This is a genomic window from Ensifer adhaerens (assembly GCF_002007205.1).
GTDB lineage: Bacteria > Pseudomonadota > Alphaproteobacteria > Rhizobiales > Rhizobiaceae > Ensifer > Ensifer adhaerens_D.
In genome coordinates this window covers 337,393-393,031 of the sequence record NZ_LAZS01000005.1, presented here as the reverse complement: position 1 = coordinate 393,031, position 55,639 = coordinate 337,393, and the positions used below count along the sequence as shown (strand labels likewise).

At 64.0% G+C, this 55,639-nt stretch carries 58 protein-coding genes (1 of these 58 cut by a window edge); 28 read left to right on the top strand and 30 right to left on the bottom strand.

From position 1 onward, the window contains the following. The 3 genes from XB14_RS05645 to XB14_RS05635 all read left to right on the top strand — a co-directional run. Positions 1 to 781: the 3' portion of a bifunctional helix-turn-helix transcriptional regulator/GNAT family N-acetyltransferase gene (locus XB14_RS05645; RefSeq protein ID WP_077960679.1), read on the top strand. Its footprint begins 143 nt before the window's first position; 781 of the gene's 924 nt are visible here — the last part of the coding sequence; its start codon lies off the left edge, out of view; its stop codon occupies positions 779 to 781. A 221-nt stretch (positions 782 to 1,002) separates the two neighbouring features. Then, complete coding sequence (locus XB14_RS05640; protein WP_077961893.1) at positions 1,003 to 1,986, top strand: PAS domain-containing sensor histidine kinase; 984 nt, start codon at positions 1,003 to 1,005, stop codon at positions 1,984 to 1,986. A 28-nt stretch (positions 1,987 to 2,014) separates the two neighbouring features. Then, on the top strand, positions 2,015 to 2,371 hold the full coding sequence (locus XB14_RS05635) for a response regulator (protein ID WP_077960678.1): 357 nt from the start codon (positions 2,015 to 2,017) through the stop codon (positions 2,369 to 2,371). 119 nt (positions 2,372 to 2,490) lie between these two features. On the opposite strand, the gene XB14_RS05630 is transcribed toward XB14_RS05635, so the two are convergent. The 9 genes from XB14_RS05630 to XB14_RS05590 form a co-directional block, all read right to left on the bottom strand. Then, on the bottom strand, positions 2,491 to 3,423 hold the full coding sequence (locus XB14_RS05630) for a ribose-phosphate pyrophosphokinase (protein ID WP_077960677.1): 933 nt from the start codon (positions 3,421 to 3,423) through the stop codon (positions 2,491 to 2,493). Between the two features lie 112 nt (positions 3,424 to 3,535). Beyond that, a complete protein-coding gene (locus XB14_RS05625; protein ID WP_143348242.1) occupies positions 3,536 to 3,820 on the bottom strand; it encodes a hypothetical protein in 285 nt (94 codons plus the stop codon). Between the two features lie 491 nt (positions 3,821 to 4,311). After that, a complete protein-coding gene (locus XB14_RS05620; RefSeq protein ID WP_077960675.1) occupies positions 4,312 to 4,578 on the bottom strand; it encodes a hypothetical protein in 267 nt (88 codons plus the stop codon). Between the two features lie 102 nt (positions 4,579 to 4,680). Continuing rightward, entirely contained in the window at positions 4,681 to 5,127 is a 447-nt protein-coding gene (locus XB14_RS32500) for a hypothetical protein (protein WP_143348241.1), read from the bottom strand. 435 nt (positions 5,128 to 5,562) lie between these two features. Beyond that, positions 5,563 to 5,784 (bottom strand): hypothetical protein, encoded by a 222-nt coding sequence (locus XB14_RS05610; RefSeq protein WP_234803973.1) that lies wholly within the window; start codon positions 5,782 to 5,784, stop codon positions 5,563 to 5,565. Positions 5,785 to 5,849: 65 nt separating this feature from the next. After that, the gene (locus tag XB14_RS05605) at positions 5,850 to 6,032 is read right to left on the bottom strand and encodes a hypothetical protein (RefSeq protein WP_077960673.1); all 183 of its coding nucleotides are present in this window, start codon (positions 6,030 to 6,032) and stop codon (positions 5,850 to 5,852) included. A 377-nt stretch (positions 6,033 to 6,409) separates the two neighbouring features. Then, positions 6,410 to 7,105, bottom strand: a complete 696-nt coding sequence (locus XB14_RS05600) for an SOS response-associated peptidase (RefSeq protein ID WP_077960672.1) — start codon at positions 7,103 to 7,105, stop codon at positions 6,410 to 6,412. 95 nt (positions 7,106 to 7,200) lie between these two features. Beyond that, a complete protein-coding gene (locus tag XB14_RS05595) occupies positions 7,201 to 7,686 on the bottom strand; it encodes a hypothetical protein (RefSeq protein WP_077960671.1) in 486 nt (161 codons plus the stop codon). 204 nt (positions 7,687 to 7,890) lie between these two features. Then, a complete protein-coding gene (locus XB14_RS05590; protein ID WP_077960670.1) occupies positions 7,891 to 9,294 on the bottom strand; it encodes a DUF1254 domain-containing protein in 1,404 nt (467 codons plus the stop codon). Between the two features lie 292 nt (positions 9,295 to 9,586). Here XB14_RS05590 and XB14_RS05585 point away from each other — a divergent pair, with 292 nt between their 5' ends. From XB14_RS05585 to XB14_RS05540, 9 genes are all read left to right on the top strand, one after another. Continuing rightward, positions 9,587 to 10,162: a TetR/AcrR family transcriptional regulator gene (locus XB14_RS05585; protein WP_077960669.1), complete on the top strand. Its 576-nt coding sequence runs from the start codon at positions 9,587 to 9,589 to the stop codon at positions 10,160 to 10,162. After that, positions 10,159 to 11,124 (top strand): DMT family transporter, encoded by a 966-nt coding sequence (locus XB14_RS05580; RefSeq protein WP_077960668.1) that lies wholly within the window; start codon positions 10,159 to 10,161, stop codon positions 11,122 to 11,124. The genes XB14_RS05585 and XB14_RS05580 overlap by 4 nt, the downstream gene beginning before the upstream one ends. A gap of 16 nt (positions 11,125 to 11,140) precedes the next feature. Next, positions 11,141 to 12,082: a DMT family transporter gene (locus XB14_RS05575; protein ID WP_077960667.1), complete on the top strand. Its 942-nt coding sequence runs from the start codon at positions 11,141 to 11,143 to the stop codon at positions 12,080 to 12,082. A 78-nt stretch (positions 12,083 to 12,160) separates the two neighbouring features. Next, positions 12,161 to 12,892: a hypothetical protein gene (locus XB14_RS05570; protein ID WP_077960666.1), complete on the top strand. Its 732-nt coding sequence runs from the start codon at positions 12,161 to 12,163 to the stop codon at positions 12,890 to 12,892. A gap of 454 nt (positions 12,893 to 13,346) precedes the next feature. Then, positions 13,347 to 13,781, top strand: coding sequence for an Rrf2 family transcriptional regulator (locus tag XB14_RS05560; RefSeq protein ID WP_077960665.1), 435 nt, complete (start codon positions 13,347 to 13,349; stop codon positions 13,779 to 13,781). 164 nt (positions 13,782 to 13,945) lie between these two features. Further along, entirely contained in the window at positions 13,946 to 14,830 is an 885-nt protein-coding gene (locus XB14_RS05555; RefSeq protein WP_077960664.1) for an NAD(P)/FAD-dependent oxidoreductase, read from the top strand. 143 nt (positions 14,831 to 14,973) lie between these two features. After that, positions 14,974 to 15,792 carry an arginase family protein gene (locus XB14_RS05550; RefSeq protein WP_077960663.1) on the top strand — a complete coding sequence of 273 codons (819 nt, stop codon included), beginning with the start codon at positions 14,974 to 14,976 and terminating at the stop codon, positions 15,790 to 15,792. Positions 15,793 to 15,843: 51 nt separating this feature from the next. Beyond that, a complete protein-coding gene (locus XB14_RS05545) occupies positions 15,844 to 16,668 on the top strand; it encodes a DUF1194 domain-containing protein (RefSeq protein WP_234803971.1) in 825 nt (274 codons plus the stop codon). Between the two features lie 327 nt (positions 16,669 to 16,995). Beyond that, a complete protein-coding gene (locus XB14_RS05540) occupies positions 16,996 to 17,337 on the top strand; it encodes a DUF6616 family protein (RefSeq protein ID WP_077960662.1) in 342 nt (113 codons plus the stop codon). A 130-nt stretch (positions 17,338 to 17,467) separates the two neighbouring features. Here XB14_RS05540 and XB14_RS05535 read toward each other — a convergent pair whose 3' ends face one another. The 4 genes from XB14_RS05535 to XB14_RS05520 form a co-directional block, all read right to left on the bottom strand. After that, positions 17,468 to 19,720 carry an arylsulfatase gene (locus tag XB14_RS05535; RefSeq protein ID WP_210190005.1) on the bottom strand — a complete coding sequence of 751 codons (2,253 nt, stop codon included), beginning with the start codon at positions 19,718 to 19,720 and terminating at the stop codon, positions 17,468 to 17,470. Between the two features lie 224 nt (positions 19,721 to 19,944). Next, on the bottom strand, positions 19,945 to 20,742 hold the full coding sequence (locus tag XB14_RS05530; protein ID WP_077960660.1) for a hypothetical protein: 798 nt from the start codon (positions 20,740 to 20,742) through the stop codon (positions 19,945 to 19,947). A 27-nt stretch (positions 20,743 to 20,769) separates the two neighbouring features. After that, complete coding sequence (locus XB14_RS05525; RefSeq protein ID WP_077960659.1) at positions 20,770 to 22,362, bottom strand: arylsulfatase; 1,593 nt, start codon at positions 22,360 to 22,362, stop codon at positions 20,770 to 20,772. A 151-nt stretch (positions 22,363 to 22,513) separates the two neighbouring features. Further along, positions 22,514 to 24,178, bottom strand: coding sequence for an arylsulfatase (locus XB14_RS05520; RefSeq protein WP_077960658.1), 1,665 nt, complete (start codon positions 24,176 to 24,178; stop codon positions 22,514 to 22,516). Positions 24,179 to 24,488: 310 nt separating this feature from the next. Here XB14_RS05520 and XB14_RS05515 point away from each other — a divergent pair, with 310 nt between their 5' ends. Continuing rightward, on the top strand, positions 24,489 to 24,959 hold the full coding sequence (locus XB14_RS05515) for a group III truncated hemoglobin (protein WP_077960657.1): 471 nt from the start codon (positions 24,489 to 24,491) through the stop codon (positions 24,957 to 24,959). Between the two features lie 50 nt (positions 24,960 to 25,009). Here XB14_RS05515 and XB14_RS05510 read toward each other — a convergent pair whose 3' ends face one another. The 4 genes from XB14_RS05510 to gcvA form a co-directional block, all read right to left on the bottom strand. After that, positions 25,010 to 25,930 (bottom strand): DMT family transporter, encoded by a 921-nt coding sequence (locus tag XB14_RS05510; protein ID WP_077960656.1) that lies wholly within the window; start codon positions 25,928 to 25,930, stop codon positions 25,010 to 25,012. Beyond that, positions 25,927 to 26,448, bottom strand: coding sequence for a MarR family winged helix-turn-helix transcriptional regulator (locus tag XB14_RS05505; protein WP_179119534.1), 522 nt, complete (start codon positions 26,446 to 26,448; stop codon positions 25,927 to 25,929). The genes XB14_RS05510 and XB14_RS05505 overlap by 4 nt, the downstream gene beginning before the upstream one ends. A gap of 134 nt (positions 26,449 to 26,582) precedes the next feature. Then, complete coding sequence (gene recX, locus XB14_RS05500; protein ID WP_077961891.1) at positions 26,583 to 27,137, bottom strand: recombination regulator RecX; 555 nt, start codon at positions 27,135 to 27,137, stop codon at positions 26,583 to 26,585. Positions 27,138 to 27,303: 166 nt separating this feature from the next. Then, the gene (gene gcvA / locus XB14_RS05495; RefSeq protein ID WP_077960654.1) at positions 27,304 to 28,248 is read right to left on the bottom strand and encodes a transcriptional regulator GcvA; all 945 of its coding nucleotides are present in this window, start codon (positions 28,246 to 28,248) and stop codon (positions 27,304 to 27,306) included. A 149-nt stretch (positions 28,249 to 28,397) separates the two neighbouring features. Here gcvA and XB14_RS05490 point away from each other — a divergent pair, with 149 nt between their 5' ends. After that, on the top strand, positions 28,398 to 29,813 hold the full coding sequence (locus XB14_RS05490; RefSeq protein WP_077960653.1) for an MFS transporter: 1,416 nt from the start codon (positions 28,398 to 28,400) through the stop codon (positions 29,811 to 29,813). 66 nt (positions 29,814 to 29,879) lie between these two features. Here XB14_RS05490 and XB14_RS05485 read toward each other — a convergent pair whose 3' ends face one another. Both XB14_RS05485 and XB14_RS05480 read right to left on the bottom strand, forming a co-directional pair. Continuing rightward, positions 29,880 to 30,650, bottom strand: a complete 771-nt coding sequence (locus XB14_RS05485; RefSeq protein ID WP_077960652.1) for a siderophore-interacting protein — start codon at positions 30,648 to 30,650, stop codon at positions 29,880 to 29,882. Positions 30,651 to 30,920: 270 nt separating this feature from the next. After that, positions 30,921 to 32,150, bottom strand: coding sequence for a PLP-dependent aminotransferase family protein (locus XB14_RS05480; RefSeq protein ID WP_077960651.1), 1,230 nt, complete (start codon positions 32,148 to 32,150; stop codon positions 30,921 to 30,923). A gap of 543 nt (positions 32,151 to 32,693) precedes the next feature. Between XB14_RS05480 and XB14_RS05475 the strand changes: the two genes are divergently transcribed. Then, positions 32,694 to 34,328 (top strand): arylsulfatase, encoded by a 1,635-nt coding sequence (locus tag XB14_RS05475; protein WP_077960650.1) that lies wholly within the window; start codon positions 32,694 to 32,696, stop codon positions 34,326 to 34,328. 400 nt (positions 34,329 to 34,728) lie between these two features. Continuing rightward, entirely contained in the window at positions 34,729 to 35,178 is a 450-nt protein-coding gene (locus XB14_RS05470; protein WP_077960649.1) for a hypothetical protein, read from the top strand. A 112-nt stretch (positions 35,179 to 35,290) separates the two neighbouring features. Here XB14_RS05470 and XB14_RS05465 read toward each other — a convergent pair whose 3' ends face one another. Next, a complete protein-coding gene (locus XB14_RS05465; protein ID WP_077960648.1) occupies positions 35,291 to 35,953 on the bottom strand; it encodes a LysE family translocator in 663 nt (220 codons plus the stop codon). Between the two features lie 161 nt (positions 35,954 to 36,114). On the opposite strand from XB14_RS05465, the gene XB14_RS05460 reads away from it, so the two are divergent. From XB14_RS05460 to XB14_RS32495, 3 genes are all read left to right on the top strand, one after another. Beyond that, a complete protein-coding gene (locus tag XB14_RS05460; protein WP_234803970.1) occupies positions 36,115 to 36,987 on the top strand; it encodes an arginase family protein in 873 nt (290 codons plus the stop codon). Positions 36,988 to 37,178: 191 nt separating this feature from the next. Then, positions 37,179 to 37,778: a class I SAM-dependent methyltransferase gene (locus XB14_RS05455; RefSeq protein ID WP_077960647.1), complete on the top strand. Its 600-nt coding sequence runs from the start codon at positions 37,179 to 37,181 to the stop codon at positions 37,776 to 37,778. Positions 37,779 to 38,287: 509 nt separating this feature from the next. Then, positions 38,288 to 38,467: a hypothetical protein gene (locus XB14_RS32495; protein WP_143348240.1), complete on the top strand. Its 180-nt coding sequence runs from the start codon at positions 38,288 to 38,290 to the stop codon at positions 38,465 to 38,467. A 59-nt stretch (positions 38,468 to 38,526) separates the two neighbouring features. On the opposite strand, the gene XB14_RS05450 is transcribed toward XB14_RS32495, so the two are convergent. The 10 genes from XB14_RS05450 to XB14_RS05400 all read right to left on the bottom strand — a co-directional run bounded on the left by XB14_RS05450 (position 38,527) and on the right by XB14_RS05400 (position 49,358). Continuing rightward, positions 38,527 to 38,823 (bottom strand): hypothetical protein, encoded by a 297-nt coding sequence (locus XB14_RS05450; RefSeq protein ID WP_234803968.1) that lies wholly within the window; start codon positions 38,821 to 38,823, stop codon positions 38,527 to 38,529. Positions 38,824 to 38,991: 168 nt separating this feature from the next. After that, positions 38,992 to 39,699, bottom strand: a complete 708-nt coding sequence (locus XB14_RS05445; protein WP_143348239.1) for a L,D-transpeptidase — start codon at positions 39,697 to 39,699, stop codon at positions 38,992 to 38,994. Next, positions 39,696 to 40,622, bottom strand: a complete 927-nt coding sequence (locus tag XB14_RS05440) for a glycine betaine ABC transporter substrate-binding protein (protein ID WP_077960645.1) — start codon at positions 40,620 to 40,622, stop codon at positions 39,696 to 39,698. Before XB14_RS05440 ends, XB14_RS05445 begins: the two co-directional genes overlap by 4 nt. Before the next feature lie 536 nt (positions 40,623 to 41,158). Continuing rightward, complete coding sequence (locus XB14_RS05435) at positions 41,159 to 42,892, bottom strand: methyl-accepting chemotaxis protein (protein ID WP_077960644.1); 1,734 nt, start codon at positions 42,890 to 42,892, stop codon at positions 41,159 to 41,161. A gap of 404 nt (positions 42,893 to 43,296) precedes the next feature. Further along, positions 43,297 to 43,512 (bottom strand): hypothetical protein, encoded by a 216-nt coding sequence (locus XB14_RS05425; protein WP_077960642.1) that lies wholly within the window; start codon positions 43,510 to 43,512, stop codon positions 43,297 to 43,299. A 126-nt stretch (positions 43,513 to 43,638) separates the two neighbouring features. Beyond that, positions 43,639 to 44,688 (bottom strand): MBL fold metallo-hydrolase, encoded by a 1,050-nt coding sequence (locus XB14_RS05420; RefSeq protein WP_077960641.1) that lies wholly within the window; start codon positions 44,686 to 44,688, stop codon positions 43,639 to 43,641. A gap of 376 nt (positions 44,689 to 45,064) precedes the next feature. Continuing rightward, entirely contained in the window at positions 45,065 to 45,727 is a 663-nt protein-coding gene (locus XB14_RS05415) for a peroxiredoxin (RefSeq protein WP_179119533.1), read from the bottom strand. A gap of 340 nt (positions 45,728 to 46,067) precedes the next feature. Further along, a complete protein-coding gene (locus tag XB14_RS05410) occupies positions 46,068 to 47,051 on the bottom strand; it encodes a threo-3-hydroxy-L-aspartate ammonia-lyase (RefSeq protein WP_077960639.1) in 984 nt (327 codons plus the stop codon). A gap of 63 nt (positions 47,052 to 47,114) precedes the next feature. Beyond that, positions 47,115 to 47,702: a hypothetical protein gene (locus XB14_RS05405; protein WP_077960638.1), complete on the bottom strand. Its 588-nt coding sequence runs from the start codon at positions 47,700 to 47,702 to the stop codon at positions 47,115 to 47,117. Positions 47,703 to 47,822: 120 nt separating this feature from the next. Further along, positions 47,823 to 49,358 (bottom strand): PLP-dependent aminotransferase family protein, encoded by a 1,536-nt coding sequence (locus XB14_RS05400; protein WP_327325614.1) that lies wholly within the window; start codon positions 49,356 to 49,358, stop codon positions 47,823 to 47,825. Positions 49,359 to 49,433: 75 nt separating this feature from the next. Between XB14_RS05400 and XB14_RS05395 the strand changes: the two genes are divergently transcribed. From XB14_RS05395 to XB14_RS05355, 9 genes are all read left to right on the top strand, one after another. Continuing rightward, a complete protein-coding gene (locus XB14_RS05395) occupies positions 49,434 to 50,057 on the top strand; it encodes an FMN-binding negative transcriptional regulator (RefSeq protein WP_077960637.1) in 624 nt (207 codons plus the stop codon). A 138-nt stretch (positions 50,058 to 50,195) separates the two neighbouring features. Next, positions 50,196 to 50,828 (top strand): LysE family translocator, encoded by a 633-nt coding sequence (locus XB14_RS05390; RefSeq protein ID WP_077960636.1) that lies wholly within the window; start codon positions 50,196 to 50,198, stop codon positions 50,826 to 50,828. 123 nt (positions 50,829 to 50,951) lie between these two features. Beyond that, entirely contained in the window at positions 50,952 to 52,538 is a 1,587-nt protein-coding gene (locus tag XB14_RS05385; RefSeq protein ID WP_077960635.1) for an acetolactate synthase large subunit, read from the top strand. 284 nt (positions 52,539 to 52,822) lie between these two features. Next, entirely contained in the window at positions 52,823 to 53,059 is a 237-nt protein-coding gene (locus XB14_RS05380) for a helix-turn-helix domain-containing protein (RefSeq protein ID WP_077960634.1), read from the top strand. A gap of 548 nt (positions 53,060 to 53,607) precedes the next feature. Then, a complete protein-coding gene (locus XB14_RS05375) occupies positions 53,608 to 53,817 on the top strand; it encodes a cold-shock protein (protein WP_077960633.1) in 210 nt (69 codons plus the stop codon). A gap of 128 nt (positions 53,818 to 53,945) precedes the next feature. After that, the gene (locus XB14_RS05370; RefSeq protein ID WP_077960632.1) at positions 53,946 to 54,221 is read left to right on the top strand and encodes a hypothetical protein; all 276 of its coding nucleotides are present in this window, start codon (positions 53,946 to 53,948) and stop codon (positions 54,219 to 54,221) included. Between the two features lie 47 nt (positions 54,222 to 54,268). Continuing rightward, on the top strand, positions 54,269 to 54,505 hold the full coding sequence (gene rpsU, locus XB14_RS05365) for a 30S ribosomal protein S21 (protein ID WP_077960631.1): 237 nt from the start codon (positions 54,269 to 54,271) through the stop codon (positions 54,503 to 54,505). Between the two features lie 43 nt (positions 54,506 to 54,548). Continuing rightward, entirely contained in the window at positions 54,549 to 54,776 is a 228-nt protein-coding gene (locus XB14_RS05360) for a hypothetical protein (protein ID WP_077960630.1), read from the top strand. Between the two features lie 190 nt (positions 54,777 to 54,966). Then, positions 54,967 to 55,350: a hypothetical protein gene (locus XB14_RS05355; RefSeq protein ID WP_143348237.1), complete on the top strand. Its 384-nt coding sequence runs from the start codon at positions 54,967 to 54,969 to the stop codon at positions 55,348 to 55,350. The last annotated feature ends 289 nt before the right edge of the window (positions 55,351 to 55,639 follow it).

Genomic DNA, 55,639 nt, shown 5'->3' with positions numbered 1-55,639 from the left:
GCACCGGCCGGCGCTGACGGCAACCGATCTCTGCCGCGAACTCGGCCTCGACGCCGGTTACCTGAGCCGGGTCATCACCGGCTTCGAGAAGAAGGGGCTGGTCGAAAAGACCCGCTCGCCCGCCGACGGTCGGGTCGCGCAGCTCGAACTGACGAATGCCGGTCGCACGACCGTCCAGCCGCTCGAGGACGCGTCGCAAGGCGAAGTCGTCGCCATGCTCGAAAAGCTCACCGTGCCGGAACAGCGGCAACTGGTGGCCGCGATGGGCGAGATCGAGAGCCTGCTTCAGGAAGAGCGGGTGCCGGGCTTTATCCTGCGCGATCCGCAGCCGGGCGACATGGGCTGGGTCATCCACCGCCAGGGCGCGCTCTATGCGCAGGAATATGGCTGGAGCACCGAGTTCGAGGCGCTGGTCGCCGAGATCGTCGTCAAGTACATGCGCGACTACGACCCGAAATCCGACCGCTGCTGGATCGCCGAAAAGGACGGCAAGGTCGTCGGCTCGGTGTTCCTCGTCCGCCATGACGAGACGACGGCAAAACTGCGCCTGCTCTATGTCGAGCCCAGCGCCCGCGGCCTCGGCATCGGCCGTCGGCTGGTGGAGGAATGCATGCGCCACGCCCGCCTTCAGGGCTATACGCGCATGATCCTCTGGACCAATGCCGGCCTCGACGCCGCCCGTCACATCTACGAAAAGGCCGGCTTCGCGCTGATCGAGGAAGAGCAACACCACAGCTTCGGCAAGGACCTCACCGGCCAGATCTTCGCGCGGGATCTGTAACGGCGGCCGGACGCCGCAGCACCGCCCCGGGGTGCGCCGCCGAAGTAGACCGTTGGGCGCGCTCGCCATGCTCGCTTACCCCGGATCGGGCATCGCCGAACTCCAACGCTGCACCCACAGCGACGCTGCAGTCCGCCTTTCTCCCCGGGGAACAAGGTCATTCGTCCCGGCGTTTATTTGTGACACTATCGCTTGGCGGATTCAGCGCGTGGGGCATGGTGATGAATCTGGAAGACCTTTACCGCTTGCGGCGGAACGGATACATCGAGGCGCAGGGCATCGTCGATACGGTTCCCTATCCCCTGCTGTTGCTGGATCAGAACCTGCGCGTCCGGACGGCCAGCCGCGCCTTCTTTTCGACCTTCAAGGTCGAGCGCGACGAGACGATCGGCCAACACATCTACGACCTCGGCAACGGGCAATGGGACATTCCCGAACTGCGCCGCCTGCTCGAGGAAGTGATCCCGAAGAGCACGGCGGTGGTCGACTATGAGGTCGAGCACGCGTTCCCGAGCATCGGGGTGAGAACCATGCTGCTCAGCGCGCATCGGCTGTTTCACCCTGAAAACAACAGCCGATCCTTGCTTCTCTCGATCGTCGACGCCACCGACCGGCGCAGGCTGGAGGTCGAAAAGGACCTGCTTCTCGGCGAGATGCGGCACCGCATGAAGAACCTGTTCGCCCTCGTCCAGGCGCTTGCGCGCCAGACCTCGGTCGACGGACGCTCCGGCGAAGAGTACCGCGACGCATTCCTCGGCCGGTTTGGTGCGCTGGTGCGCGCCCACGACGTGGCCTACACGCAAGATCAAAAGGCTGACCTCAAGGAATTGCTCGAACAGACGCTGAAACCCTACTCGGAAGGCGCGACCATCGTGATTGAACCGAGCAAGCCGGTATCGCTGACGCCGAGCCGGGCCTTGTCGCTGAGCCTGATCCTGCACGAACTCGCGACCAATGCGGTGAAGTACGGCGCACTGTCGACCTCTACCGGAAAAATCACCATCCGGTGGACGATCGAGAGGGCAAGCAAAAAGCATCTGCGGCTGATCTGGCAGGAAAGCGGCGGCCCGCCGGTCACACCGCCGACGACGACGGGCTTCGGCACCAGGCTTATCGAATTCTCCGTAAAAGGCGAAATGGGCGGGCGCGTGGAACTGAACTACGCACCAAAGGGTTTGGCAATTGAGATCGTCACACCTTTGTGACCGGTCTCTGAAAGCCGAGACTGGTTTCATGCCCAAGACCGTGCTTCTCGTCGAGGACGAGTTCCTGATCGCCATGGACCTCGAGCTGCTGCTCCAAAGGCACGGCTGGCTTGTCTTAGGCCCCGCAGCGACCGTGAGCCAGGCCCTGCTGCTGTTGCGCAACTCCGTGCCGGCCGTGGCCATTCTGGACGTTACCCTGAAGGATGGCGCCGTGACGCCTGTGGCCGAGGCACTGCGGGACAAGAACGTGCCCTTCGTGCTTTCCAGCGCCTATGAAAAGCCGGAGCGCATAGGCGGAGAGGTTCTGGCGGGGGCGGTCAATGTCGGCAAGCCAGTGGACGCTCAAACATTGCTCGGAGCGCTGGAGCAGGCGATGCGATCGTGATGCTTCTGAAACCGCTGCCGTGACGTCCCTCCACTTGCCGCCCATCGACGCGATGCAGCCGGGGACGCGCAGACTTTCGTCGCGATCCTGTCGGCGGCAGAGCCCGCCCTCAAGCCCCCTCAGTTGAAAAGACTTGAAACGCTCTCATCTCTCGCCGTGCGGGCAAGCGCTTCGCCGAGCAATGGCGCGATGGTGATGCGCCGGATATTCGCGGCCTGCCGTTGCGCCTGTGTCTCGCAAATGGAATCGGTCACGACCAATTCCTTGAACTTGCTGGCGCCGATGCGTTCGCAGGCACCTTCGGAGAGAACCCCATGGGTGATATAGGCCGAGACCTCCCTGGCACCCGCCTTCAACAGCGCGTCCGCCGCATTGATCAGCGTCCCGCCGCTATCGACGATGTCGTCGATCAGCAGACAGCTTTTCCCGGATACATCGCCAATGACGTTCATCACTTCCGACACGCCTGGGCGGGGACGCCGCTTGTCGACGATCGCAAGATCGGTACCGATGCGCTTGGCAATGGCGCGCGCCCGCGCGACACCGCCCACATCGGGTGAAACGACCATGAGATTGCCGATGTCGTAGCGCTCCTTGATGTCGCGGGCCATCACCGGCGCCGAATAGAGATTATCGGTCGGGATATCGAAAAAACCCTGGATTTGATCCGTGTGCAGATCGAGCGTCATGACGCGATGCACACCCGCACCGGCGATCATGTTGGCGACCAGTTTGGCCGAGATCGGCGTGCGGCCGGTGGCGCGCCGGTCCTGACGGGCATAGCCGAAATAGGGAATGACGGCGGTGATCCGGCGCGCGGACGAACGGCGCAGCGTATCGGTCAGGATCAGGAGCTCCATCAGGTTGCCGTCGGCCGGCGTGCTCGTCGACTGAAGAATATAGACGTCCTCGCCGCGGACATTCTCATGAAGTTGAACGTTGATTTCCTGGTCGGCGAAGCGCTTGACCGTGCAGTCCGCCAGCGGAAGTTTCAGGTAGTCGGCAATGGCTTCGGCAAGGGCGCGGTTTGAGTTACCGGTCACCAGCTTCATCAGCGCAATCCTGTCTCAAGGAGCCTTCGGGGGCAGACGTTGTATGCGGCAGCTTTAGCGAGTTGCGCGCGCAAGCACAACCGAGCGCATCGCAGCCGGTAAACCGGCCGGATCAGCCTCGGAACAATGCGATCGAGAAGACGGCCAGCAAGCAGGCGTAGAGGAGTATCCAGTAGGGATATCCACTCACTAATTTTTCCCTGGGCGACATCTCAAACTCAGGAGAAGCCCAGTCACCTTTATACATCTTAGGCCCGAAATCGACGGTGAGGTCCCACCCATTGCCTTTGTAGAAAAGCAATGCCCTGATGAACCAATAAATTTCCCAGATCAACAACACGGCGAGGCCGGCCACGATAAGATGCGGCATACAACCCGGGCCTTCGTTTTGCAGCAAGACGCTCTCCCCTCACTCCACCGGATCGAGACGATCAGGACAGTCATTCTTCGGCGAGCCAGCCTTGCTGCCGGTCTTCCACACGGTCGTAAACTCAGGCGGAAACGGTTTCGTCAGAGCAGCGACTTCAGGCTCTCGCGATAGCACCTCATCACTGGATGATGCAGGTTCCCGGCCAATCCCGGCAGGAGTTCCGCGCGCAGCTTGCCAGAGACAGGCCGGCAATCAGAACGCAGGCGATGACGGCAATCTTTCGTAACGTTATGCTTCTCAAGCTTTGGTCCCTCGTTTCTCACCCGTTCCCATCATGGCGTTGACGCGACGGCGATCAGCCAGGCTGCAACGGCGATAAAAAGCCAGAGCCGCGCGTGCCTGTACCGTTGACGACGGGCGCCTTCCCAATCGTAAGACATGAGCTTCCTCCACTCGACCCAGGACAATGCTCGATTGTGGTCTTAAGGAAAAGACACTCCCTGATGGGCATGCCGGTGTCAATGCCTGGTCCCAAGCCCGCCGACATCAACGAACCGTCCGATCGACCAGAGATAGGCGACGATCTGCAGCCTCAGAGCGTCGCGGTTGCCGTACTTCTCTCCTATCCGGTCGAGTTTCTTCTTCGCGTGAGCCTGTTCCTCGACCTCGCCAATCACATAGCTGTCGTGGCCGACAGCGCAGATCTCGCATCCTGTTTCGATGACATCGGCGACGAAGGCCGGGATTTCGCTGGCGTGCATCTGGCGTTGCGTACCTTCAGTCATGCCTGGCCCTCCGCTGAGGCCATGACGCTGGGAGCGCGCGCCTGGGATCACCGGCGGGCAAACTCTGCCTGTCTCGGAATCCGCTGGACACGATTAATCTGGTCAATCGCCTGCGGGACCGGAGCCGTCGCCACTGCTGTGGCCCGGATCACCGCTGCCAGTGCCGGGGTCGCCGCCACCGCCGTTGCCCGGATCACCACCGCCCGTGCCGGGATCGCCGCCACCGCCGGGACCGGGATCACCACCGCCAGTCCCCGGATCGCCGCCACCGCCGTGACCGGGATCACCACCGCCAGTGCCGGGGTCGCCGCCACTGCCGGGACCGGGATCACCACCGCCCGTGCCGGGATCGCCGCCACTGCCGGGACCGGGGTCACCACCGCCCGTGCCGGGATCGCCGCCACTGCCGGGACCGGGATCACCACCGCCCGTGCCGGGATCGCCGCCACCGGTGCTGAAAGGAACACCAGGGTTGCTGTTACCGCCCGTATCCGTGCCGGTTTGCCCCGTATTGCCGTTCGACATTGTCGGGACGATTACGCTAGTCACCGCGGCCGACAACGGCTCACACTGTTCTTCTGCGGCTTCCTGCATCCTGTTTGCCACTCCACGGGGACTGCACTCACCCGGGAAAGCGGAGCGCTCGATGATCTGTCCCTGTGCCGGGACGGTTATTGATAAAAAGCCTGCCGCCACCACGGCCAGACTGGTGCTTGTCAGAAGTTCACGTATCGCGTTCATGTTGACCTCGCTAAATTAGCTTCATGCAAACCAAGCGTGAGTGACAAGATTGGTTCCGGTCGGACGCCAGGCGTGGGACCTTTACCGTCGCCTGTGGGACCAAAGTCCTAGGTCGAGCATCCTGGGTCGCTTATGAGGCCTGAAGAACGCTCGTTTTCGGACGGGTTCCTTGGGCTCATGTCGCGTGGTTTTTCAGGAGATTTCTGCGTGGCGGCCAATGGGATCTGCTTGAACGTCGAGCGGTCACGGAAACAGTCGCTCATCCGTCAGCGTGAGCAGGACGACGACCTCTGCCTGCAGGTCGGCGCAGACCTGTCTATATTCGGTAACAAGCTCGATGCGGGCCGGATATTCTTGGAGAAGTTCGTCGAGCGTTGACGCGGCGAGCGCGTAAGCCTCGAAAAGATCGAGCAGAGACGGGTCTCTGGCCTGGCGCAACTGAGGGCGATAGCGGGGTAAAGCCATCCCCAGACGGGCTCGACCCAGGTGCATTAATCTCATGGCTGCTCCCCCTCGCTTCAGGCCCAAGCCTATTTCGACGGTGCGACCGGTGTCGGAAGGACAATGGCGACGGATTGTTGAGGGGCGCTCGAGAGCGCGCTGCCCACGAAGAGATAGGCGCCGATGGCAACCATCGCCAACAGCATCACACCGATGGGAAGTCCGGTAGAGAACTTTCGCTCTGGCTGGCTGTAGCGGTCGTGTTCGTACATTCTGCATTCCTCCGGCAGGCAACGACACCAGGGCGAACCGAAGGGACGGACAGGCTGCCCCGGTGTCGCTGTCAGTCCATGGCGCGAAAGAGAGTTGGCCACAGGCTGAGATGGAATCTAGCGTCGCCAGATCTCCGAGCCACGGGCTTAGGACCTTTGCGCGGGGGGTGTAGGACTGAAGTCCCATCGCGGAACATTTTCCGGCGCTGTAGGTTTTGACCCTCCGGCCAGCGATGCAAAAAGAAAGACGGGGCCATGAAGGTGCGCGCAAAAATATCCTGGTGAAAGGGAACGAGAACGATCTGCGAACCTGCCAAGACGGAGTGGTTCCGACTTCTCCCGCCGCTTAAGATCCTCTGCGCGATGTCGTGTCGCCGTCAGTCGACCGGATCGAGAATATCCGGCGTATCGTTCTTCGGCGAGCCGACCTTGCTGCCGATCTTCCACATGGTCATCAGTTCAGGCGGAAACGGCTGCATCAGATCAGCGGCCTCGGGCTCCGGCGAAAGCCAGCGCTCGTAGTCCTCGGGGTGGAGGATGACGGGCATGCGGTCGTGGATATCGGCCATCATGGCGTTGGCGTCGGTGGTGACGATCGCAAAGGTGCGGATGTCCTCGTCGGTGTCCGGGTTGCGCCAGCTCTCCCAGATGCCGGCAAGGCAGAAGGGCTCGCCCGTCTTCATCGCGATTGCATAGGGCTGCTTGTCTTTGCCGGTGCCGTGAATGTCCTTCCATTCGAAGAAGCCGTCGATCGGCACCAGGCAGCGCCGCCGCTGGTAGGACGAGCGGAACTTGCTAGCGATCGTGTCGGAGCGCACGTTGACGAGCGGCCTGCCCGCCTTCGGGTCTTTCGTCCAGCTCGGGATCAGCCCCCAGCGCGCCGAGACGAACACCGGGCCGAAGAGATCGGGATCGCGGATCACGTCGCGGATGATGATCGGATAGATCAGCGTCGGCGCGCCGTTATAGCGCGGAAACTGGTTGGCGATCGTCTCGACGCCGCCACGCTCCGCAAAGCCGAAGGCCCGCAGCAGGCCCTCCAGATTGGTCTTCAGATAGACGCGCCCGCACATGATGCCGCTCCCCGCTGCATGCAACTCCGTGCATATACTATCCGATTTGCGGAAAAACAGACGGCAACAATCGCATGCGCTGCCGAGGGCGAGGCCTACGGCTGAGCCTCCTCGTCCTCCGGCCCCTTGGCGTAGTCGCAGATCGACGTCATGTAGAACGTCTTCCCGTCGACTTCACTCCTGATCAGCCCAAGCTCGAACTCACCGAATTTTTCGTGGTTGTAATAGACCGCTTGCCCGATGAACTCGGGCAACCGGCCGCAATCACCATTGCCCGCTCCGGTATAGACCTCAATGGTCTTTCCTTCGAACGTGCCTTTCAGAACCGCCTTGATATCGATGTCGCCGCGCGTCATGCGAAACGGCTGATCGGGCTCGTCGGGATTTGCGAATTCGACGCCATAGGTCACCGTCTTCATTCGCCCTTTCACGACGAGATCTGCCTCGGAGAATTTCTCGGCAGAGGTCTTTTCCGGCTTTCCAAGTACTCTGCCCTCACATGTGCAGGCGGACGCTTCCGGCGCCATCAGCATCAAGAAAACCGGAGCGACGATGAGACCCGCGGCACGAACTGAAATCATTGAATGCTCCCCCTGAGTGGCCCTTTGAGTCGCGAGACAGGGATATTCATGATTGCGGATCGTGGAAAAAATGTGGGCGGAAGTTGCAAGCGAAACGGCTCATGACAAACCGCGACTGGGCAGCACGGCTATGGCCAGAAAGACGATCCGGGCCGCCCCCCGCGTTGGGGTCAAAGGCGGCCAGCCCCGCCGCCCCTCGGATTGTCACGGCATCTTCTCGACATCGGGCAGTTTCCATGCCTTGTCGAAGAGCGGCTTTTCCGGCCCATAGAGCCGGAAAAGCAGCTCGAACTTGCGCGCGGGATCGACGGGCACCCAATTTGCCGCCTTGCCCTCAGGCGCCTTGGCGCCGAAATAGACGTCCACCGACCCGTCGGCATTCTTCTTCACCCCCTCGCCGATCGAGGCGACGCTGGCTTTCTCCATGTTGCGGACCAGCGCATGGGTCTCGCGGTCGTAGACGGTCACCGACCAGTATTGCTCGACAGGCGCATCCTTCGGCACGACGAGGCGATAATTGGCGCTGCCATCGAAGGCGTTGCCGTCCTTGTCCTTGTTGGCCATCAGGTAATATTGCGCCGTGCCCAGCCGCTTGATGCCGGTGAATCCGAGCGTATAGGTGACGCCTCGGGCATCGACCGGATAGAGACCCGGATCGGAATAGGCTTCCGAGGCAACCTTCACCATCTCGGCCACAGCCGCCGGGAACCAGCGAATGCCCTCGTTGATGACAGGGAAGCCGGCGTCATAGCGCGCCGAAAGCTCCGCCTTGGCTTCGGCCGCCGCCTTGTCGAGCAGCGCCTTGGTTTCGGCACTTGGCTGGTAGGGCTTGCCCTTCTCGATGCCGAGCGTCTTCAACTGGTCGATCATCACCCGATCGCGCTCGAGCCACGGCTCGGTCTGGACGACCCGGTTGAGATTGTCGAAGAAGCTGGCATCGAAGCGGATGGTGCTGTCGAACAGCACGTCATAGGCGTCGGTGAAGACCGTCGCCGGCGTATTCTCGGTCACGGGCATCGGGTAGATCTTGATCCGCTTGCCGTAGGCGACCGACTTTTCGACCTCGGCGTCGGCATGGCTCTTCAAATTCGAGCGCAGCAGCGCGAAGCCGGTAAACGTATCGGAGCGCAGCGGAATGAAGCCCTCAGGCACTTCGCCCATGTAGTCCGGCGGCAGGATCAGATACTTGCCGCCCTTGCCCTCGTCGGCGCCATGCGGGCCGGCGTCTTCGAGCGGCATCTGCCAGGCGTTGACGATGTTACCGGCGATCGATCCGCCTTCGGCCGGCGGGATCTCGATGACGATGGGCCCGTCCTTCACGTTCCAGAACGACATGAAGTAGATCGAATCCGGGTTCGGCGTCAGCGTCTGGTTCTTCCAGTTGACCGGGCGAGACCAGTAGACGACTTCGTTGACCTTGGCCTTGGTCGTCGAAAGCATCGTCTGCAGCATCAGGTCGGCATTGACCGCCGGCATGCCCCAGATGACCGCCTCCGTCGCCCGGCGCCCGATCGCGCGGTCCCGGAGGTCTGTCGGCAACGTATCCTGCGCCGGGACGTTGCTCGCGCCGGCCAGAAGCACCAGACCTGTGAGTACAAATCGCAGCATGCCGAATCTCCCTCATACGCCGCGGCCGGCGGCCTTGAAATCTCTCGATCGCCGCTGCCCTCGCACACTCCAGTGCGGGCCGCCCATGCGAAACTTTAGTGCGAATGCATGCCGAGCAGTAGACCCGTTGCATGTGACGCGCGGAAGTACGTTACCGTTACAGCCGAAAACAGCGACCACGGCGATCCGCCGGCGCGTCAGCGCGCGCTCATCCCTCCTCCAGAAAGCGACGCCTCCCTTGACATCACATCAAAATAGGTAGATCGGTCTACCTAGTAGTTTGGAGAAAGCGATGGGCGAGAAAGCACCGGCGCGCGAGCGCCTGCTGAAGGCGGCAGCCGAACTGTTCTATCGGGACGGGGTCGGCGCGACGGGCATCGATGCGATCACCGCGCATGCGGGTGTCGCCAAGATGAGCCTCTACAACAACTTCTCGTCCAAGACCGATCTGGTGAACGCCTATATCGAGGCCCGCCACCGGGAATGGCAGGAGCTTTACCGCGAGCGGCTGGCCCATGCGGCAACGCCGCGAGACCGTGTACTGGCGATCTTCGACAGCTATGTCGACCACGCCGAAATGGCTTATTCCTGGGGTTTTCGCGGCTGCGGTCTTTTGAATGCCGCCGCCGAGCTTTCCGTTGGCGATCCCGCCCGCGACATCGTTGCCTCGCAGAAGGACGAGGTCGAAACGCTGTTCAAGCAATATCTCGCCGAGATGAAGCCCGACGCGGGTGCCGCCATCGACGAGACCGCCGAACACCTCTCCTTCCTGCTCGAGGGCGCGATGTCGCGCGCCGGCCTCGACGGACACGATGCCCGGCTGAAGACCGCGCGCAGGATCGCCATCTCGATCATGGACCAGCTATGACCTCCCGCAATTCCGCCTCTCTCGTCGGCTTTGCCTGCGTGCTTACCGCCTCGGCCCTCTGGGGCACCACCGGCACCACCGCCACCTTTGCTTCAGGGGTCAGCCCGCTCGGCATCGGCGCCGTCGCCATGGGCTTCGGCGGCCTGCTCTTGGCGCTGACGGCGCTGCACTCGATCGCCAGGAATCGGGCAAGGATCGCCGCGCAATGGCCGATGCTGATCCTCGGCTCGCTGTCGGTCGCGATCTATCCGCTCGCCTTCTACTCGTCCATGCATCTCGCCGGCGTCGCCATCGGCACCGTCATCTCCATCGGCTCGGCGCCGCTCGCCGCCTCGCTGATCGAGCGTTTCTTCGACGGTCAGAAGCTCACGACACGCTGGCTGCTCGGTGCTGCCGCGGGCCTCGCCGGCGCCGTGCTTCTGGTCCTCTCCGAAAGCCACGGCAGCGCCGGTCCAGCCGACGCGACGGCCGTCCTCTACGGCATCCTGCTCGGCCTCGTCTCCGGCCTGCTCTATGCGCTCTATTCCTGGGTGGCGCGCCGGCTGATGCAGGCGGACATTCCGCCGCGTGCCGCCATGGGCTCGATCTTCGGTGTCGGCGGCACTCTGCTGTTGCCGGTGCTCGCCTTCACCGGCGCGCCGCTTTTAGCGTCGTGGACCAATGTCGCCGTCGGTATCTACATGGCGCTGGTGCCGGTGCTGGTCGCTTACGTGCTCTTCGCCTATGGCCTCGCGCGCGTGTCGGCCACCATGGCGACCACGCTGTCGCTGCTCGAACCGGTGATTGCCGCCGTGCTTGCCGTCGTCATCGTCGGCGAGCGCCTGCCGGCCGAGGGCTGGGCGGGCATCGGGCTGATCGTCGGCTCGCTGTTCATCCTCACCATGCCGATGCCGGGCCGGCGCCGCCGCGCCGAACGCCCGCGATCCGCCGCCGCCATCGACGCGGCCCTCCCCAGCCGCTAGAGCCGGAACCCTCGATATGAGCGACGTCGCTGCGCTGCCTTCCCGCCGGCCAAACCGGATGTGGGCCGTCGTCATCCTGATCCTGCTCGAGGCAGCACTTGTGATCTGCTGGAGCGCCGGCTTCGTCGGCATCCGCTTCGCCATCGACCACGCGCCGCTCTTCCTGATCCTCTTCTGGCGCAGCCTCGTCTCCGGTCTCATCCTGCTGCCCTTCGCCCTGACGATCGGGCCAAAGATCCGGTTGCAGGACGCCGTGCCGCAGATGCTCTTCGGCGCACTTGCCATGTCCGGCTATCTCGCGGGCTTTGCGCTGGCGATCTCCTATGGCGTGCCAACCGGGCTTGTGGCGCTTATCACCGACATGCTGCCGCTCGCCGTCGCCATCCTCTCCTGGCCGGTCCTCGGCCAGGCCTTGACCGCCCGCCAGTGGCTCGGCTCCTTCATCGGGCTGACCGGTGTCTTGATCGCGTCTGGCTGGTCGCTCGACGTCGGCAACGTTCCGCTCTGGGCCTATGGCCTGCCGGTTCTCGGCACCCTGTCGCTGGCGCTGGCCACCCTCCTGCAGAAGCGCAGCCCGGCGGGCGCCATGCCGGTGCATCAAAGCCTCTCAATCCAGTGCCTGTCGGCGTCGGCGATCTTCGCGCTCTTTGCCTGGCACGAAGGCAGCGTGCTGCCGGTCCTCGATCCCGGCTTCGTTGGCGGCATTCTCTGGCTGGTCTTCGTCGCCACTTTCGGCGCCTGGAGCCTCTATTATCTGGCGCTGAAAAAGTCCTCGCCCGCCCGCGTCACTGCGATCCTCTATCTCAGCCCCCCGGTGACGATGATCTGGGCCTTTATCATGTTCGGCGAACCCCTCTCCTGGGCCATGGCCGTCGGCCTCGTCGTCTCGCTGATCGGCATCGTCATCGTCGCGAGGGCACGGCAGCCGGCCCGGGGGCAAAGCCCGACGCACGTTTAGGAAAGCCATCCACTGACCACTTGCATCTTGTGGTGGTGTCTGCGACAGCTTCGCCCAAACCACCGGGGGACAGCGGCCATGAGCTTTTCCGAAGTCAAACCACGTCACGTGCTCTGCCTGCTCGGCGGAGAACGCCCCTTCTCCGACCTTTGCGAGATGATCCAGTCGGCGATCGAGAGTCGCGCGCCAGGCTTCGAGATCGACGACACCTTTTCCGAGGACGCCCCGGACGACCGCATGCCGATGTCCTTCGAGGTCTGCCGGGATCGCGTCCTGAAGGGTGCCTGGGCCGAAGCGGACGAGGAGGCCGTCAGCGACCATCGCTCGGTCATCTATGTGCTCGGCCCGCCGATGACGAAAGAAGATGCAGTCAAGACCTCGGCCACAGCGCTTCGGCTGGTCGCGCACGTGCTGGAAAACGGCATCGTCGCCGCCAAGGGCGAGAGCGCCGGCGTCGCGCACGGCGTCGCCAGATGGAGAGAGCTTGCCCGCGACGCGGAAGGCCAAGCAGGCGCTGCGCTTGCCCGCCCATGCCGCCTCGCCTTTGCCAAGCGGCCGATCGGCACCGACGAACATCTCTACAGCATCGGCTTCCATCTGGTCGGGATACCCGAAGTCTACGCGCCGAAAACCCTCTCCGACGACGAACTGGCCTTGAGCGCGTTGATCGACGCCGTTGCCGACGAGGTCTTCAGCGACGGCGTCGAGACGGTGCTTAAGCACCGCGGCGCCCAATTGCTGCCCGTCGACGGCTATGAGGAGGACGAGTTCAAGTACAACCCCTATGGCGCGATCCATCTGGCGCCTTAGGCACTAAGTCAGCAGGGGACCAGAGGTTCTGATGCCAGCACCAGATCGCGAAAAGACTGATCCTCAGTGTGCAACGCGCATTGCCGGAAACAGTCTCGCCGACGATAACGGCCGTAACCTGTGGCTGGAGCGGCGACAATATCGTCCTCGAATTTCTGGTAGACGCAGCTTTCAACGACGAAGATCGAGAATGTTGTGAAGTGGTAGCAACTGAGGTTGTCGCAGATTTCAGCCATGAAACGATAACGACGGCCTTCACATCACCACCCTCCGATGGGCCGAAGGTCCCAGCCGCAAAGCGATGCTGGGCGTACCAGCGATCTTAGCCAAACGCCATGACAACTGGAGTGACCCTTCGTCAGGCAAGTACCAGCCCGTGTCGATAGGCACTTTCAGGAGAGGCCGGAGGTTGCAGCTCTTGCATCACGCCTCGATTCGTAATAATTGAAGTTACATGAAAAAAGACAGTCGCCTTTCTTCCGTCCTGCACGCGCTCCTGCACATGGCCGAGCGCGACGAACCTTTGACTTCGGACGAGCTTGCGCTCTGCATGCACACCAATCCGGTCGTCGTCCGCCGCACCATGGGCTACCTCAGGGATGCCGGCATCGTTTCCTCCGCCCGCGGCCATGCGGGCGGCTGGGCGATCACCGCCGACCTCAAGACCGTGACGCTCAGGCAATTACACGAGACGCTCGGCGAACCCGCGATCTTTGCCATCGGTAACAAGCAGGAAATGCCGGAATGCCTGGTCGAGCAGGCGGTCAACGCCGCGCTCGATACCGCCTTTGCGGAGGCCGAGGCGCTGCTGCTCGACCGCTTCGCCCACGTAACGCTTGCCGACCTCGCCGAGGACTTTGCCCGGCGGCACCGGCTCCGATCGCACTGACAGCAGCCGATCGATCCGTCCTGACGTGATCGATCCCGACACATCCGATTACACCGGGACCGCATAAGCGGTTTCCGGCCGGAACCCTATTGCCCAAAGCCCGGGTCGAGACACTGGTTCAAGAGACCGGTGGGCTCACCTGCGCCCAACCGAAAGGAAGACCCATGCAACAGGACGTCATCATCATCGGCGGCAGCTATGCCGGCATGGCCGCCGCCCTCCAGCTTCTGCGTGCCCGCCGGCGCGTGGCTATCATCGACGAGGGCATTCGCCGCAACCGTTTCGCCAGCCACTCCCACGGCTTCCTAGGCCAGGACGGCATCGATCCCGGCGAGATTGCTGCAACCGCGCGGGCGCAGCTCTCCAGGTACCCCACGCTCACCTGGATCGACGGTCGCGCCGAAAAGGCCAGCGGCAAGCAGGATGCCTTCGTCGTCACGACCGCCGACGGCGCCTCCCTCGAAGGCCGGCGCCTGCTCTTTGCAACCGGCGTCAAGGACGGCCTGCCCGCGATCGAGGGGCTCACCGAACGCTGGGGCAAGAGCGCCTTCCATTGCCCCTATTGCCACGGCTACGAGCTGAACCAGGGCGAGATCGCCGTCATCGCCGCAAGCCCCATGTCGATCCACCAGGCGCAGCTCATTCCCGAATGGGGCAAGGTCACCTTCTTCGCCAACGGCGCCATCACTCTCGACGCCGAAGGCCGTGCCGATCTCGTCAGGCGCGGCGTAACCATCGACGAAACCCCGGTAGCAAGGCTCGAAGGCCATGCCGACGTGGTGCTGACGGATGGCCGCCGCCTGCCCTTCTCCGGCATTTTCGTCGCCACCCGCACGACGCCCGCAAGCGACATCGCCGAACGCTTCGGCTGCGAGATCGAGGAGACGCCGATGGGGCTGCAGATCCGGGCGACGCCTGCGAAGGAAACAACCATCCCCGGCGCCTATGCCTGCGGCGACGTCGGCCGCGTTCCCCACTCGGTCTCGCTCGCGGTCGGCGACGGCGCCTGGGCCGGCGCGCAACTGCACCGCTCGCTGGTGTTCGGATAGAAGGCCAGCGCAAGGCCGGCCCTCGGCGGCGGGACGGAGCGACCGAACGGACGCGACCGCTTTGCGCCGTTCGGCTTCCGGCCTTGCCAGATCGACGGCCTCTGTGCTTCGTTCGGTCCGAACGCGAGCGGGAGTTACCATCGATGCCAATTGCCCTCACCTGCTTTCAGGGTCGCGCCGGCGACCATAACGACCTTGGGATTCCCGGCGCGAAGTCGGTTGCCTCCGGCCTCGCCCGAAAACTCGGCCTCGAAGCCGTGGTGATCGGAGACCCGGAGCCGGCGCTGAACGGCCACTGGACGGTCGAGCTCGAAGCGGCGATGCCGACGCTCAAGCGCATGCAAGATCGATTCGAGACGGTTTACGCCGCGGGATCGGTTTCGCTGGCAGCAACGAGCCGCTGCGCAGTTTCGCTGGCAACGCTGCCTGCCGTCGCCAGGCACCACAAAGACGTGGTCGTCGTCTGGTTCGATGCCCATGGCGACCTGAACACGCCCGAGGTCAGCAGCACCGGCTACCTCGGCGGACTGGCGCTGTCGGGGCCCTGCGGCCTCTGGCAGTCCGGTCTTGGCGACGGGCTCTCCATCGGCAATGTCGTGCTGGTCGGCCAGCGCGACCTCGACCCGTTCGAGGCCGAGCTCATCGCGGCGAAGGGCATTCCGCATATCCGCCCCGGCCCCGACCTGCCGCAAAGGCTCGCCGAAGCCGTCGCCGGCAGACCGGTCTATATCCACCTTGATTGCGACGTGCTGAACCCCGGTATTGTCCCGACCGACTACCGGCATGACGACGGGCTGTCGCTCGATGACCTGCGTGCAGCCTGCGTGGCTCTAGCGAAGAACGAGGTCGTCGGGCTCGAAATCGCCGAGTTTCAAGACGTCTGGTCGGCGGGCGGCGATCCGGTTTCGCCCGAACCGCTGATCGACGCCTTGGAGCCGCTTCTCGAAAAGCTCAACCGCTGAGGCGGCGGCCGACGCGCCTCATTGCACAAAGCCCGTTTGGGCGTAGCATGAATGCCCCGCTTGCGTTCGGTATCGGCTGCGATGAAGCTCGGATCGGCCCTTCTCGCCTGCGCCTGCCTGCTTGGCGGAAACACCTCCGCCGAGCCGCTGAGCGTCGATCTCGAACTGGTGCTCGCCGTCGACGTCTCCTATTCCATGGAACTCGACGAGCAGCGGCTGCAGCGGCAGGGTTATGTCGCGGCCTTTCTTCAGCCCGCACTGATCGAGGCGATCGAGAACGGCCCCTTCGGCCGCATCGCCGTCACCTATGTCGAATGGGGCGGCTCGGCAGTGCAGGTCACGCCCTGGACCCTGATCGACGGTCGCAGCACGGCGGCGCAATATTCCGAGTTGCTGCGGCGACAGCCGATCCGGCGGATCGCCTTCACCTCGATCTCCAACACGCTGGCCTTCACCCGACGGCTGTTCGACTACAGCCCCTTTGCGGGCAGCCGCCGCGTCATCGATATCTCAGGCGACGGTCCCAACAATTCCGGCGTCCCCGCTCCCGTCGCCCGCAACTCCACCGTCGCCCGCGGCATCACGATCGACGGCCTCCCGATCATGCTGAAGACGCATGTGGCCTTCGACTCCGCCGCGATCCCCGATCTCGACGCCTATTACCGCGAATGCGTGATCGGTGGCGACGGCGCCTTTCTGGTGAAGGTGACGGATAGCGGCGCGTTTGCGAGCGCCATTCTGCGCAAGCTGGTCACCGAGATCTCCGGCCTGGAGATAAGCCGCCTGTCCCCCGCCATGGTGCACCGCGCGCAGGTCACACAGGGCTACAATTGCTTCATCGGCGAGGAGATGCAGGAGCGCATGATCGGGAAGTAGGTCCGAAGTCACGCCGTGCGCATCAGGGCCGGCCTCAGGGCCGGCCTTTGTCGACATCCTCTCGTACCAAGACGCAGCGTTGCAGGCGCGCCGCTTCAGCCGGCCGCCGGGATCTCTATCCACAACAGCGGCAGGGCAAAGTGTTGACTTAGAAATTCCAGCAGCATGAAACGGTTCATCGCCCGGTGTGCGCAACAGACCAGAGCAATTCCAGGAAGCGTGTGAAACGGTTTTCCGTCCAGAATTGCATAATTTCAAAGACTTCGGTCACTTCAGTGTTTCGATGAAACAATGAATGATCCAAAGACACTGACACGAAAGCAGACCATGCCTCACTACCTGACCGAACTTTACAGCGCCAAGCCGGCGTGGCTCGCCCTCTCCCGGCAGGGCCGCCAGCAGTTCTTCACCGCGATCGGTTCCGCCATGCCGGCGCTGTCGGCGCTCGGCGTCGAGCTCATCACCTTCGGCAAGGTCGACCAGTCGAAGCTGCATGCGGCATCGCAGACCTTCTTCGCGGTCTGGCGCTGCCCGGATGCGACGGCGCTCGAGGCGCTTGTTTCCGGCATCGCCCAATCGGGCTGGCACGAATATTTCGACACGATCAATGCCGGCGGCAAAGGCACCGATTTCGCCGGCCACCTCGCGGAGCTCGGCGCGGCCGCCTGAGCGGCCGATGCTGTCCCGGACCCTCAAGTCACGATCGGCTTGAGGGGGCTGTAGAACACGGGGCGTTCTGCCAGAGGCGACGGGCGCGACGCTCACCGCGTCTCGCAATGCCGGATTGCGGGGCGGCCTTCTACTTGACCTCGACCGTCACCGCTTCCAGCTTGCCGTCGAAGGCAAAGGGCGTGGCATAATCGTAGGTCACCGGTGTCCCTGTATCACTGCCGATGTCCTGGTTCTCAGACAGCGAGTACTTGAAGGGTGTCGTTTTCTCGATGTGGCCCTTGCCCACTTCCCTGCCGTCGACCGTGAGCGTTACCGTGCCGCCTTTGCCGAAGTCCTTGCCCCCTTCATAGGCAAAGTCCATCTTCAGTTCCCGCTCGCCGGCCGCGATCGGTGCCTCGCTGCCGATGGAGTAACGTTCGAGGTCAAGGAAGTTGTGCACCGCCAGAAGCTTTCCTTCCTTGAGATAGAAGGCCCAGCCGCCTGTGTTGCCGCCTTGCGTGAAGATCACGCCATTGGCCTTGTTGCCGATATTGGCCTTGGCGGTCACGGAGAAGGACTTGTTCTTGAGGTCCGGTGCCGAGGCCTCCGGCAACCCGGCCAGAGCGACGGGATAGACGTATTTCGTCCGGCCGGCGGCGAGATTTGGCTTGCCGGTCATTTCGGCGCTGAAGCGCTCGGCACCGCGCCAGTCCAGCGGCAGCGCCTTGTTGATCGATGCCTGCGCCCACCAGAGAGCGGTCAATTCCGCGAGCTTGTCGGGGTGCTCTGCTGCGACGTTCTTGGACTGGGTGAAGTCCTCGTCAAGGTTGTAGAGTTCCCATTTGGCCGTCATCGGATCGAACTCGCCGCGTTCCGGCTGCCAGGGCTCGAAGGCAAGCGACGCCGCCCACCAGCCGTCCTTGTACATGCCCCGGTTTGCAAAGAGCTCGAAGTACTGGCTGGTGCGGAACTCCTTGGCGTTGCCATCGTCGAGAACCGGCAGGAAGCTTCTGCCCTGGATCGGCGTTTGCGGCGTGCCGTTGACGCTGCGCGGCTCGGCAACCCCGGCGGCAGCAAGGATCGTCGGCGCAACGTCGATCACGTGGGTGAACTGGGTCCGCGTCTGGCCCTTGTTATGGATTTTCGCCGGCCATTTGACGATCATCGGATTTCGCACGCCGCCGAGATGGCTCGCGACCTGCTTCGTCCATTGGAACGGCGTGTCCATCGCGTGCGCCCAACCGGCCGGGAAGTGGTTGAAGTGCATTTCCGTGCCGATCTCGTCGATGCGAGGCAGCATCTGGTCGTAGGTCATCAGATAGGCGTTGAAGAACGCGTTCTCGTTCAACGTTCCGTCGAAGCCGCCCTCCGCCGAGGCTCCGTTGTCGCCGACGATGTAGATGATCATCGTATTGTCGGCGTCGGGAAGTTTCGCCACGTAGTCGAGAACCCGTCCGACCTCCTCGTCGACCTGATAGCCATAGGCCGCAAAGACTTCCATCATGCGCGTGTAGAGACGTTTCTGGCTGTCGTTCAGCGTGTCCCAGGCCGGCAGGCTGGCGGGACGCTCGGTCAGCACCGCATCTTGTGGAACGATGCCCTTTTCCTTCTGCCGCTCGAACGTCTGTTGCCGGTAGGCGTCCCAGCCCATGTCGAACTGGCCCTTGAATTTGTCGATGAGGTTCTTCGGCGCCTGATGCGGGGCGTGCGTTGCCGCCGGCGCGAAATACATGAACCATGGCTTGTCGGGCTGCACGGCTTCCACGGTATCAAGCCAGCCGATGGCGTGGTCGGCGAGATCGACGCTCAGGTAGTAGTCGGCCCCCGTCGGCGTCCCGAGTGCCGTCTGGTTCTGGTAGAGATAGGGTCTCAACTGGTTGGTATCACCCGCCATGAAGCCATAGAAGAAATCGAACCCAAGCCCGTTCGGCCAATGATCGAAGGGGCCCATCGGGCTCGTTTCATAGATCGGCGTATTGTGATTCTTGCCGATCCAGGACGTGACGTAGCCGTTCTGGCGCAGGATCTCGCCGACGGTGGCGGTGTCCTTGGGGATGACGCCCGTATAGCCGTCATAGCCGGTGGCGAGCTCGGTAATGACGCCCGTGCCGGCGACCTGGTGATTGCGGCCGGTCAACAGCGCGGCGCGCGAAGGCGAGCAGAGCGCAGTCGTATGAAAACGCGTGAAGAGCACGCCGTCTTTGGCGAGCCCCTCCATATGCGGCGCGGGAACACCGCCGCCCGTGACCGAGAATTGGCCGAAGCCGACATCGTCCAACAAGATCAGCAGGACATTCGGCGCGCCATCCGGAGCCTTGATCGGCGCCGGAAACAGTGCGGGATCGGAATCCTTGTAGGTCGTGCCGACATTGCCTTGGAACTTGTGTTCGGCATAAGGCAAGACCACCTGCCCGGAAGCGCTCGCCGCAACGGTATCAGCCGCTTGCACTGCAAACGGGAAAGAAACCGCCAGCGTGGCGAACAAGGCTGCGTATCGACTGGGTACTCGAAAACTCATGGCGCATACCCTTTCTCTTCGTCGCATCGATTTGCTTCAATGTCCGGCATTCTCTGCTGTGCAGCGGACGGGCAACGGCGCGCCGTCCGGCCGGAACGGGCCTACGGTCACTGCGGCGGTGCGGCGCCTGAAAATCCCTGCCGCGTCCACTGATAGACCGACGTGTCCGTGCGGAAGTTGCCGACCCTGGCTGAAGCGAGGTCAAGGATGTTGACGATGATCGCCGTCCAGACGAGCGTCAGCAGCACGATCAGCAAGCGCACCGGCCGGCCCTTGAGGCCGAACTGGTAGCCGAGCGCGCCCATGCTCAACACCATGACGCCGATGAGCAGCCAGAAGATCTGCCATGGCAGGCGAATGCCGAGCGCGTAGCGTTCGGCCGTGCTCGCGTCGAAGGTCTCGTTGACCGCCGACATCAGCGATGCCGAGACGGGGTCCGGGTCCTGCTGGACGATCGTCGTCACGCGCTGCCAGATCTGCTGCTGCAGGGCAGACGTGTCGTCATTGGCCTTGGCGAGCGCATCGCTGTTGCGGCCGGCGCGCACGAAGTCCTCGCGCGCCTTGGTGTAATCTTCCAGCAGCTTGGCGATATCGAGCGCTTCCGGCGTGCCAATCGCCTTGGCACGCAGCCAGGCGGTGCCGATGGCGTTGGCTTCGGCCAGTGTGCCCTGCCGGCGCTCGGTGAAGCGCGTGGTCGAAAAGGAAAGGGTGAGCGCCAGCACGAAGGCGAGCAGCCCCAGCATGCCGGCAACGACGATGCCGACATTCTCCGTCTGGCCGCCGGCCCTCTCCTTGCTGCGCACACCGAAACGATAACCGATTTCGTGCGCGGCGAGCTGGCCGACCAGGAGAACGAACGCAAAGGCTAGGATGCTGACTTCAGCGAGCGAAACGAGAAAATCCATCAAAACTCCCCTGTCCCGTCAGATCGCTCACTTGCCGAGCCCGATGTTCTTCGGCGGATATTTCTGGAAGGTCGCCGCATGTGCCTTCGCCTCGGCAACCATCGATGCGAGAAAGGCATTCATGCGGTGGCCGACCGGGTATTCTTCCTTCGGATCGATGTAGAGGTTGAACAGCCACGGCGCGAGGCCGACGTCGCTGACCGTCGTCATGTCGATGTTCAGCCACTGCGCCTTGGTTTCCACGATCTTGAAGTGGATCTTGTACTCGTACATGCGCAAGGCCATCAGGTCGCCTTCGTTCCAGACGAAGACCTTCTCGCGGTTGGAGCGGCCGTCGTCGGCAAGCAGGAACGAGGTCTGGTCGATGCCGTCGATGTAACGGTCGGTCGGCACCTTGTCCCTGATGCCGGCAAGGCTCAGCGACGTGTTGAAGAGGTCCATCAGGTCGAAGAGTTCGTCGCTTTCGCGGCCGGGCTTGATCATGCCCTTCCAGTAGGCGATCGCCGGGATGCGGATGCCGCCCTCCCAGGCCGATCCCTTGGCGCCGCGAAACGGCGTGTAGCCGCTGTCAGGCCAGCTATCGAGCTGCGGGCCGTTGTCGGAGGTGACGAAGATGAAGGTGTTGTCGAGCACGCCGGCCTGATCGAGCGCGTCGACGATCTCGCCAATATAGGCATCCACCTCCACCACATCGTCCTTGTAGGGGTACTTGCTGCCGCTCTTGCCTTCGAAGGCCTTGGAGGCGAAATTGTCGGCGTGCACCTTCATGAAGCAGTGCTCGAGGAAGAACGGCGCCGTTCCCGACGCAAGCTCCTTGATCTTCTTCACCGTGAATTCCTTGAGCATCCGGTCGCCTTCGGCCATCTTCTCGATGCTGTCGATCTGCTCGACTTGCTTGACCGGCCCGCCCTTTGCCGCCTGCACCAGCGCCGTGCCCGACCCGGTCTTCTTCAGCATCGCCAGCCGCTCGGGGTTGAGCACCAGATCGGGGTAACGCCGCTTGTCCACGGCCTGGGTGATTTCCTTCTCGGCCTCGTAGAAGCCGTAGAACTCGTCAAACCCGACCTCGTGCGGCCGCATGCCTTCGCTTTCGCCCACATGCCATTTGCCCGAGAGCACGGTCTTGTACCCTGCCCCGCCAAGCAGCGTCGGCAGTGAAGTCTCGTCGGCCCAGGGGTTCCTGGTGATCTTGTCGCCGGCAAGAATGGGCCGCGTAAGGCCGGTGCGAACAGGCAGCCGGCCTGTCAGGATCGCCGAGCGTGTCGGCGTGCAGGTGGGTTGCGAATAGGCAGAGGTGAGCCTCAGGCCCTCGCGCGCCAACCTGTCCATGTTGGGTGTCGCAGCGCCGATCGCCGCTCCACCACCATAGGCGCCGGGATCGCCATAGCCCATGTCGTCGACCACGAGCCAGACGATGTTCGGCCTCTTGCCCAGCCTGGCATAAAGCGTATCGAGCTTCTGTTGCGCCGCGGACTGTTGGTCGGCATGCGCCAGCGCCGGCTCCTGAGCCTCGCTCGTGCGCACGGCCTGGGTCATCACCGATTGCGCCGGCGCCACCGTCGGCAACGCCGCCAGGATCGCCGTGTGTACGGCAAGGGCACGCAGACTCCGCAGGCACATCATACGCTCCTTTTTGCGACCGAACGCAAGGGATGCCTCAAGGGGATGCCGCCCGGACCTTCACCTGCGGCAAGAGGTGGCGGCCTTTTGCAGGCCGCCGGTACCTTGCGTCCCGCCGCCAGCGATCGGCCGGCGGCGGGGCTTTCAGCTTTTATCGCGGAGCCAGACTTTCCAGTTCGCCGAGCCGCTTCATCGCGGCCTGCTGCGCCAGCCAACCGTAGTTGATGCCGCTGGCATTCAGCGTGCTGCCGGCCTGGTACGGATAATCGTTGAAGTCCTGGAAGAACTCCTTGATCTTGCCCTGGATCGGCACCAGCAGCCACATGTTGCGCGCCAGGAACTCGATCGCTCCGCCGCCATCCTCCATGCCGCGCTCATAAGGGTCCATGCGCAGGTTGGCGATGACGGCCCAGCTCGGCACCTCACGGGTGGCCGTCGCGATGTTGCCGTGGCTCGCCTGGGCGAAGCTCAGCTTCCAGTCGTTCCAGCGGATAGCGTTGAGGTTGCCGCCCTGGTCGAAGTAGTAGACCGAGTCACGCGGCGGCTCCTTCGCCTCGCCCTTCAACAGCCCCGTCAGATCGTAGCCGTCGAGATGCACCTTGAAGGTCTTCGACGTGCCCTTGAAGCCCTTCTTCATCTCTTCCTTGACGTCGGCGATGCCGGCGGCGGTCGCAAAGGTCGGCAGCCAGTCCATCAGCGTCACCGGGTCGTTGATCTGCGAGCCCGGCTTCACCACGCCCGGCCAGCGCACCATCATCGGAATGCGGAAGCCGCCCTCCCAGGTGGTGCCTTTTTCGCCGTGGAACATCGTCTGCGCGCCATCCGGCCACAGCGCCAGTTCGGCACCGTTGTCAGTGGTGTAGAGCACGATGGTGTTCTCGGCGATGCCGAGATCGTCGAGCTGTTTCAGGAGCTGGCCGACGTGGCCGTCATGCTCCACCATGCCGTCGGCATGGATGCCCTTGCCGGTCTTGCCGAGCGAGTCCGGCTTCAGGTGTGTGAAGACATGCATGCGCGTCGAGTTGAACCAGCAGAAGAACGGCTTGTCGGCCTTCACCTGCCGGTCGATGTAATCCTTGGCCGCCGTCAGGAATTCCTCGTCGATCGTTTCCATTCGCTTGGTGTTGAGCGCGCCGGTATCCTCGATCTTGCCGTCGGCGCTCGACTTGATGACGCCGCGCGGGCCGAACTTCTTCTTGAACTCCGGATCCTTCGGATAGAAATAGCCCTCCGGCTCTTCCTCGGCATTCAAGTGATAGAGGTTGCCGAAGAATTCGTCGAAGCCGTGCGCGGTCGGCAGGTGCTCGTCGCGGTCGCCGAGGTGGTTCTTGCCGAACTGGCCGGTCGAATAACCCTTGGTCTTCAACACGTCGGCGATGGTCGGCATCCAGTCCTGGATGCCATGCGGGTCGCCGGGCATGCCGATGGTGAGAAGCCCCGTGCGGAACGGCTCCTGCCCGAGGATAAAGGAGGCGCGGCCCGCCGTGCAGCTGTTCTGGCCGTAGCTGTCGGTGAAGATCGCGCCTTCGGCTGCGATCCGGTCGATGTTGGGCGTGCGATAGCCCATCAGCCCCATCGTATAGGCGCTGATCTGCGGAATGCCGATGTCGTCGCCGAAGATCACGAGAATGTTCGGCGGCTTGCCGCTCGAGGAGGTGGATTGCTGGGCCTTGGCCGGGCTCACCGAAGCGCCGGATGCCACCAGCGACGCGGCCGCGAAAATCGTTCCGCTGAGGAGGAGGTCACGGCGGCTGACGTCCGTTACCCCATTCTCGGCCATCGCGGAGGTGGCCTTGCTGTCATCACGCATGCTCATCGTACTCTCCCTGTTAAGGCGATCGGAAACGCACTGCTCAATTAGGACCGTGTGGATGATGCCGCTCAGAGGGGACCTGTCCAAGTACGTAACAGTTACGATGAGCCGGTCTGCAACCGTTTCCGCCTTGTGCGTTACGGACAATCGGTTGCCAGGCGGGGTAGAAAATTCGCCGAGCCGGTCCGGCTGCGGCCCTGACAGATTGCCGCAACCGGGCCTTCGGCCTTTGGCGCAGCATCGCCACGTGCCTATATGCAGGGCGCCAAAGGCAAGCGCCACGGCCAAGGGCGCCAGAGAGAAGGGCATTGAGATGGACGACAACGACCTGCAGGGCCGCGCCGCTCATGTCGCCGCGATCCGCGAACGGGCGGAAGCGGAGATGAAGGCGATCGGCATCGACGACGCCTTCATCGGCCGGCTGGTCGATACGTTCTATGCCCGCGTGCTTGCCCATCCCGAGCTCGGCCCCGTCTTCGACGCGAGGCTTTCAGGCCGCTGGCCGGAGCACATGGACAAGATGAAGAGCTTCTGGTCGGCCGTCGCCTTTCGCAACGGCAGCTATGGCGGGAAGCCGGTGCAGGCCCATGTCGGCGTCGCCAACATGACGCCCGATCTCTTCCCGAAATGGCTGGCGCTGTTTTCGACGACGCTCGACGACATCGCCCCGAACGGAGAGGCCAAGGCCTGGTTCATGGCAACGGCCGAACGCATCGCCCGCAGCCTGACGCTCTCGCTCTTCTACAATCCGGCACTCGACGATCCGGCGCTGAAGCGGGGCTAATCCCGGCCGCCGTCACGCCATCGACGCTTGTCCCCCCGCCGACACCCGCGTCACTTCCGCGCCGCCTGAGAGGCGACCGCAACCGAGGCAAGGATGATCAGCGTACCCGCCGCCTGCCACGGCGTCACCTCTTCGCCGAGGAACAGTGCTGCCCCGCCGATGCCGAAAACCGGCGTCAGCGTCAGGAACAGGGCGGCCGTGCTTGCCGCCAGGCGCTTGAGCCCGACCAGATAGAGCCAGAAGGCAAGCGCGTATTGCACGATGCCCGAGACAAGCGCCAGCGCCAGCATGCCCGCATCCGCCTTGCCAAGATCCGCCGCGATCGCTTCCGGCGACCAGGCGAGCAGGAAGGCCACGGCAAAGACCAGCCCGACCGTTTGCTGCAGCGCCGCCAGCGCCAGCGGCTCGATCTTGGCGACGAGCCGGCTGCTCGCGACCACGTAGAGCGCCGCAAACAGCGTGCCGAGGATGACGAGGACGTCGCCGAGCGGGCTCTGGCCGCTGCCGGCGCCGTGCGCGCCCGTCACCATGGCGACACCCGCCATCGCCGCAAGGATCGCCGCGACGGTCGCAGGCCTCACCTTTTCGCGAAACAGCAGCCAGGCGAGCACTGCGATCAGCAGCGGTTCGGTCGTCGCGATCAGCGAGGCATTGCCGGCCGTCGTCAACAACAGGCCGAAGGTGCCGAACACATAGGCGAGCCCCGGTTCGAGCACGCCGCTCAAGCCCGCCAGCCGCGTGGCGCGGTCAAAGCGGATCCCCTGCCCGGTGATGCCGACCGCGCTCCAGAGAAAGGCGACGCTGGCGCCGAGCTGCAGGCAGACCAGCACCGGCGGCGGGAAGGCCGAAAGGGCGCCCTTGGACATGACGGTGGCAAAGCCCCAGCAGGCAGCGGAAAGCACCATGGCGGTGACCGCGGCGCCAAGCGCGATCGGCCTGCCGACTGCCGCTGTCTCCGCCTGCCCGGTCATGACTTCGCCTCCTGAAGCACCGCGACGCGCTCGACCGGGCAGGTGTCCGGCGTGCAGACGGTCTCGTCGCAAAGCCGGCAGATATGGTCGGCACTCTCCCGGTCCCGCGTGAGTGCTGCGAGCATGCGTTCGACCATCGGCTCGAGATCGACCTGCTGCCAGGGGTCGAGCGCCGCCGTCGCCGTCTCGACGGCGCGCTGACGGGCGGCAAGAATTTTCTCGCGCAGCGACGCACCCGCCGGCGTCAGCGTAAGCTCGACCTGACGCTTGTCCCTGGCGCGTCCGCGCTCGATGAGCCCTTGGCTCACCAGCCGCCCGACCGAGCGCACGGCGGCCGACTGGGTAAATCCGATGATCGGCGCCAGCGCACCGACGGACATTCCCGGGTGATAGCCGACCGTAATCAGCGCCGCGGCGTCGCTCTGGAGAACGCCGGTGCTTTCGCAGGCGCGGCCTTGAGCGTCGGCAAGAGCCGTCCCGAGGGCCGCAACCAGATTGATGAAACGAGACGAAGTCATATTAAATGAATGACTCATTCATATGTCTATTCCAAGGCAGGTCCTGATGCCGGAGCGGTAGAAGGTTCGGGCCGTGAAGGCGACCGCAGCGCCTTCCGGTCGTGCCGTTTCGCGGCGGGAAAGCTGGAAGGCCGTCAGAGAGAGCGGCCCGCCATCAGGATATCCTCGGCCTCCTCGCGCGACATCGCAAAGATGCGCTTGCCGAGTTCGAAGCTGAATCCACCCCTTGCGAAGGCGGAAAGCTCCTTCGTCGTTCGCTTCTCGTCGAGATCCGCCTTGCGGAACGGGCCGAAAGCACGCTTTCGCGCCAGCACGACGGCCGCAAAGAGATCGTCGGCTTCGGCGACGGCTGCAGCGACGGCGTCCCTGGCGACGCCCTTCTCCGACAGTTTCTGCGCGATCGCCCGCTTCGACTTGCCGCCGCGCATGGCCGAGCGGGTCTTGATCTCGGCATAGGCCTGATCGTTGAGCGCGCCATTGTCATAGGCAAAGGTCACGGCGGCAGCCGCCAGCAGTTCCACCTGGGCGACGCCGATATCCTCGAACTTCTCGCGCGCCTTGCGCGAAATGGCGTCGAAGAGCTGCTTTTCCGTCAGCATCTGCCGCCCGAGCCGATAGGCGGCCGAATTGCGCGCCCAGGCATACATGCGCGGCGTCGGCTGGTCCCTTTGCTCGGTCTCGTCTTCCAGGTCCAATTCCGTTCCATCTCCCGGCGCGAACCCGATGTAGGAACGGCGCATCGACGGGCAGACTTGATCCGACTCTGCCAGGCAAGGCAATCGCAGCGGCAGGCGCCAAGCCCGGTTTTCCCGGTTTTGTTCCGCGGCCCCGAGCCGACGGCCCGTCGTGGCGGCGTCAGTCGGCCGAGTCGGCAACCGGTTCCGTCTTCGCCCGGCCGACCTCTGCCAGCATCCAGTCGCGAAAGGCGAGGATCCGCGGGTCCTGGCTTGCGCTTTCGGGATAGACCAGGTGATAGGCATAGTCGCCGCCAAGGCTGACGCCGATGTCGAACAGCCGCACCAGCCGCCCCTCCGCCAGTTCGTTCTTGATCATCGCGAGGTCGACGAGCCCGACCGCGCCGCCGTTGATCACCGCCTCCACCACATGGCTCGTGTCGGTAAAGGCGACGCAGCGGCTGTCGTCGAAATCGTCGATGCCGGCAGCCGCCATCCACATGCGCCAGTTCGGCCAGAGCATGCCTTCGGTGTAGCACTCGACATGGCAGAGCGTGTGATGGAACAGCGCATGCGGGCTCTTGGGCTCGCCGCCGGCCGATATCAGCTTCGGGCTGCACACCGGCGCGATCACCGCTTCGAACAGGCGCTCCGCGCTCAGTTGAGGATACCGGCCCGAGCCGAAGCGAATGGCAAGATCGACATCGTCGGTATCGAGATCCCTCACCTCGTCGTTGATGTCGAATGTCAGCTCGATCGCCGGATGGGCGGCGCGAAACTGCGACAGCCGCGGCAGGAGCCAGTTGGTGGCAAAACGCGGGGTCAAGGACACGCGCAGCTCCCGGGCGCCGCGCGCCATCCTGCGGGCGCGGCCGACGGCACCCTGAAGCGCCTCCAGCGCCTGGACCGTTGCCTCGAACACGACGGCGCCCGCCGGCGTCAGCTGGATGCTGCGGCTGCTGCGCGCAAACAGCACGAGGCCGAGTTGGTCCTCGATTTCCTTGATCTGGTAGCTCACCGCCGCCGGCGTCAGCCCCACCTCGTCAGCGGCGCGGGTGAAATTGAGGTGGCGGCCGGCGGCCTCGAATGTCCGCAGCGCACGCGTTCCTGGCAGTGTTCGGCTCATGGATCTTCAAGCCCAGTTTAATGATCCATCGAGAAGTACTTGTTTTTCAAAGATCGATCAATCGGGAATGATCGAGCCATTGATGATCCGGGTCATCGCAACCGCGGAAATCCGCGTGGCGATGCCCCCAATCCATGGAGTGAACATAGATGTCAGTTGGCTTGACCCCGAGCGACGAGCGCACCGTTGGTGCCCCGTCGATCGACCGTGGCGATGCGCTGAGATGGCCGCCGCGCCTTTGGGTGGCGCTCTTCATCTTCAGCGGGGTGATCCTGCTCGATGGCCTCGACATGTCGATGATCGCCGTGGCGATCCCCGAAATCCAGGCGGAATTCGGCATCAGCGCCGCCACCGCGCAATGGCTGGTCAGCGCCTATATCCTCGCCTTCGGCGGCTTCCTGCTCCTCGGCGGACGTTGTGCGGATCTTTTCGGCCGCAGGCGCGTGCTTGTGGCCGGTCTCGGCGTCTTTGCCGTCGTCTCGCTGTTCGGCATGGTCACCAACGATCCCGTGCTTCTGATCGTCTCGCGCTTCATCAAGGGCATGACGGCGGGCTTTACCGGGCCGGCCGCCATGTCGCTGCTCACCACCACCTTCCCCGAAGGCCCGCACCGCAACAAGGCCTTCGGCATCTTCAACCTCTTCGAGGCCTCGGGCTACTCCTCCGGCCTCATCGTCGGCGGCCTGCTTGCGGCGCTCGACTGGCGCTACATCTTCGTGTTGCCGGCGCCGATCGCCGTGCTCCTGATGATCGCCGCGCTGCGTTTCCTGCCGAAGGACCCGCCGCGCACGGAACGCCTCAGGCCCGATATCGCCGGTGCCGTCACCCTCGTCGCCGGCACGCTGCTCTTCGTCTTCACCATCGCCTCGACCGCTGATGTCGGCTGGATGTCGCTGCGCACGATCGGCGGTTTTGCGCTCTCGGCCCTCTTCCTCGTCGCTTTCGTGGCGATCGAGCGCCGTGTGAAAGAGCCGCTGATCCGGCTCGGCATCTTCCGCAACAGAAGCCTGGTGGCCGCCAATGTCAGCGCCGCCCTGCTCTATGGCGGTGCCATGGGCTTCCAGTTCCTCATCGCGCTCTACCTGCAGAACCTCAACGGCTGGACGCCGCTGCACATGGCGCTCGTCCTGCTTCCGGCCGGCCTCATGGTCGTCATCCTCGGGCCGAAGCTCGGTGCGCTGATGAACCGTTTCGGCGTCAACCGTGTGCTGATGGTCGGCCTTGTCGCCTTCGTGCCCTGCTATCTCCTGATGCTGCGGATCGGCCCGACGCCCGACCTGTGGACGGTGCTGCTGCCGGCCGCCCTGCTCTGGGGCATCGGCTTTGCGCTCAGCATCTCCGCCCTGATGGTCACCGGCACCAATGGCGTGGCGGACGAGGAACAGGGGCTTGCCGCCGGCCTGCTCAACAGTTCGCTACAGGTGGGCGGCGCCTGCGGCCTTGCGGTCGTCACCGCCACGATCATGCCCGGCACGACGCTTTCAATGCTCTATCCCGGCGTCTTCGTCATCCTCGCCTTCGCCGTCCTGACCCTGCTTGCACAGTTGCTCAACCGGCGCGGCTGAAGCGTATCGGCAGACGGACACGGGCCGGTCGCGAGGATTACCCCGGCGACCGGCCCCTTCCCGTTCCTACTCGAACTTCTCGGTGCTGTCGGCCTTGCCCTTCACCCAGTAACCGGAAGCCTTCAGCCAGGTGAGCGGCAGGCCGCGCTCCTCGACGAAATGGGTGCGGATCGCCCGCGTCACCGCCGCTTCGGCCGCGATCCAGACGAAGGTGCCGGGTTCGAGCGGAACTTCGCGCACACGCGACAGCAACGCCGAAGGGTCGTTCGCTTTCTCAAGCGGGCGATAGGCCCAACGGGTGGTGAGCGCCGCTTCACTGCGGAAGGCCTGCCGCTCGTCCGGCCCGGTGACGACGGCGATCGCGGTGATCTGATGCCCCGCCGGCGTTTCCTCGATCCGCCGCCCGATCGCCGGCAGCGCCGTCTCGTCGCCGATCAGCAGCCATCGCGTGAAATCTCCAGACACGACCGCCGAACCGCGCGGCCCGCCGATCTCGAGCTTGTCCCCCACGGAGGCCTTCATCGCCCAAGCGGTCACGGGGCCTGCCTCGTGCAACGCGAAATCGAGCGCCAGCATGCGGGCGTCGGTGTCGTAGCGCCGTGGCGTATAGTCCCGGTGCTCGACGGCACCGTCGGCGCCGGGCACGAAGATCTTGATGTGGTCGTCCGCCCCGAGGCTGACGAAGTCGGTGAGATCCTCGCCGGAAAGCGTGATCCGGAGCATGCCCGGCGTCACCCGTTCGATGCCGGAAACGACGAGCGAGCGGCGCTTCAGCTCGTGGCGAACACGCTCGATGCGCGGCGTCGGGAGATGGGAATAGTTGGGAGAATTGTCCATTTGCATCCTTTGGAGGGCCTTGAAAGCTCGATCCGCAGGACACAGTCGCGCAGATCGAAGCCGCTTCTGGCCGTTCGATCATACGCGTTGAGTGACGTTAACGCTTACGTGGCCGGGAGTGCCCCGGTCATGTCACGTTCTAACTATCGGAAGGCCCCGCTTCGATCAATGCGTCATCTTGACTAAAACACGAAGGTTTTACCAGCCAAAAGAAAAACGCGCCCGCCGGAGCGAGCGCGTTTCCCGAAATGAGGAAGGTCTGACGAAGCCTTACGCTGCCAGCGCTGCCGCTTCGCCGCGCACGAGGTCGCCGAGCCGGCGGATGCCCTCGTCGATCATCTGGTCGTTGGCGCAGGAGAAGGAGACGCGCAACGTGTTTTCGCCCGAGCCATCGGCAAAGAAGGCGCGGCCGGGAACGAAGGCGACCTTGGCGGTCTCGATCGATTTTGCCAGCAGTGCAGCACCATCCATGCCCTTCGGCAGCGTCACCCAGACGAACATGCCGCCTTCCGGCTTCGTCCAGGACACGCCTGCGGGCATATATTTTTCAAGCGCTGCGAGCATGGCGTTGCGGCGCTGCTTGTAGACCCGGTGGATCTTCGCCACCTGCTCATCGAAGCCGCGCTCGGCAACGGTGCAGATCGCCATCTGGTTGATGGTCGAGGAATGCAGATCGGCCGCCTGCTTCAAGAGCACGAGCTTGCGGATCACCTTTTCCGAGGCGCAGACCCAGCCGACGCGAAGGCCGGGCGCGAGCGTCTTCGAGAACGAGCCGCAATAGATGGTGCGGGTGTTGTTGATGTCGCCCTTCTTGGCGATTTCGAGCGCCAGGATCGGCGGCACCGGCTCGCCGTCGTAGCGCAGCGATTGGTAGGCCGCATCTTCGATGACGGCAATATCGAGCTCTTCCGCCAGCGCCAGCACGCGTTCGCGCCCGGCCCGGTCGACGGTCTCGCCGGTCGGGTTGGCGAAATCGGCCGACAGATAGGCGAACTTGACGCGGCCGCCGGCTTCGGTTGCCGCCTGGCGATAGGCTTCCGGAGTGCGGTTGCCGTTGGGGTTCAGCTGGTCATAGGTCGGCTCATAGGCGTTGAACGCCTGCAGCGCGCCGAGATAGGTCGGCCAGGTGACAAGTGCGGTATCGTTCGGCGACAGGAACAGCTTGCCGATATAATCGAGGCCCTGCTGCGAACCGGATGTGATGAAGATGTTGTCGGCGCCGGCCGGGATGCCGATTTTTTCCATCTCCTTGGCGAGCCATTCGCGCAGCGGCTTGTAGCCTTCGCTCACCGAATACTGCAGCGCGGCGCTGACCGCCGGACCGGAGAAGATTTCCGCATAGGCGTCCTTGAATTCCGCATCCGGGAACAGCGCAGGATCAGGAATGCCGCCGGCAAAGGAGATGATGTCGGGGCGATCGAGCAGCTTCAAGAGTTCGCGGATTTCCGAGGCGCGCATCCGGCTCGAGCGCGTCGCGAAGATATGTTCCCAATCCAGCATGGGGTGTTTCCTCAGAGATTATATGCGGAAAGCGGTTCTCCGCTTCCTCCCGCTTCATTGAAGAGCGCCGTGCGTTCAGATGAACGCACAAAGGACGCTCTGGTATTTTCGTTCTAGAGCATCTTTCCGCTTCAAGCGATCACACTTGAAAACGGGATGCTCCTGACGGTGAAGCGACAGGACCACGGCGGCTAATTTATGTCAATATTATTGACCTAATTCCGTGCGTTTTTCGGGCTTTTCGAGCTCCTCACACGTTGCGTCCAGGACCTGACGTTACGTCAATCCGAGCCGAATGCCACGCGCCATCCGGCAAAGCAAGCCATTCGCGTAACTGTTACATCCTTGCCGCCTGCCACAAGCGGGCGCACAGTCGCGCGTCCACCGATTGTCTTTCATGACAGCGCCGCACGTCGACGCGGACGCGACCGGCTGCTGTAGCACTTTCATGTGCCGCATGGATTGCCCTCGGCCACGATCCCGATCGCACGAACCAAGCGGCACAAAGGTCTCGAACCCTCTGGCGATATGGAGCGACGTGCCATGAGCAAGCATCCGGTATGCGATCCCGAACAGACAGATCCTCAAAACGAAGCGCATTTGAGCGTCAGCCGCCGCGACCTGCTGCTCGGCGGCAGTGCGCTCGCCGCCGCAGCGCTTGCCGTTTCCGCCCCTGCGGTCCGCGCGCAGCAATCGACGGCACCGGCCTCAGGCGCCGGCGGCAAGCCGAACATCCTGATGATCATGGGCGACGATATCGGCTGGTTCAATCCGAGCATCTATCACCGCGGCATGATGGGCTATCGCACGCCGAACATCGACCGCATCGGCAACGAGGGGGCGCTCTTTACCGACTGGTACGGCGAGCAGAGCTGCACCGCCGGACGCGCCGCCTTCATCACCGGCCAGTCGCCGATCCGCACCGGCCTGACCAAGGTGGGCCTGCCCGGTGCCGATCTCGGCCTGCAGGCGGAAGATCCGACCGTTGCCGAATTCCTGAAGGCGCAGGGCTACGCCACCGGCCAGTTCGGCAAGAACCACCTCGGCGACAAGGACGAATTCCTGCCGACCGCGCACGGCTTCGACGAGTTCTTCGGTAACCTCTACCACCTCAATGCCGAGGAGGAGCCGGAAAACCCCGACTATCCGAAGAGCCCGGAGTTCCGCAAACGCTTCGGCCCACGCGGCGTCATCCATTCCTATGCCGACGGCCGCGTGGAAGACACCGGCCCGCTTTCGAAGAAGCGCATGGAAACGGTCGATGGCGAGTTCCTCGCGGCAGCGCTCGATTTCATCGACCGCCAGCACAACGCCCAGAAGCCCTGGTTCTGCTACTTCAACTCCACCCGCATGCACGTCAACACCCACCTGAAGGCGGAATCGGAGGGAAAGACCGGCAAGGGCGTCTATGCCGACGGCATGGTGGAACATGACGGCATGGTCGGCGATCTCCTGAAGAAGCTCGACGATCTCGGCCTCGTCGAAAACACCATCGTCATCTACACCACCGACAACGGCGCCGAGGTGATGACCTGGCCGGATGGCGGCAACACACCGTTCCGCGGCGAAAAGGCCACCAACTGGGAAGGCGGCTATCGGGTACCGACCTGCATCCGCTGGCCGGGCGTCATCAAGCCGAACACCGTCTACAACGACATGTTCTCGCACTACGACCTGATCCCGACCTTCTGCGCGGCAGCTGGCGAGCCCGACATCGTCGCCAAGTGCAAGGCCGGGTATCAGGCGGGCACCAAGACCTTCAAGGTGCATCTCGACGGCTACAATCTCATGCCCTTCTTCCGCGGCGAGGTGAAGGACGCGCCACGCCGCGAGTTCCTCTACTGGAACGACGATGGCGAGCTGGTCGCGGTGCGCTTCCAGGATTGGAAGGTCGTGTTCAAGGCGCAGGAAAGCACCGGCATCGGCGTCTGGCGCGACGCCTTCACGACGCTGCGCGCGCCGAAACTCTTCAACCTGCGCGCCGACCCGTTCGAGCGCGGCGATGAATCGATCGAATATGAAAAGTGGTTCTTCGACCGGGCCTTCGTCGTCGTTCCCTCGCAGGCGATCGTCGCGCAATGGCTCAAGAGCTTTGAGGAGTTCCCGATCCGCCAGAAGCCGGCGAGCTTCAACCTCGACGAGGTCATGGACAAGCTTTCGACCGGCGGCAAGCAATAGGCATGATGCCCCTTGCCGCTTCCGTCTCGCAGGGCAGCACCTGCGGGACGGCGTTTCATTGGCGCCGACGGGAGTGCGCGGTCGGCCTGACATCGCACCATGCGCGGGTTTTAGAGCGCCGTGCGTTCATACGAACGCACAAAGGACGCTCTAGCACTTTGATTCTAGAGCATCTTCCCGCCCGCAAGTGATTCCACTTGAAGGCAGGATGCTCTAGAACAGACCGGCCGCAGCACTTCCACGCTGTCCCCGCCGCCCTTCCATTTCGCAAAGCGGTGCTTGCAGGATCGGTTGGCTCCCATGGGATCCCTCAGCCCGCCTATGATCCAAAGGGGCAAATTGCGGGCAGTTGGGGCGAGGAGTAATATTCGGCCGTCAATTCGACCGGAGGGACTAGGCCATGAGCAGACTGTTTATCCTGTCGGCTGGCGCCACCCTGGCGCTGGCATCATCGGCGTTTGCGGCACCCGCAGCACCCGCAACGCAACCCCTCAAGATAGCCAAGGAGTGCAGCCAGTTCACCGGCGAAACGCCGAGCTTCTGCACCATCACGGAATCGAACCTCGAGGCGATCCCGGCTGGCACCAAGATCCTCTATTATGGGCCTGTGGTCGCCAATCCGCTGTTCTCCAGCAGCACCGCGGTCATTGCCGTCGGCAACGGCGACTCGGCCGTCGGATACTGCGTCGTCTACGACACGGCCAGCCCGCCGCTTGGAACCTGTGCCTTCCATGCCGGCAGCGGCACGCTTTCCGGTTTCCAGGCGATCGTGAAGGTCACGGTCGACGACAAGCAGATCTGGCACTGGGACGGAGGCTACGTGCTGGGCGCCACCCAGGCCTCCAAGTAAGACGTTAACCCGGCCACAACACGACGAGGCAGAGCCCGGCCCTTAGCCGCGCACGCTCTGCCCGTTGGGCAGGCAATGCGCGGTCCTCGCCATTGGCGGGGCGAGGAGCGCTTTATGGCCTGACCGCCGGCGCGCTCGCGTGACCTGAGAACAGGAGCCGGAAACCGAGCGCAAGCATGATGGCGCCGGTGAAGCGCTGCTGCCAGGCGAGCAGCCGCGGAAATCGGTAGAGCGCCTGCCCGACCGTGCCTGAGGCGAGCGCTACCGAACCGAGCGAGAGGATGCCGGCAAGCTTCTGCACGGTGCCGAGCACGGCAAGTTGCAGCCACACGGGGCCGGCAGCCGGGTCGACGAACTGCGGCAGGAAGGCGAACATGAAGAGCAGCGACTTCGGGTTCGTCAGGCTGTTGATCGTTCCCTCGCGAACCGCGCGCCAGTCGGAAACCTTGGTCGCCGCCAGCCCCTTCTTCGCGGCACCGGCGCCGAAGCTCGACCAGACCATGCGCGCGCCGAGATAGAGCATATAGGCCGCCCCCACCCATTGCAGCAGCATCAGCCCGGCGGGATAGGCCCTCAGCAGCGAGGCGACGCCGAGAACCAGCAGGCCCACCTGCACCAGGCCTGCGAAAAACACCATGCCGACGACGGTCAGCAGCGCCACCCGGCGCCCCTGGCCGATCCCGCGGGCGAGAACCAGCATCATGTCCGGACCGGGGGTGATTTCGAGAACGAAGAGAGCCGCAACGAAGGTCAGCAGGACGGGGAGTTCGGCCATCGGAGATTCCGGTTCAGGTCAGATTTAACACCCTTATCCGGAAGCGTCCGGCCTGTCGATCAGCCCGCTCTCTGGCAGCCCGCGATATTTTTCTCCGCCGGTCGTCATCTTCGTCTAGTCTGTCGCCAAACTCGGCAGGAGAACGTCGGCAGGAGGGAACGGTGAGCGGAAAAACGCTGCGTCTGCAGATCCCGCAATGGCAGGGCGGAACGCTGGAAGCCTATCACTTCGGCGCGCAACTGCTCGCCTTTCTGGCGCCGGCCGCATCCGGGCCGGTCGCAACCGTCGAGGTGCCGGAACCGGACGGCACGGCACTTCCCCTCGAAGACGGCATCGTCGCCCGCAGCGCCCTTCTGCGCCAGCTCGACGCGGCGCAAGCGATCCTGAAGGAGGAAGCGCCCGACAGCGTCGTCGTTCTCGGCGGCGACTGCGCCGTCGATCTTGCCCCCTTTGCCTATCTGAACGAGCGCTATGAGGGCGATCTTGCGGTGCTCTGGGTCGACGCCCATCCGGATATCAGGACACCGGGTGAGAGCACCCATGCGCATACCATGGTTCTCGCCCAACTGATGGGCGAAGGCGACGCGGATTTTACCGGGCGGGTGGCAAGGCCGATCAGGCCGGAAAGGGTGATGTATGCCGGCCTCTACGACATGTCGCCGGCCGAGCGCGCCACCGTCGACCGCCTGGGGCTCAATCTCGCGACGCCGTCCGAACTCATCGAAACCAGCAAGCCGGTCATCGACTGGCTGCGTTCGACCGGCGCACGGCACGTCGCCATTCACTTCGACCTCGATGTCATCGATCCCGCCGGGCTTCGCTCGCTCTATTTCTCGCGGCCGGACGCAGCACCCGGCGCTTTCGCCGGCATCCCGCAGGGCCGCATGACGATCGCCGAGGTCGTGCGCCTGTTGAATGACGTTGCCGCGGAAGCCGAAGTCGTCGGGCTCGGCATCACCGAACACCTGCCCTGGGACGCGATCGCCATTCGCAACATGCTGCGCGCACTGCCGCTGATCGGCGGGGAGACGTAACCGATGCGGAGCCGCCTGCCCCGGCCCCTGCCTGCAGCGCCGCGCGCCTTGTCAGCCGCGCAAAAAAAGCTGTAGCACTATGAATTCCTGCATGTTTTTCCTTTGCTCGGCCACGATTGGAGGAGACACGCGGTAGCGCACTTGCCTCTCCCGCCCGCGCCGCGCCCAGCACCGGCCACCGAGGAGCATTCATGCCAAATCCACACGACGAGACGCTCGCCTTTTATCGCGACAACGCCGCCACCTATGCCGGGCGTGAACGCAAGCCGCCGACCGAGCGCCTCGCCGCCTTCATCGACCGGTTGCCCCCGGGCGCCGCCGTGCTTGATCTCGGCTGCGGCGGCGGCCATGACAGCCTCATCCTTCTGGAGCATGGGCTCGACGTCACCGCTTGCGACGGCTCGGCGGAACTGGCGCGCGAGGCGGAAGCGCGGGTCGGCCGCAAGGTGGAAGTCGTCAGGTTCCAGGAAATCGACTGGCAGGCGCGTTTCGACGGCATCTGGGCCGAGGCCTCGCTTCTGCATGTCCCACGGGCGGAACTGGCCGATGTGCTCACCCGCATTCGCCAGGCGCTGAGGCCAGGCGGTTTCGTTCAGGCGAGCTTCAAGGCCGGAAGTTCGGAGGGCCACGACCGCTTCGGCCGCTACTTCAACTATCCATCAGCGGCGTGGCTGCGCGACTGCTTCGAAAAGGCGGGCTGGTCAAACGTCGAGATCAGCGAGGCCGATGGCGGTGGCTATGACGGCGAGCCGACGCGCTGGCTGCACGTGACCGCAATCCATGCCGGTTGAAGCGTGTCGCGCCCAGGCGCAGGCAGCCGATCCTTGCGATCGGAAAGGATCCCGCAACCCTTGCGCCGCCTCAGGCCTCGCGGCTGAAGTAACTCAAAATCAGAAGCGTGCAGATCGCCGCAACGATCAGGGCGTCGAAAAGTGCAAAATGCTCGAAGAATGAGAGCATGGCATTTCCTCCTTCCAACTAAACCTATGAGAGCACAGATTCCCTGAACTTGGAAGGGAAATCGGGAAATATACTATTTCCCCGGAACAACCGGGCAGGCCGTTATTTGCAATGCAATAATATTAATTTGCACTGCACAACGACAATTCTGTGCAAAATCATCGGCGACGATGCGTGGATTTTCGCGCAGTACAGCCGGCGATAGGCCGCCCCGCCATTGGGCGTTCCGCCCCCGTCAACACGACAAAGTTAATTTGACGGCGCTACCGCAAGGTGCAGATATTAGAATTATCGAATAAATATCCGCCGACCGGCCGGATGGTTTTTCCAGGGGGTGCGCATGCCTGAACTGCAAGCGAGTAACGCCCATGCAAACACAAGCGGCGGCGAACCCGCTGGCGCTTATCGAGGCAAGAACCTGACGCGGCGCGAGATGCTGATGAGCAGTGCGGCGATTGCCGTTGCCGCCGGTCTGCCGGCCGAGTGTACCCTGCACCGATGCGCCACAACCTTCGCGTAATCTAAACGGCGCCCGTCCATGGAGCGCAGCGCCGTCGCGCGTGATTTCGTTTAAGAATTTCAACCGGCCGGCGTCACCGATTTCACGCTGCCGGCCGTATCCACGATGCAGGTGAACTTGCGGCCGGCGGCGTCGAGATCGACGCTGTAGTTGGCAGCGTCAAGCGCCCGTGAACTGGTTGGCAGCACCTTGGAACTGTCGACCTGGGCAGCACCGGCGGCGGCATGGGCGCACAGAAGCTGCAGGTCGGCCGGCGCCGTCTGCAGGCTGGTGCGGGCCATGTCCTCGGGCTTGGGCTGCGACTGGCATCCGCTCACTGCGGCCAGTGCCGCAAGCGCCAGAACAAGGCCCTTCATGCGCGATATCCCCTCGTTCACCACGTATCCTCCCCTCGGATCTTCTGTCCCTGTTCCGTCGCGCGATCGGCCACGCGTGTCCCCTGCCGATCGGTTCTTTCCTGGCGCCCGCAAGGTGCCTGCGCCGACGCGCCGCCCTCGCGGGCTGCCCGCCTTGCCTCTGCTGTCTCACACGCCCTTGTAGAGCGCCGCGCCCTGCATCAGCACGATCACCTTGGCGCCGATCTCGATGCGCGAATGCAGGTCGATGACGTCGTCGTTGTTCATGCGGATGCAGCCGGAGGAGACGTCGAGGCCGATGGTCCAGGGCTCGACCGTGCCGTGAATGCGGTAGATCGTGTCCTGGTCGCCCTCATAGAGATAGAGCGCGCGGGCACCGAGCGGGTTGTCCGGCCCGCCGGGCATGCCGGCAGCCCATTTCGCCGCGTTCGGGTCGCGCGCCACCATTTCGGCGGGCGGCGTCCAGGTCGGCCACTCGGCCGTGCGCCCGACGCGCACGATGCCGGCCCAGCCGAAGCCTTCGCGGCCGACGCCGATGCCGTAGCGGATCGCCTGGCCACCGGGCTGCACGAGGTAGAGGAAGTGCTGGTTGCCGTCGATGATGATCGTGCCCGGCTTTTCCGCCGTGCGGAACGGCACCACCTGGCGGCGGAAGGCTTCCGGCGGCTGATTGTTGCGGGCGAAATACTGCCGCGCTTTCTTCTTGTCGTAGTTCACCCATTTCTTGGTGCGGGCGTCATAGATCTGCGTCTGCGCCCATGCGGCGAGCGGCCCGAAGGTAAGGGCGGCGGCAAGGGCGGCGATGCCGAGCCTGCGCCGCGTCCACAGGGGCCGGCCCTTGCCGGCAAGGCGATTGTCGTCAGAGGTTCCGGTCATGGCTTGGCCCACCCGTCGATGCGCGCCGCATTGTCTTCGGCCCATTTCTTCGCGTAGTCGGCCGGCGCCTGCCGCTCGACCTCCAGCGCGTAGCTCATCTTCGTCACTTCCTCCGGCGAGAAATCCACCTTCTCCAGGAACTTCGCGACATCAGGGTGTTTCTTGCCGAAGGCGGTGGCATAGGCGATCTGGAAATGCCCCGCCTCCCAGGCCGTCGAGGCGCTGGATTTCGAAACCCAAAGCGGATCGTTCGGCGGCACGATCTTCCACGTGGCGGCATCGTGCGGCGGCTCTTCGAGCCGTGCGATCGGGTGCAGCTCGAACACGTGATGCGGCGCGTAGCAGTAGAATACCATCGGCCGCTCGGTCGCGACCGCCGCATCGACTGCCGCCATCGCCACCTCCTCTTCCGCCTCGAACAGCGTCAGTGTCTTGTCATAGCCGTAGCCGGCTGCCCGCGCCCGCTCGATGCCGGTCGAAAGCCAGGTGGCGGCGCCGATCCACATCTCGCCCTTGCCGTCACCGTCGGTGTCGAGAACCTTCGTCTTTTCGGGATCGCTGAGGTCGGCGGCCGACTTGATCGTCTTGGCCGCTTCCGGCGTGGCGCAAAGCCCCTGCCAGGCCGGCACGCTGCGTTCGGTCAGCTGGCCGACCTTCTTTTCGGTGACGTATTTGCGCACGACGTCCTCGAAGTTCGGCCGCCAGACTTCCGGCTGGATATCGACCGTGCCCGCCTCGAAACCGACGAAGGCATTGAGCGTGCCGAGCTCCTTGACCTCGGCATCGAGCCCGAACTTCTTGGCGATGCCCACTTTCAGGATATTGGCCGTCGCCTGGCCCGACGGCCAGTTCGGCATGGCGATCACCAGATCGGCGGCAGTGGCAGGCAGCGCCACGGATGCGGCCAGCATGGCAGCCAGCATGGCTGGCAGAAACCTCGACTTTTCCTTCACAATCCCCTCCGGCCTCGAGCAATCGATGCGAATGACGTCGTGAATGCGTATGTCGTGCTTTAGCGACGCCAAGCGCGCCGCAACTCTGCAGGTTTCCCTTGATCGCGAGACCGTGCAGCTCTTCAGAAAGCCATGGCGACCTGGCGAGACGCGTGGGCGCCGTTTGCGAATGCGAAGCTTATCAATGCCTTGGGCCAACGGGCCCTGCTCTTCCCCGTGCCGTATCCGGCATCTTCGTGTGTTGGCCGGCAGGATGCATAGAACCGTGGGCTTCGTCAACGTATCAGCGATACCACACGTTGCACGGACGCGCCCGTCGGTCGTCGGTCACGCGGCCATGCCACGCGAAACCGTAGGGATGATGCGGTCGGAATTCCTTGCGACGTGCGGCGCTCGCGCGCACGAAGGTCGCCTTGAAAAAGATGAGGCGGGCCGCACCCCCGGCCCGCCTTCCGCCGGTGGAGGGCACGATCGCGCGCCCCGCACGTCCCGCCTTGTCTGTCGCCTCAGGCGGCCTGTGCGTCGCTGGCGCGGCGGCGGTCGCCGATGCCGCCTCTTGCCGCCGCCGTGCCCGGCTCGCGCCGTTCAGTGCGGCGGTTGAGCTGAAAGCGGTTGACGAGTTCCGTCAGCCGCTGCGCCCCCTCGGCGAGCCGGACGCTGACATCGGCGGTGCGCTCCACCATGCTGGCATTCTTCTGCGTCATGGCGTCGATGTCATTGACCGCGGCGTTGATTTCGCCAAGGCCGGCCGTCTGCTCGGTCGCGGCCGTCGCAATCGCCTCGATCCGCGTGTCGATCGCTTCGACGTAGTTCTCGATCTCCTTCAAGGCGCTGCCGGTATCGCCCACGAGCCGCACGCCTTCGGCGACCTCGGCCACGGAGTTGTGGATCAGCGCCTTGATCTCCTTGGCGGCCTTGGCCGAGCGCTGGGCAAGCTCGCGCACCTCCGAGGCGACGACGGCAAAGCCCTTGCCGGCCTCGCCCGCGCGTGCCGCCTCGACGCCGGCGTTGAGCGCAAGCAGGTTGGTCTGGAAGGCGATCTCGTCGATCACGCCGATGATCTGGCTGATCTCCTCGGACGCAGCCTTGATGCGCTGCATCGCCGTCACGGCATCGCGCACGACACCGGAAGAGCTGTGCGCCGACTGCCGCGCGTTCTGCACGAGCGAACGGGTCTGCTGGGTATTTTCCGTCGAGGTGCGCACCGTGACCGTGACCTCTTCCAGCGCCGCCGAGGTCTCCTCCAGCGCCACCGCCTGCTGGCGCGTGCGATCGGCGAGATGCTCGGCCGCATCCTTCATCTCGTGGCTGTTGGCGTTCAGGTCACGGGTCTGGCTGAGCACGGCCGACAGCGTTTCCTGGAACATGCCGATCGAGGTGTTGAAGTCGCGCCGAAGCGTTTCGAGTTCGCCAACGAACGGTTCGTCCAGCGTCATGCGGATATTGCACTCGGCAAGGCGGCCGAGCCCGGCGCCGATCTCCGTGACCGCAGATACGCGATCGGAAACGTCGACCGCGAATTTCACCACCTTCGACACCCGGCCGGCATCGTCGAGGATCGGATTGTAGGAGGCCTGGATGAAGACCGGCTTGCCGCCCTTGCCGATGCGCTTGAACTGGTCGGTAACGAAGCGTCCGGCCGAAAGATCACGCCAGAAGGCGGCATAGTCGGGCGAGCGGACGTGATCCGGCTCGCAGAAGATGGAATGATGCCGCCCGACGATCTCGTTGAGCGCATAGCCCATCGCCGAAAGGAAGTTCTCGTTGGCGGTGATGATCTCGCCCGAAGGCGTAAATTCGATGATCGCCTGGGCACGCGACAGCGCATCGATCTTGCCCTGGTCGTCGGTGCTCTTTGCCTTCGTCGCGGTGATGTCGGTTGCGAACTTCACCACCTTGTAGGGCTTGCGGCCGCGGAACACCGGATTGTAGGAGGCCTCGATCCAGATCTCGCGCCCACCCTTGCCGATGCGGCGGTACTGCTGGCTGTCATATTCGCCGCGGGCAAGGCGCGCCCAGAAATCGGCATAGGCGCTCGATTCCGCCTCCCCCGGCTGCACGAACATGCGGTGATGGCGGCCGACGATCTCGCTGAGTTCGTAGCCCATCGCACGGCAGAAATTCTCGTTGGCTGTCAGGATCGTGCCGGAAAGATCGAACTCGATAATCGCCTGCGACCGGTTGATCGCATCGAGCATGGCTTTGGCATCGGAGGCAAAAAGAGACGGCAGGCCAGTCATGGGAGCGGGACCTATAGCTAACAAATCGAAAAGGGATACATGCGAATTGTAGCTATTCGTATGATAAATTCCTTAAGCGATCGTTTTCGAAGGCGGTCGAACCCCTATGATTGTTGGGCTTTTGCGCTCAGGCAGCCCCTGCCCGATTGCGCCCGGCGTCCTGAAATCCCTTAGCCCCAGATAGCCCGCCCCAGATAGCCCGCCACGAGCCAGATCAAAAGTTCGAGCGCAAATGTCCAGTGCAGCAGGAAGTTCAGGTACCAGGGCTTATAGACCGCCTGCACGTCTCCGCCCGAAGCGCAAACGCGCCCTTCGCCTTGAATCCGGACGCGAAGGATCGAGGATTTCTTCCCTGAAAAGTTGAACTCGTGACAGTTGCCAACAGCCATCGCTGCCAGCGGGCGCTACCAGTTGCCCGGATCTGCCGTATGGTCGACGCTGGCGAATTCGTCGGCCTTCCCCCGGTCGAGCGTCAGGCGGGTCGCGTTCTTCGCATCGTCGGTGACGGCGTAATCGAGCGGCGCCGCCTCGCGGGTCAGGAACTGGTACATCAGGAGTGCGGCCTCCTCGGCGCTATCGGCCTCGAATTCCTTGGCTACGCTGACGGAGAACTTATGCATGACTGACTTCTGCCCCCATGACTTCTGTCCCGTGCCCCTTGGCGCATGACCCATGAGCCGGAACGCTCCGATATGAGATGGCGCGCCCGGGCCGGACGTCAATGCGTCGGCATCAACGCGCCCGCATCAATGCGCGACCGGCCCGTCCGCCATTTTCCAGGCGGCAAAGCCGCCCTCGATATGGCAGGCGCTGGCGATCCCGGCGGCCTGCGCGGCCTCCACCGCCATCGCCGAACGCTCACCATAGGCGCAGTAGAAGACGATGCGTTTTCCCGTCGCTTCCGCCAGCTCGTGCAGCATGCCGCCGGCGGAGATATTGCTCTGAAGCTCCGGATAGGGCGCATGCAGCGAGCCGGGAATGAGCCCGTGTTTCTCCCGCTCGGCCTTTTCGCGCAGATCGACCAGCGCGATCCTGGCATGGCCGCAGAGCGCCAGCGCTTCCGTCGCCGAGAGCGCCCAGCCGCGCCGGGCGATCTCGTCCTGGTGCAGGCCGACATGAATGTTTGCCGGCACCGCCACATCCATCATCTTCGGGTTCGGCAGGTTGAGGTTGTTCATCAGGTCGACATATTCGTCGACGGATTTGACCCTGAGACGCGGATTGAAGCGCTTCTCCTCGCCGATGGTCGAGACGGTGTCGCCCTTGTAGTCATGCGCCGGATAGACGAACGTCTCGTCCGGCAGCTTCAAGAGCTTGTTGAAGATCGAGTCATACTGCTGGCGCGGGTCGCCGTTCTGGAAATCGGTGCGGCCGGTGCCGCGGATGAGCAGCGTGTCGCCGGTAAAGACCCGCCGGCCGAGGTCGCCGGCCATCAGGAACGAATAGGAATCGTCCGTATGGCCGGGCGTATAGAGCACATCGAGGCTCAGGCCCTCGATCGCCACCCGGTCGCCCTCCGCCACCCGCATGGAAACGACATCGGCCGCCGTCTGTTCGCCCATCACGGTGATGCAATGGGTCTGGTCGCGCAGCGCCCCGAGGCCGGTGATGTGATCGGCATGCAGATGCGTATCGACCGCCTTGACCAAGCGAAGATCGAGTTCGCGCACGAGCTGCAGGTAGCGCTCGACCTTTTCCAGCACCGGATCGATGATCAGCGCCTCGCCGCCCTGGCGGCTGGCGATCAGGTAGGTGTAGGTGCCGGACACGCTGTCGAACAGTTGACGGAAGATCATCGGCGGCTCCCTTGCAAAGGATAACGCGGCGTCCAATCGAGAGGCCATGGCAAACGGTGGGCCTCGCCCCTCATCCGCGCGGTGCCCCTCATCCGCCTGCCGGCACCTTCTCCCCGCTCGCGGGGCGAAGGGACGCTGCCGCGCTCTCGAGCTTCCCTCTCCTGCTAAGGAGAGAACCAGTTTTTGCATTGCGACCGCCCAAGCTGCAGCCTCCAAACATCGGAGAAGGCAAAGTGCCGAGCGGGCGCCACGTGCTCCCTTCTCCCCGCCTGCGGGGAGAAGGTGCCGGCAGGCGGATGAGGGGCTCCCGCCCTCACCGCGCGGATGAGGGACCACTGCCCTCGCCGCGCCGATGCCGCTTTGCCAATGCGATGCCTCAGCCCTTCGGCTGCGGCACGATGCGGATATAGGGCTTCGGCGCGCGCCAGCCCTCCGGATAGACCTTGCGGGCATCCTCGTCCGTGACGGAGCCGGCGATGATCACGTCTTCGCCCTGCTGCCAGTTCACCGGCGTCGCCACCTTGTGCTTGGCCGTCAGTTGCAGCGAGTCGATGACGCGCAGCACCTCGTCGAAGTTGCGGCCGGTCGTCATCGGATAGATGAGGATCAGCTTGATCTTCTTGTCCGGGCCGACGACGAAGACGTTGCGCACCGTCTGGTTGTCGGCGGGCGTGCGCTGGGTCGGATCGCCGGAAACCGGCGCCGGCAGCATGCCGTAGAGCTTCGAGACGGTGTAGTCGACGTCGGCGATCATCGGGAAGTTCGGCGCATGGCCCTGCGTCTCTTCGATATCGGCCGCCCAGCCGGCATGGCGGTCGAGCGGATCGACGGAGAGACCGATGATCTTGACGCCGCGCCGGTCGAATTCCGGCTTGATGCGCGCCATGTAGCCGAGTTCGGTGGTGCAGACGGGCGTAAAATCCTTCGGGTGCGAAAACAGCACCGCCCATGAGTCGCCGATCCAGTCGTGAAACCGGATCGTTCCGTCGGTCGTCCCGACCTCGAAGTCCGGTGCGAGGTCATTGATTGCAAGCGTCACGATACCCTCCAGTTGTGTATGCACCACACCCATCCGGCGCGGTGGCAGCGCTTAGATTTTTGGCAACGCGGCGTGTCCGCCGGGGCGTTGAAAAGGCCGCTGTAAGTCTCTGGTTTCGTCCATGTCCCACGCTCCGCCCAGAGGATGGAAGCAGGAAATATACCTTGGAAAATCAAATTGTTACAGTAACCGTTGCAAGCCCGTCCGGATGCCCGTCGCAATTGGCGCGACGCACAGTTTGCCACTTTTGCCGTTTAAGGCAACCGGAAAGACGGCGAACGGCGACGGCTCGCGCCGGACACCGCAGGGTTGGCTGGCGGACGCCTCAACTCGGGGGTCTCTAGCGCAGCAGCGCCCCGTAGGTCGCCAGATCGACATTGCCGCCGCTCAAGACGATGCCGACGCGCTTGCCGGCGCAGGCAAGCACCCCTTCGAGCACGGCGGCAGCGGCGAGGCAGCCGGTCGGCTCCACGACGATCTTCATGCGCTCGCCGAAGAACCGCATGGTCTCGACCAGCTGTGCGTCGCTGACCGTGACGATTTCGGCGACCGTGCGCTGGATGATCGGAAAATTGTGGGCGCCGATACTGGGGGTCAGCGCGCCGTCGGCAATCGACTTCGGAATGGCGATCTCGACGATCCTGCCCTGGCGCAGCGACTGCTGGCCGTCATTGCCGGCCTCCGGCTCGACGCCGACGACGGTCGCGCCGGGCGATCGTTCCCTGGCGCTGAGCGCCGTGCCGGCAAGCAGCCCGCCGCCGCCGAGCGGCGTAACGATCAGGTCGAGTTCGCCCACTTCCTCGATCAGTTCGAGAACCGCCGTCCCCTGGCCCGCGATCACATCCGCATGGTCGAAGGGCGGGATCAGGACGGCGCCGCGCTCGGCCGCCAGCTTCGCGCTGATCGCCGAGCGATCCTCCTTGTAGCGGTCGTAGAACACGACGTCGGCGCCATAACCGCGCGTTGCCGCCACCTTCATCTCGGGCGCGTCGCTCGGCATCACGATCGTCGCGGCAACACCCTGCAGGCGCGCAGCATAGGCGATCGCCTGGGCATGGTTGCCGGAGGAAAAAGCGACGACGCCCTGCCGTGATCCCTTTTCCTTCAGGGCGGCGACGGCGTTATAGGCGCCGCGGAACTTGAAGGCGCCGCCGCGCTGGAAGTTTTCCGCCTTGAAGAACAGCCGCGCGCCGGTGGCGGCATCGGCCGTGCGCGAAGTCAGGACCGGCGTCCGATGCGCGACCCCGGCGATGCGGTTTCGGGCCAGTTGCACGTCGTCGAATGTCGGAATGCGCAATGCCTCGTCTGCCGCTGAAACTTCCATCGAGTCTCTCCCTGAGCCTGCCCTTTCGGAGGCTAGTAAAGACCGCCATGCAAGGCAAGGAGGTCAGCCGCGTCCCCCATTTTTGGACGCGTGCCCATTCTTGGACCCGCCAGCCCGATAGTGGTCGACGGCGAAGCTGAAGAGCACCTTGAGCATGAAGAGCCCGGACACCGCCACCATCGCCGGCGTCAGACCGGGCAGAAGCGGCAGGCCGGTCAGGCCTATGGCAAGCAGCAGCCCGCCGGCGAAGGTCTGCGCGCTTCGCCCTGCCAGTCCGTTGACGACCGCGGCCGCGACGATCGTATAGGCCCAGACGGCGACCGCGGCGGCGATCCCGGTGCCGACAAGCAGCGCGACGAGAACGATGTGAAAATGGATGGCGATGAAGACCCGGCGGTTGCGCGGCCGGGCGGCGTAGAAATCATTGGTCGACGGCGTAAAATTGGCGACGCAGCCGGCGGCGATGTCGAGCACGAGGACAAGCGCCAGCGCCGCCCGCCACCAGGCAAGCTCGGCAAGCAACGGCCCCGCCGACATGGCGAACACGGCGGCAACGCCGACACCGAACAGGAGAATGGCCGCGAGATAGACGAGCGGCTGCTCTTCACCGAAAACGTCGTGCAGGTGGGGATGGATGCGAAGAGATCTCATGACGGTCGCCCGGGCCAACGCGGAATGGGCGCACTATGAATGGACGTAGCCAGCGTGCAAGCGGGTAACGGTAACGCGCGGAGGTGGAAGCCGAACCGCCACGGGCTCCGGTGAAGCGGCCTATACCCGCGTCACCCGATCGTCGGCGCGGTCGCCCCAGCTCCGCAGCACTTCTGCAAGCGCTGCCACGCCCCTCAAAATCTCCGCCTCATCGAGGCTCGCGTAGCCCATGACGATACCGGCCCGATCCGGCCGGTGGCCGGCGTCGGTTTCGGCATAGAGCGGCGAGACCGGATAAAGCCCGATGCCAACCGCCCTTGCCCTTGCGATCAGGGCGCTTTCCTCGGTCTTCTGCAGCCGTTCGAACCAGACGACCACATGCAGGCCGGCATCGGCGCCGGATATGGTCACCGCGTCGCCGAGTTCGGCCTTGAGCGCCGTCAGCAGTGCCTCGCGCCGGCGGCCGTTGTTGCGACGACTTTTGCGGATGTGCCGCTCATAGGCCCCGCCTGCGATCATCACCGCCAGCGCCTCCTGTTCGAGAACGGGTGAATGGCGGTCGATCAGTTGCTTGGCGGCGGCGAAGGCCGGAAAAAGCGGCGGCGGCACGACGAGATAGCCGAGCCGGAGCATCGGCGACAGGCTCTTGGAGATCGTACCGAGATAAAGCACGTTTTCCGCTTGCGCCATGGTCTGGAGCGGCGGGATCGGCCGGATGTCGTAGCGATACTCGCCGTCGTAATCGTCTTCGAGCACATAGGCGCCGGTCCGCCGGGACCAGGCAAGAAGCTCCTGCCGCCGCCGCGCCGCAAGCACGCTGCCGAGCGGAAATTGATGCGACGGCGTGACATAGGCGAGCCGGGCGTCCTCCACCCTTTCGAGAACATCGGTCCTCAGCCCCTCCGCGTCGACGGCAACGGGGACCACCTCGGCGCCGGCAGCGGCGAAAACCCGGCGCGCCATGACATAGCCCGGATCCTCCATCGCCACGCGGTCGCCGGGATCGACAAGCACGCGCGCCGCCAGATCCAGCCCCTGCTGCGAGCCGTTGACGACGACAATCTGGTCCGGTTCGCAGCGGAGCCCCCGCGCCCGCCAGAGATAGGCCTGCAAGGCCGCGCGCAGGCTGGAGCAGCCGGCGGGATGCTCATAGGCAAGCCGCGGCCTTCGGCGGCGGAGCGCGGTGTTGACCGCCTGCCGCCACGCTTGCTCGGGAAAATCCGTGGCCGACAGATCGCCGTAGCGAAAATCGGCAATGACAGCGGCAGAGGTGGGCGGCACCCAGACAGGCCCGTCGCGAAGGGCAGCGCCAAGGCGCGACAGGCGCACGTCCGCGGCCCTCCCTTCCTCCCGATGCCCCTGGCTTGCCGGACGCCCGGAGGCGGCCGACGAAGCGCTGCCCTGCCGATCCGCAAGCCGCGCCACCCGCGACCGCGCGCCCTGCCGGCTTTCCAGATACCCCTCGGACAGAAGCTGCTCATAGGCGGCCGTCACGGTCGTGCGCGAAACGCCAAGCTCGGCGGCGAGCGCCCGCGTCGATGGCAGCAGCGCCTCCGCGCCATAGGTGCCGTCGAGGATCTGCGCCTTCAGCGCCGCATAGATCCGGCGGGTGGTCCCGACCGTCGCCTCGTCCTTCATCGTCACAAACTGGCCCACGAATTTATGCGGAAACTGGATATTCTTGTCCGTCCAGTTTGCCTTTATGACGGGACAGGCACAAGGAGCGAAATCATGTACACACCGCCCGCCTTCAAGGAAGAAACGCTGAGCGTGCTGCACGCGATCATCGAGGCCGCATCGCTCTCGACCTTCGTCACCACCACCGCCGATGGCCTGCTCGCCACCCCGCTGCCGCTGCTGCTCGATCGCGACGAAGGCTCTCATGGCACGCTCTACGGCCACCTCGCCCGCGCCAATCCGCAAGGCACGACACCGGCAATCGGCGCCGCACTCGCAACCTTCATGGGAGCGGACGCCTATGTCACGCCGTCCTGGTACGCCTCCAAGCGCGAGCACGGAAAGGTCGTGCCGACCTGGAACTATGTCGCCGTGCACGCCTATGGCGCGGCCGAGTTCTTCACCGACGAGGAGCGACTGCTCGAGGTCGTCACGCGGCTGACCAATCGCCACGAGGCGGCGCGCACTGAGCCCTGGCAGGTGAGCGATGCGCCGGCCGCTTTCGTCAAGGCGCAGCTTCGCGGCATCATCGGCATCCGCCTGCCGATCGACCGCCTCGACGGCAAGCGCAAGCTCAGCCAGAACCGTAGCACCGAGGACCGCGCCGGCGTCTCGGCCGGGCTCGCGACCAGCGCCCGCCCGGAGGATCGTCGCGTCGCCGAGGAGATACCGGCCTGACGCCCGACGAACGTCCCGCCGTGCCCCTGCCGTCCGCCTGACGGCTGGCGGCGTTGCGATTTTTCTTCAACTTTCCCGCGCAAGCCCTTACAAAGGGCTCCGCAAGAGGCCGCACAGCAGCAGACGAGGTATAACCGCATGCCATCGCTCGACATTCTCCTCACCTTCTTCGTCACGACAGCGATCTTCGCCTATATCCCGGGCCCGGCCATGCTTTATGCCGCCGCGCAGACCATGGCGCGCGGCCGCGTTGCCGGACTGATGGCCTCGCTCGGCATCCATCTCGGCTGTTACGTGCACGTCATTGCCGCGGCTGCCGGCCTTTCGATCCTGTTTCATGCGGTGCCGACGCTCTATCTGGCGGTGAAGCTTGCAGGGGCCGGCTACCTCGTCTGGCTCGGCTTCACGCTGATGCGCGCCAAGGCGAGCGGCGATGGCGGCCAGCCCCTGGTCGAGGCGAAATCGGCGCGCCGCGCCTTCTTCGAGAGCATCACTGTCGAGGTATTGAACCCGAAGACCGCGATCTTCTTCGTCGCTTTCCTGCCGCAGTTCACCGATGCGTCTGCCGCCTTCCCGATCTGGGTGCAGTTCCTGCTGCTCGGCGCCTTCGCCAACCTGATGTTCTCCTCGGCCGACATCGTCTGCGTGTTCCTCGCCGGCGCCGTCGTTAACAGGATGCGCCGCTCCGGCAGGGCGCAGCGCCTGATGCAGCGCGCCGGCGGCACGGTGCTGATCGGGCTTGGCGCCCATCTCGCCCTGCAGCGCACCTGATGCCGCGGCGCTGAAGCGGCGCGTGCCTCGCCGACGGGGCGGCACTGGACGCTTGGCCATGCCCCCGTTGCAGCGGCAGAAGTTGCAGCTATCATGCCCGAAGGGCCATCGGGGGATACGCGCATGGGAGAAGGCGGCCAACGAATTCTGACCACGGGCGCGGACGTGCTTGTCGACACGCTGCTTGTAAATGGGGTCGACGTCTGCTTCGCCAATCCCGGCACATCGGAAATGCACTTTGTCGCCGCCCTCGACCGCAAGCCTGAGATGCGCTGTATCCTCGGCCTCGCCGAAGGTGTCGTCACCGGTGCTGCCGACGGCTATGCGCGCATGACCGGCCGTCCCGCCGCCACCCTGCTGCACACCGGCCCCGGCCTCGCAAACGGGCTTGCTAACCTGCACAATGCGCGCAGGGCGCGCACGCCTGTCCTCAATATCGTCGGCGACCACGCCTCCCATCACCTGGCACTCGATGCGCCGCTCACCAGCGATATCGAGGGACTGGCAGGCCCGATGTCGAACTGGGTCGGACGCGTGAAGGGCGCCGCCGAGGTCGGTCCGACGGCGGCCGCCGCCTATTGCGCCTCGCTGACGCCCCCGGGCGTCGCCACCATGATCCTGCCGGCGGACGCGTCCTGGGGCGCCGTTTCACTCGACGCGCCGCCGCAGAAGGCCCTCGTCGAAGCGCCCCTGCCCGCAAGCCCTGAGACCGTGCGCGAGGTGGCCCGCCTCATCCGTGCGAATCCTGCAGGTGTCGCCATGGTTCTCAGCGGGACTGCGGCCCAGGCCGAGAGCCTCGCCATTGCCGGTCGGATCGCTTCGGCCTGCAACGTCGAGCTTTTCAACGAGGTGCTTGTCGCCCACACCCAGCGCGGCCGAGGGCGGGTGGCGCCGCGGCGCATTCCCTATCCGATCGACATGGCGCTCGAAACGCTCCGCGACGTCAAGGTTCTGATCCTCGTCGGCGCACCGGAACCGGTGGCCTTCTTCGCCTATCCGGGAAAGCCCGGGCGCCTGGTGCCGGAAGGCTGCACGGTGGTCACGCTCGCCAGCCACGGTGAAGACCTCAGGGCATCGCTCGAAGCGCTGCGCGACGAACTCGGCATCAGCCCGACCCATCCGCTTCCCGCAGCCGGCATCGCCACCGACGAAGGCGAGCCCTCGGGCACGCTGACGGAAGACGCGATCGCCGTCATCGTCGCCCATAAGGTCCCGGAGGATGCGATCGTCTGCGACGAGGCGGCCACCTCGGCCCGCCGCTTCTTCGCGCTTTCGGCCTTCTCGGCGCCGCACGACTTCATCATGCAGACCGGCGGCGCCATCGGCGAAGGCATTCCGCTCGCAATAGGGGTTGCGATCGCCTGCCCCGACCGCAAGGTGATCTGCCTCGAGGCCGACGGCTGCGCCATGTACAACATTCAAGGGTTGTGGACCCAGGCGCGCGAAAATCTCGATGTCGTCACCGTCATCTTCTCCAACCGCACCTATGCCATCCTGCATGCGGAGATGCGCAATGTCGGCGTCGAGGAGATCGGCGCCAACGCGCGGCAGATGCTGAACCTCGACAACCCGACCCTCGACTGGGTTTCGCTCGCCCGCGGCTTTGGCGTCGAAGCCGCAGTCGCCACCTCCTGCGAGGCGTTCGCCGCGCTCTTTTCCGCAGCACTTTCGCGGCGCGGACCGTTCCTGATCGAGGCCCGCCTGGCGTGAATTTCTGCGTCGTTTTCGCGCCGGATCAGTCAGCGATGCGCGAGCCAGCAGTAAGCCTCCAATTGCCAGGAAACGGACGGTCCAGAATCCGTAAATCACAGGGTAAGCACTTGATATAAATAAGAATTTTATAAAAATTCGGCCGCAAACTTGCGCCCGCGGACTTCTCGCTTATATTAGCGACGCCCTAGGTTCGCACTCACCTGCCCTGAGTCGCATTTCAGTTTTGGGCCCCCTTCAACCGGCAGCGTTCTTTGCCGGTGGACCAACGAAGGAGACATTTCATGTCCTTTAAGAAAGACCTAACCAAGGCTCCCGGCGCATCTCTGTCCCGCGTCAAAGTCGGAGCCGCAATCAAGCGTTCGCGTGAAACTGCCGGCTATTCGGTTGACGATCTGTCGGTCACGACTGGCCTGACGGAAATTGAAATATCCAAGATCGAGCTCGGCGCCGATACCGATCCCGCCAAGCTGCAGCGCATCGCCGCCGCACTGCAGGTCTCGCCGCAGACCTTCACCTGAAAAAGCGGAGGCGGTGCGCGACAAGATGAAGCGTGCCGCCGCCTGACCTCCCCTGCTACCGCTGTCCGGCGTGTTTCCTTTGCCCGTAGCCGATTAAAGGACAAAGACATGCAGGATTTCAGAGTTCCACAGCGACCTTTGCCCGTCTGATCAGACGCCCGGCGCTGCAGGGCCCGATGCGGAAAGCCAAGCCAGACTTCTCCCGACAGCAATCACGCGATGCACGGCCGCCAAAGCGGTCGCGCTGTCGGCTGACCCATGCGCCATATTCAGTCTCCATCGGCCGGGACCGAGGGTTCAATAGAAAGAAAAATAGTGGCACGAAAAACCCGCATTTTCAGGCCTTTGACAAGGCTTATACAAGGACGGGAAAATAGATAATTGGATATTTTCATTGAGTTTCAAAAAGTATCGTCTATATATCAACTCATCGAATATTGCTTGTGACCTTTGACGCAGCGCTTTTGCGCGGCCAGATCTCCTCTCAAATATCGATCACCGCCGGAGAAATATTTTCCGGCAAACTCCACGATTGAAAGGAAATCGTCATGGCTTCGGGCACTGTAAAGTGGTTCAACAGCACCAAGGGCTTCGGCTTTATTCAACCGGATGACGGCAGCACCGATGTGTTTGTTCATATCTCCGCCGTAGAACGCGCTGGCCTGCGCTCGCTCGCCGATGGTCAGAAAGTGACCTTCGACGTTGTCAGCGACCGCAAGACGGGCAAGAGCTCGGCTGACAATCTCAGAGCCGAATAATTTGTCATTCGCCTTCTCTGACCACGGATGTACTGGCAGGGGAGGCTTGAATGACGGGAAGAGGTCGGGGGAATAACCCGGCCTTTTTGCGTCTCTGGACCCTTCACGTCTCGACATAGGAGTGTGTCATGAGCCGCACGGCCTGCGAGATCGGCGACAGGGTCAAGCTGAGGGCAAGCGCCGCGCAGTCGGCCCTGAACAGCCCCTTCGGCACCATCGTCGGCCTTTTGCCCACAGAAGATCGCGGCGAGCCTCGTTACCGCGTACGGGTCGACGGCGAGACATTCGAGCGCTCGGTCCTTGCGACCGACATTGAACACGCCGAGACCACCACACAGGGCGCCTCTCAGGCGACGATCACCGGCCCCTGGCTCAAGAAATTGAGCACCAAACCCGGCAGATAGCGGCAAGCGCCAGACGCGTGCTGCGACCGACAACAGGAGAACATGTTTTGCAGGTACTGGTTAGAGACAACAATATCGATCAGGCTTTGCGCGTCTTGAAGAAGAAGATGCAACGCGAGGGCCTGTTTCGTGAGTTCAAGGCACGCAGCAGCTACGAGAAGCCCTCGGAAAAGCGCGTGCGCGAAAAGGCCGAAGCGGTCCGGCGCCAACGCAAGCTGACGCGCAAGAAGCTTCAGCGCGAAGGCCTGCTGCCGGCCCCCAAGAAGGCAGCGCGGCCGCGCTAAGCCTTAGGGGCGGCAAGCATCGGTCCATCTTAGGAGACAGGTCATGACGCCAAACGCCAACGCCGCATTCAAACCGGCCAAGACCTCCGCGAGCGACAAGGCGGCCGCAACCGATCACACGGCACGAGCGATCGTTGCCGCCGAGAAAATCGCCCGCGACAAGAAGACCGAAAAGCTCAAGGCGCAACGCCTGGAACGCGCCGCCGCCGAACCGGCGGCGGAGACGCCCGCAAGCAAGCCGACCCGGAAATCGCGCGCCGGCCGTGACTGAGGCCGACGCTGGACGCGCACGCCGCGACGCCGGTAAGACGCGTCGCGCAAGATTGAGGCCATCCCCCGCTCCAAGCGGCTTGGCGGAGGGAGACGGCAAGACGCTTCAGGAGTAGAATTTCCGAAGCGCTCCTTGCGCGTTCGAACGAATGCGCGGCGCAAACGACATCTCCGTCAACAGGAGGAGCCTCATGTCATCAGCAGAGCGGCATCCATTGGCTCCCTCGGACCTTGCAATGCTCGACGGCGTGTTGCGACGCGCGGGCTTTCATCAGCGCGTCGATCGCGACGATCAGGACAGTCTTCGTCTTGCCGCCGTCTTTCTGGTCAAGAGGTTCCAGGCGGGCGTTACCACGGCCGACGCCCTGCTTTGCGAATTGCAGAGCCGGGCTGGGCTGCGTACGCCGCGGCAGATCGAAACCGCAAATCTCGAACAGTGGGAGAACGATGGCGGCGCGCCGCAACGGCACAGCGTCGTTACCCGCTACACCGGCGCCCGACGCCTCCCCTGGCCGGAGGCAATGCCGCCGCAGAGCCCGGCACCGCTTGCCGCAAGGGGCGTGAAATCCGGATGAGGCCTGCATACGGGAACGTCGAAGGTTACCGCGAAGGGATCTTCCCTTGTGCTGGATGCTTTTGAGGCGCATGGTTTGACGATCGACATTGGCCGACTTGGCTTATCGCGGTGTGTGGGGCTCTCGACCCGCCAATTTCCTCCATTATCGACAGCAGTGCATGCGCGAGATCGCGCGAAGACGAGCCGCCCTTCTGGGCCCAAGGCAACGTCGTTGGCCGGGCTGCTACCCTCGCCGCTGCCGATTTACCCGCACCGCACCCGTTTGAACGAACGGCAGTGAACCGCAA

What these genes read in the sequence shown, in the direction of transcription:
- XB14_RS05440 (WP_077960645.1), bottom strand. Translation starts at nt 40,622, where the DNA reads ATGCTGGCTGCCATGCTGGCCGCATCCGTGGCGCTGCCTGCCACTGCC.
- XB14_RS05525 (WP_077960659.1), bottom strand. Translation starts at nt 22,362, where the DNA reads ATGTGCCTGCGGAGTCTGCGTGCCCTTGCCGTACACACGGCGATCCTG.
- XB14_RS05585 (WP_077960669.1), top strand. Translation starts at nt 9,587, where the DNA reads ATGGGCGAGAAAGCACCGGCGCGCGAGCGCCTGCTGAAGGCGGCAGCC.
- XB14_RS05470 (WP_077960649.1), top strand. Translation starts at nt 34,729, where the DNA reads ATGAGCAGACTGTTTATCCTGTCGGCTGGCGCCACCCTGGCGCTGGCA.
- XB14_RS05545 (WP_234803971.1), top strand. Translation starts at nt 15,844, where the DNA reads ATGCCCCGCTTGCGTTCGGTATCGGCTGCGATGAAGCTCGGATCGGCC.
- XB14_RS05445 (WP_143348239.1), bottom strand. Translation starts at nt 39,699, where the DNA reads ATGACCGGAACCTCTGACGACAATCGCCTTGCCGGCAAGGGCCGGCCC.
- XB14_RS05520 (WP_077960658.1), bottom strand. Translation starts at nt 24,178, where the DNA reads ATGAGCATGCGTGATGACAGCAAGGCCACCTCCGCGATGGCCGAGAAT.
- XB14_RS05410 (WP_077960639.1), bottom strand. Translation starts at nt 47,051, where the DNA reads ATGGAAGTTTCAGCGGCAGACGAGGCATTGCGCATTCCGACATTCGAC.
- XB14_RS32495 (WP_143348240.1), top strand. Translation starts at nt 38,288, where the DNA reads ATGCCTGAACTGCAAGCGAGTAACGCCCATGCAAACACAAGCGGCGGC.
- XB14_RS05595 (WP_077960671.1), bottom strand. Translation starts at nt 7,686, where the DNA reads ATGATTTCAGTTCGTGCCGCGGGTCTCATCGTCGCTCCGGTTTTCTTG.
- XB14_RS05390 (WP_077960636.1), top strand. Translation starts at nt 50,196, where the DNA reads ATGCCATCGCTCGACATTCTCCTCACCTTCTTCGTCACGACAGCGATC.
- XB14_RS05375 (WP_077960633.1), top strand. Translation starts at nt 53,608, where the DNA reads ATGGCTTCGGGCACTGTAAAGTGGTTCAACAGCACCAAGGGCTTCGGC.
- XB14_RS05360 (WP_077960630.1), top strand. Translation starts at nt 54,549, where the DNA reads ATGACGCCAAACGCCAACGCCGCATTCAAACCGGCCAAGACCTCCGCG.
- XB14_RS05480 (WP_077960651.1), bottom strand. Translation starts at nt 32,150, where the DNA reads ATGCTGGATTGGGAACATATCTTCGCGACGCGCTCGAGCCGGATGCGC.
- gcvA (WP_077960654.1), bottom strand. Translation starts at nt 28,248, where the DNA reads ATGAGCCGAACACTGCCAGGAACGCGTGCGCTGCGGACATTCGAGGCC.
- XB14_RS05370 (WP_077960632.1), top strand. Translation starts at nt 53,946, where the DNA reads ATGAGCCGCACGGCCTGCGAGATCGGCGACAGGGTCAAGCTGAGGGCA.
- XB14_RS05425 (WP_077960642.1), bottom strand. Translation starts at nt 43,512, where the DNA reads ATGCATAAGTTCTCCGTCAGCGTAGCCAAGGAATTCGAGGCCGATAGC.
- XB14_RS05570 (WP_077960666.1), top strand. Translation starts at nt 12,161, where the DNA reads ATGAGCTTTTCCGAAGTCAAACCACGTCACGTGCTCTGCCTGCTCGGC.
- XB14_RS05515 (WP_077960657.1), top strand. Translation starts at nt 24,489, where the DNA reads ATGGACGACAACGACCTGCAGGGCCGCGCCGCTCATGTCGCCGCGATC.
- XB14_RS05380 (WP_077960634.1), top strand. Translation starts at nt 52,823, where the DNA reads ATGTCCTTTAAGAAAGACCTAACCAAGGCTCCCGGCGCATCTCTGTCC.
- XB14_RS05450 (WP_234803968.1), bottom strand. Translation starts at nt 38,823, where the DNA reads ATGAAGGGCCTTGTTCTGGCGCTTGCGGCACTGGCCGCAGTGAGCGGA.
- XB14_RS05420 (WP_077960641.1), bottom strand. Translation starts at nt 44,688, where the DNA reads ATGATCTTCCGTCAACTGTTCGACAGCGTGTCCGGCACCTACACCTAC.
- XB14_RS05355 (WP_143348237.1), top strand. Translation starts at nt 54,967, where the DNA reads ATGTCATCAGCAGAGCGGCATCCATTGGCTCCCTCGGACCTTGCAATG.
- XB14_RS05555 (WP_077960664.1), top strand. Translation starts at nt 13,946, where the DNA reads ATGCAACAGGACGTCATCATCATCGGCGGCAGCTATGCCGGCATGGCC.
- XB14_RS05405 (WP_077960638.1), bottom strand. Translation starts at nt 47,702, where the DNA reads ATGAGATCTCTTCGCATCCATCCCCACCTGCACGACGTTTTCGGTGAA.
- XB14_RS05490 (WP_077960653.1), top strand. Translation starts at nt 28,398, where the DNA reads ATGTCAGTTGGCTTGACCCCGAGCGACGAGCGCACCGTTGGTGCCCCG.
- XB14_RS05640 (WP_077961893.1), top strand. Translation starts at nt 1,003, where the DNA reads ATGAATCTGGAAGACCTTTACCGCTTGCGGCGGAACGGATACATCGAG.
- XB14_RS05505 (WP_179119534.1), bottom strand. Translation starts at nt 26,448, where the DNA reads ATGACTTCGTCTCGTTTCATCAATCTGGTTGCGGCCCTCGGGACGGCT.
- XB14_RS05385 (WP_077960635.1), top strand. Translation starts at nt 50,952, where the DNA reads ATGGGAGAAGGCGGCCAACGAATTCTGACCACGGGCGCGGACGTGCTT.
- XB14_RS05395 (WP_077960637.1), top strand. Translation starts at nt 49,434, where the DNA reads ATGTACACACCGCCCGCCTTCAAGGAAGAAACGCTGAGCGTGCTGCAC.
- XB14_RS05540 (WP_077960662.1), top strand. Translation starts at nt 16,996, where the DNA reads ATGCCTCACTACCTGACCGAACTTTACAGCGCCAAGCCGGCGTGGCTC.
- XB14_RS05580 (WP_077960668.1), top strand. Translation starts at nt 10,159, where the DNA reads ATGACCTCCCGCAATTCCGCCTCTCTCGTCGGCTTTGCCTGCGTGCTT.
- XB14_RS05560 (WP_077960665.1), top strand. Translation starts at nt 13,347, where the DNA reads ATGAAAAAAGACAGTCGCCTTTCTTCCGTCCTGCACGCGCTCCTGCAC.
- XB14_RS05530 (WP_077960660.1), bottom strand. Translation starts at nt 20,742, where the DNA reads ATGGATTTTCTCGTTTCGCTCGCTGAAGTCAGCATCCTAGCCTTTGCG.
- XB14_RS05475 (WP_077960650.1), top strand. Translation starts at nt 32,694, where the DNA reads ATGAGCAAGCATCCGGTATGCGATCCCGAACAGACAGATCCTCAAAAC.
- XB14_RS05455 (WP_077960647.1), top strand. Translation starts at nt 37,179, where the DNA reads ATGCCAAATCCACACGACGAGACGCTCGCCTTTTATCGCGACAACGCC.
- XB14_RS05620 (WP_077960675.1), bottom strand. Translation starts at nt 4,578, where the DNA reads ATGACTGAAGGTACGCAACGCCAGATGCACGCCAGCGAAATCCCGGCC.
- XB14_RS05575 (WP_077960667.1), top strand. Translation starts at nt 11,141, where the DNA reads ATGAGCGACGTCGCTGCGCTGCCTTCCCGCCGGCCAAACCGGATGTGG.
- XB14_RS05485 (WP_077960652.1), bottom strand. Translation starts at nt 30,650, where the DNA reads ATGGACAATTCTCCCAACTATTCCCATCTCCCGACGCCGCGCATCGAG.
- XB14_RS05600 (WP_077960672.1), bottom strand. Translation starts at nt 7,105, where the DNA reads ATGTGCGGGCGCGTCTATCTGAAGACCAATCTGGAGGGCCTGCTGCGG.
- XB14_RS05465 (WP_077960648.1), bottom strand. Translation starts at nt 35,953, where the DNA reads ATGGCCGAACTCCCCGTCCTGCTGACCTTCGTTGCGGCTCTCTTCGTT.
- XB14_RS05610 (WP_234803973.1), bottom strand. Translation starts at nt 5,784, where the DNA reads ATGGCTTTACCCCGCTATCGCCCTCAGTTGCGCCAGGCCAGAGACCCG.
- XB14_RS05605 (WP_077960673.1), bottom strand. Translation starts at nt 6,032, where the DNA reads ATGTACGAACACGACCGCTACAGCCAGCCAGAGCGAAAGTTCTCTACC.
- XB14_RS05510 (WP_077960656.1), bottom strand. Translation starts at nt 25,930, where the DNA reads ATGACCGGGCAGGCGGAGACAGCGGCAGTCGGCAGGCCGATCGCGCTT.
- XB14_RS05550 (WP_077960663.1), top strand. Translation starts at nt 14,974, where the DNA reads ATGCCAATTGCCCTCACCTGCTTTCAGGGTCGCGCCGGCGACCATAAC.
- XB14_RS05630 (WP_077960677.1), bottom strand. Translation starts at nt 3,423, where the DNA reads ATGAAGCTGGTGACCGGTAACTCAAACCGCGCCCTTGCCGAAGCCATT.
- XB14_RS05590 (WP_077960670.1), bottom strand. Translation starts at nt 9,294, where the DNA reads ATGCTGCGATTTGTACTCACAGGTCTGGTGCTTCTGGCCGGCGCGAGC.
- XB14_RS05635 (WP_077960678.1), top strand. Translation starts at nt 2,015, where the DNA reads ATGCCCAAGACCGTGCTTCTCGTCGAGGACGAGTTCCTGATCGCCATG.
- XB14_RS05435 (WP_077960644.1), bottom strand. Translation starts at nt 42,892, where the DNA reads ATGACTGGCCTGCCGTCTCTTTTTGCCTCCGATGCCAAAGCCATGCTC.